Genomic DNA, 56,569 nt, shown 5'->3' with positions numbered 1-56,569 from the left:
TTCGGCGCGCTCACGTCCAAATTTAGAAACTGGCATACTCTTACTGACAGACAGGTTGAACTGATAATAAGGAAAATCTTTGCTACCTCGCAGCAAAAATTCTCTGATCCCAACGTCCAGCTCTCAAGCAACGAAATCCCGCAGCTCCTTGAACGAGATATTGAGGACCTGATTGCCAAAGCTCCAAAATTAATCGGAGAAAATTTTGTTTTGAAAGAACAGCAGTATGTATTTGGAAATACGAACAAACGCTTGGACCTTCTCTTAGAGGATTCGGTAACTGGAGCACTCACGATTGTCGAAATAAAAAAAGATGCAATCGACCTCAAGGCTCTTACGCAATTGGATAATTATACTAAAGAGTATAAGAGGGCATCAGGAATTCAGCATATTAACGGCGTGTTAGTTGGAAATGGGGTGCAACCTTATTTTGAAGAGAAGGTTATTGAGAAAATTAAGTCTAAGAACTGGAAACTGTTCACTTATGGATGGCTGTTTTCAGTGAAAGAACCTTATAAAGTTCATCTATCTGAGAAGACTATAGAAAATAACAATTTTAAGCTTCTGATTACCGAGTCATCTAACAACAGTTTTCAACTTCTCTTATCCAATGACACGGAGCAAGATTTCAATGAAGTATATATTAATAGTAGTGGTTTTATGAGTGAAGATGAAGAGCTTTTTTCTTACCAAGATGCCAAATGTATAAAAAATGTTTCGAAACAACAATCATTTAAAGTGATGGATATGACACCTGCAGATTTAGATTTTGTTACAGAGTATGAAATTGAAGGATACACGTCAAAATCTGTAATCTACATGAAATTTGAAAACAAAAAGTTACGGAATGTCATTGATTATACCAATCCTTTCAGCAATAAAAAAAGCTGGTTAGTACCTTTAATGAAAAGTGATATAATCCCGATTGCAAAAATTGTACGGGCAATTTTAAAAGGTATGTACGAGACGGCTCCACCCATCCAAAATAAATATTATATGAAATTGATAGAAGACCACCCACATAGCACAAGAATAATGGAAGAATTATACGAACTTGTGGAGGATTATTATCGGGGGGACAAAGCACATACTGAAGAAAAGTGGGACATTGCGAGTGAACTGGAAACGAATCATAATGTTCAGTTTGAACAATCAGAAGGGACTGAAATCCTGTTGTCCTACTGTGCAGCTTGCCAAGAATTCTTTGATTTATCAAAAGGTGACATAATCAAATTGTTCCTGAAATATGCCCTATAAAAAGCTGCAATTATAAATCATTTCCCTACTATACTAAATAGATAGACGGCAACACAAAAACCATTGTTTTCCGGATATACAAGAAGTACCAATCGCAGAACTTCCGAAACACCCACTCACCCAAAAGGAGCTGAAAACAATGGTTCTGTCTGCATCTAACTATATTCAGTGGGCAACGGCAGTCATTGGAACCGCTTGATGCTTGAAGATAATGGAAGCGCTGCTGGCCGATTACCCGCATGAAGTGAATGAAATCTATACAGCCTATATTTACCGCCTGATCGACCGGGCTTCAAACCGCAAGGCATACTGGAGCGCCTGCCAAAAAATCAAAGGTTACAAACAAGCGCTGGGGGCTGAAGCGGCGGGAGTGCTGATTGAGGAGCTGAAGTTCATGTACCCGAAACGGAAGGCACTGATTGATGAATTAGGGAAGATTGTGTAGAGATAATTGGAGTTGCTCCCTGGGAAGCGAAACCGAATTCATTATAAATAATCAAATCTGAAAACCTAATATGCTATGATTTAGACATAAAAAAGACCGGGTGCGTCAACACTCGGGCGATGCAATATTGTGACTCCAGTGGTTAAAGCTGAAGCGAGGAATACGCCGTTTTCTAACTTTCTGGCTCGTGCTTTCTGATGGTAGTGTTATTAATTACAGCTAAAGCAGGATTGTGTTTATGATATGATTATGTGGTAGCATACAGCGGAAGTTCATAGGCGGTTGCATATCTTACTTTCCAATCAGCGATTTGCTGAGGGGGAAGGAGGTGATGCAAATGACAGTATTTCAAGCACTAACATTGATGATTAGCTTTTCGGGGTTAATCGTTTCAATCATCGTGTTGTCATATACTTTTTCGAAAAAAAAGTAAACCGCCTGTGCCTCCCAGCATAAGGTGCGGTTTACTTCTGTACTGATATGCGATCGCCTTTGAAGCGATGCTTTTATGTTACTGGACGATGGGTGTGTCCAGCACCCGTCGGCTTTTTTATTGCTTTGTCTACCTTCATTATAACTACTATCAAATTATTTTGCAATTATGCGATAAATTATGGTTTCACTTCCAGGGAAGCGAAACCGCACTCATTATAAATAACAGAACCTAAAAACTTAATACCTGTAATCTAGACATATAAAAAGACCGAGTGCACTACCACTCGGCCGGTGCAGTACATACCGCAGGAAAGCGGATGGCCAGATTGAAGATGTTTAAGTCAAAAACTAATCGCCTACAATCCTGCCTGGAAGAAAGCGTTCCTTTTTTATCTGCATTCTTTTATTCCGTTTAATTCCGTAAAATAATATAAACGACATAAACGATATAAATGACGGCCAAAACCGACCCTTCCATCTTTGAAATCGTATACTTGGTTCTTGCAAGGATCATTAAAAGAACGGTCACAGCGATCATCAGCCAGACATCCGAAAAGATCTTCGAATCGACAGTTAAAGGATGAATCGTTGCGGAAGTTCCTAATATAAAGAAGATATTAAAGATATTGCTGCCGATGATGTTTCCCAAAGCAATGTCCACCTGCTTCTTCAAAGCTGCGGTTACAGAGGTGACCAGCTCCGGAAGCGAAGTACCTACAGCCACTATCGTCAAACCGACTAAGGTCTCGCTCATTCCAAGGGAAAGGGCGATCTGGATGCTGTTTTCTACTACGAGGCTGCCGCCGAAGATGATGCCGGCAAGCCCGCCGATTGTTAAGAGCGAATTTTTTACCCTGGACACGTTCGCGGTATCAGCGGGATTTTCTTCCGTGTTCAGGCGATCTTTCCTTGCCACTTCGAAGATATAGTATAGAAATACTGCAAAGAAGAGCAGCAGCATAATGCCTTCCGTTCTTGTAATGAGATTGCTGCCTGCGGATTGGAGTTGAATATCGCTGATAAGGAGCAGCAAGGCAACTGCACCAAGCAAGGCGAAGGGAATTTCTTTTCTTATCGTTTCGCTCTGAACCACTAAAGGGAAGACCAGGGCGGTAACTCCTAAAATGAGAGTTATATTAAAGATGTTGCTGCCGACTACATTCCCGATCGCTACATCACTGCTTCCTTCGAAGGCGGCAATAAAACTGACTGACGCTTCCGGTGCACTTGTACCGAAAGCCACAATCGTTAAGCCGATCAATAAAGGCGAAACCCTCAAGCTTTGCGCTATTTTTGAAGCTCCTTCCACAAAAAAATCAGCTCCTTTGATCAAAAGAGCGAACCCTACCAACAATAATAGATAAGTCAAATGCTGTTCACTTCCTTCCTGCATTTTATAAACATTCAATCAATTTTTAAAAAAGTAATTCTACTCTTTTCTATGCTCATACCCTGCAGATGATTCTAAAAATCATCATGAACTGTCACTCTGTGTCATAACGATTCTAAGCGTTTCAGACAACACAGAACCATAAATTAATGACGCGTCCCTGTCTCATACGCAATTCAATTCATACACTAAACATGCACAAGAAATGCGCGCTATTTCAATTACATACGACCGCTTCAGAAACCAAACTACCCTTCCTCGCCTGAATATCAGAAAATAGAAGCCCAAGTGAATTTTCATATGTCTCAAATCACTGTATTATTTCACAATTCAGGCAAAAATAATATGGTGTTTTCTTTCGGATGGTGCTATACTGACGTTACAACTCAATAGACTTTTGACATTCGTCAAAGGGGAGTAGCTATAGGGAAACCTATTTCACAGTCGTCATTACGTGGTTAAGAGCCACCGGCTGTGATAGCAGTTAATTTTGCTTAGCAAGACCTTTGCCTTTAATTAGGCTGGGTCTTTTTTGTTGCAAAAAATTAGCTGGGGGTTTGGAAGATGGAAGCGATTTTGTTGGAATATGTGTGGGTGCTGCTGGTCCTTGTAGCACTTGAAGGGTTACTGGCCGCAGACAATGCGGTGGTGATGGCGGTTATGGTCAAGCATTTGCCGAAAGAGCAGCAGAAAAAAGCGTTGTTCTATGGCTTGCTGGGAGCGTTCGTTTTCCGTTTCGCAGCGTTGTTCCTGATCACGCTGCTCGTCGATGTTTGGCAGATTCAGGCGTTGGGGGCGGCTTACCTGTTGTTTATCGCCTTCAAGCACATTTATGATCAGCGAAAAGGCAAGGAACACTCGCTGGAGCCGGAAGCGACAAAAGGCTCCGGTTTCTGGATGACAGTTTTCAAAGTCGAGTTGGCGGACATCGCCTTCGCCATCGACTCCATGCTCGCGGCTGTCGCTTTGGCGATGACGTTGCCTCACCTGGGTTCGATGGAAGTGGGCGGCATCAACGGTGGCCAGTTCGGCGTCATGCTTGCCGGAGGTTTGGTCGGTCTTGTCATCATGCGTTTTGCGGCACATAAATTCGTTAAATTGCTGGCGAACTATCCGCAACTGGAAACAACCGCGTTCGTCATTGTCGGCTGGGTCGGCGTGAAACTGACCGTCCTGACGTTGGGGCATAAAAATCTCGGCATCCTGCCTTACGATTTCGTCCACTCGGCAGAATGGAAGCTTATCTTCTGGGGAGTATTGCTTGCCATTGTTGCAGTCGGGGCGTTGGTCAGCATCAAGAACAAGAAAAAATCAGAGGTTCTCTCTTAATACAGGAATACACGGAAAAAGAGCCACATCCAAACGAATGGATGTGACTCTTTTTCACTTTTACTTCTCAATATCTTCCGGCAGCAACTTGCAGGCCAGCTGAAGGTTCAGGAGGTCATTGGAATCCTGCAAATCGACATGGAGCAGTTCCGATATCTTTTTCAAACGGTAATGCAGTGTATTCAAATGAATATGCAATTCTTTGGCAGCTTGTCCCGGACGTTGAAGAAATTGAGTATAGGTCCTGAGTGTCTTCAGCAACTTGCTGTCTTTTTCCTGGTCATACCGGATGATGGCTCCTAATGTCGACATAACGAACGCGTCGATGTCTTTATCTTTATTTGGGATCAAAAGGCGTTCGAATCCGAGTGACGCGCTGTCTATGACGTTTTCACGAGAATCGGAATCATGCAGAAACTGAAGGACTTTGATGGAGTCTTCGATGGAATCAGGCAGTTCCTCAATGTGATGGACGCACTTGCCGATGCCTAATTTAATCGTGAGATTCTGCACTTGCTGATTGATGAGCCGTTGCAGATCGTCAGCCAGCCGTTTAATTTTTTTCAACAGGAACGGTTTCGAAATGTCATCCCGCACCGATAACAGGACAATATAGCGCTGTTGTTTTTGGACGACCAGGCTCCCTGGGAAGTGCTGGTTTACTTCCACCTGCAGCAAATTGGCGATTTCCCGTTTCCAGCTGAAATCTGTGATGCTTTCTTCTGTTGACGTGGCTTCTGTTATAGCGGTCACCGGCAACAGCAAATTGTCGATATCGAGTCCAAGCCCTTTTGCCCGTATCAGGAAGTCCTCTTTTAAAATGCCATTCAACAAATCATCCATCAGTTCGGATTTAAAGCGGTGTTCGACTTCCCGAAGAGCTGATTCCCTGTTGATTTCCAATGTGAAGAACAAAATGCTTTGCTGGATGAAATAGCAGTCCGTATCGGAAATTTCATGTCCAGGCTCTGTAGAGACAAACAATTTGCCAAGCAGCAGACGGCCGCTTTGAATCGGAAATTCGTTCGTTACAAAATGGTCTTTCAAGTCGCCAAGCTGTATATGTTCTCCATATATCGTCAATAAAGAAACAGGCTTTTGGATTTGCTTGCTCAGCTGTTCCAGCATGGAAGCCAGTCCTGCACCGGCATTCATCTTCAGCAGCAATTGCTGCTGATAAGTGATGATTTGCTCGAACTGCTCGTTCTTTTCCTGCAGATCAAAATGCAGCTGCGCTTTCGAAAGAGCAATGGCTGCCTGCCCGGCAATCGCTTGCAGAAGCCGTAGATCCTCCTCTGAAAACGTACCTTCTTCGGCAAAACCATTGAGCGTGATGGCGCCGATGCAGTCATCGTTTTCAGTGATCAGCGGAACACACATCACACGGAAAGCGTTTTGTCCGGAATGGACGGCAAGTGATGCATCAAACAGTCGGCGGTTTGATGCTGACATCGATTCAGTTTCAGCAGCCAGTTCTTCAGGAGAAGTAATGAGGATCGGTTTCCGGCTCGAAAAGCAATTTCCGGTAATCGATTCATTCGGGTCCAAAGAAATTTTGGTGACGGTTGGAGTGAAGTTAACAAAAGAGGGACAAACCAGTTTGGCGAGTTCTTTATCATATAAAAACAAGACACCGCCGTCTGCGTCTTGTATGGCTTTTATGGATTCTTCCAAAGTCAATTGGAACAGTTCTTTTAAATTCAGAGTTGAGTTCACGGCTTCTGCCACTTTTATCAAAGCTTCCATTTGCGACTGGGAAAATGAGTTGTGCAACAGCGGCATAGTAACGGTCATTCCCTCCATTTTTTTGATTCATTGTAATCAATCATACAAAAGAAATTGAAAAAATTCAAAAAAAGAAAACGGCTCTCAAAAGAGCCGCTTTCTGCGCCAAATTATTCCGCGTTATCATATTCAAATAAAATAGCAGCGAATGACTTTGCAGTGTTCAGCATCGCGGTTTCGTCAAAATCGAACATAGCGTGGTGATGCGGGTAGATTGAACTTTCTTCATCAACCTGCGCTCCTGCGAAAATAAATGATCCCGGCACATGCTGTGTATAATAGGCGAAGTCTTCACCGGGCATGACCGAAGGTGTTTCAGAAACGGCATCCGGGCCAAGAACTTGCGTCATTGCCCTTTTGGCAATCTGCGTCTCGGCGGGGTGGTTCCATAAAGCGTCATAGCCATTATCAATTTGGACATCAGCCTGTGCGCCCATTGCCTGTGCCACTTGGCTGGCAATGGAAGAGAGACGCTGTGAAGCAAGGGTGCGGATTTCCGGTTCGTAAGAGCGAATGGTGCCGGTCATCACAGCTTCTGTCGGAATAACGTTATTTGCTTTTCCGCCGTGGATCGAACCGACTGAAACGACCAATTGCTTTAAAGGATCCGTATTCCGGCTGACGATTGTCTGGAGCGCCGTGACAATATGGGACGCGATCACAATCGGATCAACCGTTTCATGAGGAATGGCGCCATGGCCGCCTTTTCCGTTAATGGTGATAGTGAAAGTATCGACTGCTGCCTGGATATAGCCTTCTTTATAAAACATGACACCTGAAGGCATGGTACTTTGAAAGTGGCAGCCGTAAATAGCATCGACTCCGTCGAGACAACCATCCTCAATCATAGCTTGAGCACCGCCCGGAGTTACTTCCTCGCCGAATTGATGGATGAAGACGACATTATGCTGCACTCGCTCGGACTGATTCACCAGGCTTTTGGCGAAAACCATCAATGCGGCAGTATGGCCATCATGCCCGCATGCGTGCATCACATTCTCCACAGTAGACTTATATGGCACATCTTTTTCATCCTGAATCGGCAAAGCATCAAAATCTGCACGAAAAGCGATGGTTTTAAGGGGAGCGGCAGCCTTGAACGTGGCCACAACGCCGCGGCCGCCTACGCCAGTCCGCACTTCCAGGCCCAGTTCCCGGTAATATGCCGCGATTCGTTTCGGCGTTTCCACTTCCTGATGGGAAAGTTCGGGATATTGATGGAAATGCCGGCGGATATCGACCATTTCAGGAAACAAATTTTCCAGGTCCCGGCAGATTTCTTCCAACCCTTCAGTAACTATGGACAAACTTCCGGTTTCGCTGGTCATGAACCAATTTCCCCCCTTTATAAACTGAATCTATATTGCGGAATGCCTGGATGGTGTTTTCCGGATCTTCGTTCAGCAAGATAAAATCAGCCGCTTTGCCTTTTTCGAGTGAACCGACAGTATCCTGCACATTCAGTACAGCAGCGGCATCATATGTAGCTGCCGTAATGATGTCGAGAATCGTCATGCCGCCTTCGTGCATCAGTTCCAGCTCTTTGGCAAAATCGCCGTGAAGGTTGAACGGTGTTCCGGCATCGGTTCCTGACGCGATTTTCACACCGGCTTTTACAGCTTTGTTGAAGCTTTCTTTATGTGCTGTAAAGCAAGCAACCGCTTTTTTTATGGCGTGTGGAGGAATACCGCCGGTGTTTGCATTTTGAACGATGTAATAAGGCGCGGCGAGCGTCGGCACCAAAACCGTGCCGTGTTTGATCATCAATTCAATCGTTTTATCATCCAGGAAAATGCCGTGTTCAATCGTCGTGATACCGGCGCGCACAGCGTTTTGAATGCCGATTGTACCTTGTGCATGAGATGCGGTCGTTTTGCCTGCATGAGTTGCCTCTTCGATGGCCGCCTGCATTTCTTTTTCGGACAATTGCGGGGAACCGGGGTCTACGCCAGGCGTCATGACGCCGCCGGTCGCCATCAATTTCAATACGTCGGCTCCCTGTTTCAAAGTTTGGCGGGCCACTTTTCTGATTTCGTCTACACCGTCTGCTTCGGTAGCGAGAGGGTAGCCGTGTCCGCCTGTCATAACAATCGGCTGGCCTGAACCGTAGACTGTCGGACCTGAGAGCAGTCCGGAGTTGACAGCATCACGGTAAGACAAGTCAATATGCCATTTCGAACCGAGGTTCCGTACACTTGTGACTCCCGATTGCAGTTGCTTAATAGCATTGACTTGGTGGCGATAGGCGGAAGTGGCTTGTGTATCTGTTTCAACTTGTGAGAACGGATCTGCAATACCGTCCATCCCAAGGTGGACATGCATATCGAAAAAACCAGGAAGCACTGTTTTTCCGCTGCCGTCAATTGTTTCAGCCGCTTCCTGCTGAAGCGCTTCGTCGCCGGAAGCGATGATTTTATCGTCCTGAACAATAATCGCCGAATTGGTGAATTTCTTTCCTGTACCTGTGTATAATGTAATGTTTTCAAATTTGATGGCCAAATCTATTCCTCCTCAATTATGGTAAGTAAATGTTACCGCCAGGGCCCAGCGGGAGTCCGAGCAGGAACCAGGCGCTGAACAGAACTGTCCAAAAAATCGCAAAAGCGATGGAATATGGCAGCAATGACGCAAGAAGCGTCCCGATTCCGATATTTTTGTCGTATTTCTTCGCAAATGTCAGCAAAATCGCGAAATACGCCAGCATCGGTGTAATCGGATTTGTAATGGAATCTGCAATACGGTAAGCGACTTGCGTCACGGCCGGGTCATAGCCGAGCAGCATGAACATCGGGACAAAGACGGGAGCGAGAAGCGCCCATTTCGCAGAAGCACTGGCGACCAGAAGATTGATCAAACCAGCGATGACAATAAAACCTAAAATCAATGGCAAACCTTCGAAGCCCATATTTTGCAGGAAGCCTGCACCTTCGATGGCGATAATCGGGCCAAGGTTGCTCAGTCCGAAGAAAGCGATCATTTGAGCTGCAACAAAAGCCAAAACGATATAACCGCCCATGCCACTCATTGCTTTGGTTAAGTGCTCCGCAACATCTTTGTCGTTTTTCAATACTTTGGCACCAAAGCCGTAAGCGATGGCCGGGATGAAAAAGCCGAACAGCATGATTGGAACAATGCCGGTCATGAAAGGAGATACAATAATCCCGCCGGTTTCCTGGTCACGTAAAATTCCGTTTTCCGGAACAACCAGCCAAACGATGAGTGCTGCATAAAGAGCGAGCGTCACTCCTGCCCAGATCAGGCCGCGCTTTTCATCGGCAGTTGTTTTTTCCAGCTTTTCAACTTTTCCTGTATAGACGCCAAGACGCGGTTCGGTGATTTTCGTAGTCACCAGCGCGGCGACAGGAATAATGACAAATGTCGAAGCAATCATGAAATACCAGTTGATCGCCGGATTAGCAGTATAATTCGGGTCGATCAAATTGGCGCCGGCTTGGGTAAAGCCGGACAATAACGGATCCAGCATGCTGACGATCAAGTTGGCACTGAAAGCACCTGTAACCGTCGCATAACCGGCGATGAGCCCTGCAATCGGGTTACGGCCGAGAGCCGCAAAAATCATCGCTGCGATCGGAGGCAAGACAACTTGTGCAGCGTCTGCAGCCGTGTTGCCCAAAACAGCAATCAAAAGGATGGTCGGCAAAATGATCTTTACCGGTGCGTTCAAAATAGTCGTCTTCATAAATGTCGTAATGAGGCCGGTCGATTCCGCAAGACCAACTCCGAGCATGACGACCAATACAAGGCCGAGCGGAGGGAAGCTGGTGAAGTTCGGTACCAGCGTTTCGACAATTGTCCGAATCCCTTCGCCATTCAGCAAGTTGACCACATGGATTTCTTCACCCGTTCCGGGGTGAACCGACTTGATGCCGAGTTGTGCAAATACAGCTGAAGCGACAAGTATGATCAATGTAAACACAGCGAAAAGAGTTACAGGATCGGGAAGTTTGTTCCCGTAAATTTCCACTTTGTTTAAGCTTTTTTCCAAAAATCCTGGTTTCTCTGCTTTGGCTTTGAATTCTTCCGTATCCAGTAACTTGCTCACAAACTCACTTCCTTTAATTTTTAATTGTTTAAATATTATTACTTTTTACAAATGAACTATATAGGAGAACCCATGAAAAATGAAAAGAGTTTTTGTGGCATCCCACAAATTCTGGAGATTTGTGGAGCGAACAGGAAGAGAGGCACGAAAATACCCCGTAAATTCAGCGACTTTTTACAAGTTACTGAATTTACGGGGCTTTCTTTAGCTTTAAAGAACTTCCGAGCGTGTGGCGCCTTTTCCTTTGTAAGGTGTAATAGAGTTTGTTGGAATAATCGATAAGAAAATCATTTTAATAGATGGGGATACGTTGACTGAGTATATGTTCACTTACGATAGAGGTGTCAGCTTCCAGAAAACTGTTGTGAGTAAGAAATTCGATGAGGATGATGTTTAAGGTGATAATTCATTCCAATAAAAGGATTTTCATCACCTTCTATTGAATACATCCCGTATGAAGCACTCAAAGCTTAATCCGTTTGGTGGGGAGGCAGATGTCATTTATGAACTTATTATTTTTCTTTCTAATTGTGTTCGCAATAAATTACATTTTGAAGTTTGCACTTCGAAAACTATTTAAAATTGAACCGAGCAAGAGAGAGTTCTTTTCCTATAACCACATCAACGACCAGCACCGGAAAGTCGACTGGTTTGTGAGGGGCGGCACGCTGATTGTGGGTCTGGTACTCCTTTATTTCGTGGCTTTGGATAAGTATCCGCCGTCGTACTATTTGGTTGCGGTTATTGCATTGATTGTGGTGGACCATCTGGTCAGGGCATTCTTCGAGTGGCGTGCATCTGAAAATCCGAAGCAGTCGATTCTCACATTGACCCAAATGGCTGTTTTTGTGGCAGCGATTGTGTTCGTTATCCAATTCAACTTCTTCCTTTTCGGCGGATTTGAGGGAGTGGTGACCGAAAAGACAGATACGAGTTTCATGGTCGAAGTGACTTCGTTCAACTTCGGGACCGGATCGACCGTCCATGAAGTTCATATGACGGATCATACGCTGTTCAAGGGGGAAGTCCGTGGTTTTGATGAACTGGAGGAAGGAACTCTTGTCCGGGTGATGCCATTCGATTTGCCGTCGGATTTCCCTTACAAGCTGGCTTCGGAAGTGATTGTGGAGTGAAGACTGTATTGCACTGGTGGCAGTTAAGTGAAAGCCGGAAGGAGTGACCCTCCTGATTTACGTTAAAATCTTCCCTGTGTCAAACCTATAGAGACTTCTCAACTGAGAGGTCTTTTTTAGGAGGTTAGACATACTGTGAGAAATCGCTTCCTGCTGGAGATTTCTGTTTTATTCAAGACGGAAGGCGTTAGGAAAGGAATAAAGCCCGCCAGGAAGTGAAATTTAATATTAAATAGTTTGATTATTCGTGAAATTAAGGTAGAGGAATGATAATATTTCATTAAAACCCACTTGGAAAGGAAGTTATGAATGGATTACGTATTTGTCAGTAAAGAGAAAAACGAAACTGTCCGGTTTTCTGAATTGGCTCAGGAAAAGCCCGTTCTTCTGGTCTTGCTTCGTCATCTGGGCTGACCGATTTGCCGCAATTTTCTCGCGCAGTTGCGTGAGCACGCAGAATCCATAGAAGAAAAAGGGGTATCACTGGTAGCGGTGGTTCCCGCAAACTCGGAGCAGCTGAAGGATTTCATCGATGTATTCGGTCCGTATCCTTTTCCGATTTTAGGAGACCCGGAACAGCAGGCCTATAAGGATCTCCGGCTTAAAAAGGTATCGGCTGTGAAATCCGGAAAAATTATTTTCAAGTATTTAAAAGAAGGAAGAATGCGTGAGATTTTTCCGAAAGACCGGAAACAGGCGAAAATCGTCAGAAAGGCGATGCTCTCGCAGGACGTTTACCAGCTTGGCGGAACCTGGCTGATTGACACAACGGGAGAAATCCATTGGCATCATATCGACGAAGAGCCTGCTGATCACGCGACGATACCGGCGATTATGGAGGCTTTAAACAAGCACGCTCCCACTGCCCCATAAAAAGCCTCGTTGTATCAGAAGCAATCTCATTTATTCAAACTAAGTGCATGAAGAATCCGTACCAATCCTGGGCTTACAGATTCTTCATGCTTTTTTATTGCTCACAGAAAAAAAGCATAGACGCTCAGCAAAAGAACAATCTATTGCCCTGCACGCATTCTCTGGCTGAGAAAATCTGACGTTACTTCGGACCGGACCCTGTGTGGGCCACCATTGTTCTAAAATAATGGGATTGTGCCGCTCGCGGTGCAGTGACTGAATAATTTGAGTTTACAATCAGCTAAGAGTAATCTTAACGTAGAAACGAAAGGAGCGGAAGTAGATGGAAAGAACAATACCAGAAGTGACATTGAATGACGGAACAATTTTGCCGGTGACCGGACTCGGTACATACGGGCTGTGGGGGAATGCCGGTGCGAACTCGGTCAGCAGCGGAATCAATGCCGGTTACCGGCTGATCGATACAGCGTATAATTATGAGAACGAAGGAGCGGTCGGGGAAGGCATTAAGCGCAGCGGCATTTCCCGTGAAGATTTGTGGGTGACTTCCAAATTGCCTGGCCGATATCACACGTACGAAAAAGCGCTGGTGGCGATTCAGGAATCGCTGTATCGCTCCAATCTGGATTATTTCGATCTCTATTTGATCCACTGGCCACTGCCAAATCAGGATTTATATGTGGAAGCATGGCAAGCCTTGATTGATGCGCAGAAATGGGGGCTCGTCCGGTCGATTGGGGTAAGCAACTTCCTGCCTGAGCATCTGGAGCGCATTATTCAGGAGACCGGCGTGACGCCAAGCATCAATCAGGTCGAATTGCATCCGTTCTTTAACCAGGAAGAACAGCGGAAAGTACATGCGGAATATAATATTCAAACGCAATCATGGAGTCCACTGGCCAGAGCGGCAGATATCCTGTCGAATGAGACGGTCAGAAAAATTGCCGAAACCCATCATAAAACTGTTCCGCAGGTGGTGCTGCGCTGGCAATACCAAATCGGTTCGGTGTCAATCCCAAGGTCGACTTCCCCGGAGCGGCAGCGGGACAACCTGGCTATTTTTGATTTCACGTTAAATGAAGAAGAAATGACCGCGATAGCAGCGCTTTCACGTCCTGATGGCAGACTGTTTGATATGGATCCGGCGACGCATGAAGAGTTTTAAAGAAGCGCTGGTAAGTAACTAACTTTATCGAGTAGGCAGCATTCTAAAAAGAACCATACAGGAGGCGTACATATTGGGTTTGTTCGATAAGATTTTTAAAAAGCCGGAAAAAGAAGAAGCGAAAATCATCGGGATTTCGTTGAAGAAAAAAGCGGCAACGATTGTGCTGGAGAAGAAGAAATTGACCGGGGTCACCGCCAAAGTCGGCGTGGTGCTTGATATTTCCGGTTCGATGAGAAAGTTGTATAAGGAAGGCGTCGTGCAGGAAGTGGTGGAGCGGGTTCTTGCGGTCGCCAGCCAGTTCGATGATGACGGCGAATTGGATGTCTGGGTCTACGACAATGAGTTCTCGCGTCTGCCGGGAGCGACCGAGGCGACGTTTATGGGTTATGTGGAGAAAAACATCCTGTCGAATGACAGCGTGCACAAATTCGGCCGCAACGACGAACCGAAAGTGATGGAAGATGTGATCCGCAAGTATACGGTGGAAGATGCGAGCGACGAGCCCGTGTTTCTGGTATTCATCAATGACGGCGGATGTAAATCGGGGATCAAGAAATTCATCGTCGAATCATCAAACCAGCCGATTTTCTGGCAATTTGTCGGGATTGGCGACGCGAATTTCGAAGTGCTGCGGAGGCTCGATACGATGGGCGGCCGGGTGGTCGACAATGCGAATTTCTTCCATCTCGAAGACATCAGCCAAGTATCCGATGAAGAATTGTATGATCAGCTGTTGAATGAATTTCCGATGTGGCTGAAGGAAGCGAAGGAGAAGGGGATTTTGCGTTAAAGGCGAAGTCATCTTCAGAGTAAGAAGCTGTCGGATGATTTGGGGCGAAAATACAGCTGAGTGATCATAGAATGTCGATTTTTGTTCATAGAATCCAATGAGTAATCATAGAACTCGGAAGACCGCTCATAGAACGGCCGAAACCGCTCATAGAATTTGAGGTCCATCCGAGTGTTGATTTTGCAGCCATCCTTTATGCTAAATTGAAACAAGACCTGTCCTTCTGTAAAACAGAAGGGCGGGTCTTGTTTATTGTAAGCTTTCGCGAATTAGGAATGGTTTATTACATTCAATGTAAAATAATGTATGCATGCAAGTTGGAATACACTATGATTAATGGAAAGACTTATAAAAGGGGCAAGCCATTAATGGAACTCAATTACAAACTCACTGAAGAAGATTATCTCGATTTCAATTTATTTCATGCAAAAAATTCTCCGGCGGTGCAGAAGCAAGTTACCATGCAGCGGATATTTGTACCGCTTCTGTACATAGGGATAGCGATTCTGGCTTCAATGTTTCTGGACATGCCGTTTCTCGTACTGTTTATCCCGTTTCTCATCATGGGCACCTTATGGGCGATCTTCTACCCGGCTTACTTCTACCGGCTGATCAAGCGGAACGCGACCAAAATGATGCGTGAAGGAAAGAATGAAGGGGTGCTGGGAGCGCATACGATGATTTTTACGGAAGACGGCTTGCGTGAGATCAGTCCGAAAGGAGAGATGAGCATTTCCTGGAGCGGTATTGAAAATTTCGGCGAAAGCCCATCCGGTTTTTATTTATACAATAGCGGCATGTCCGCGCTCATCATTCCGAAGAAAGAACTGGGGGACAGTGGGGAAGTCAGTGCTTTTTTGAATGGGAAGATTAAAAACAGATTGTAAGTTGGATTCGGAAGAGCTTGATATCTATGCGTCGAATAAAGATTGCGTCTTGCAAGCGAAAGGAAATCATCTCGATATTTTAGGTGATGTGTAGTTAATTTCCAAGGAGGTGAAAATATGGATATCAGTATACTGGTTGCGATATTCGTAATTTTTCTTGCAGCTTTGGGTGGCGGATATTATGCAAAAGACAAGAGGAAAAAATAAAATCAGGAATTCCTTCCAAACAGAAATAAGACCTGCCCATCTTTTTACGGATGGGCAGGCCTTATTTTATAAGTGATTAAAAGGAAATATTCTTAGAAGAATCGGAGGGCTTGTACATCACCATCGCACTGAAGAAAAAGATAGGCGTGGCGAACTTTATATCTACCACCTCTGCAGCAGCGCCTTCAAGGAATTCATTTACTTTGCGGTCCATTCCTTTTTCGCTCCAGGCATAAAACGTTTTCACTCTCATTTTGAACGGCTCCTTTGAAACTTGTCATACTAGTTCTACGGACAAGAAAGGTTTTGGTTTCGACTGACTTTTCTTACGAGAAGTGAGCCGGTAAAGCCGTGCTTTTTTAATCGCTTTCTATAGCCTCCAATCCGATTTCAGCAAGTACAGCCTGCCCTTTTTCTGTCGGGTGAATATCGCCGGCGATGATATAGTCTTCCTGTTTGTCGCGGTAAGCTGAGTAGGCATCAGCCAGATAGACGTTCTCGTAGCTTTCGGCAACCTCTCCGAATGCGGCGTTCACTTCAGGGAGAAAGGCCTCGCCGATTTGGTGCATATAGCTGTGAGGCGGAAAAGGATTGTAAATGGTGTAAAGAAGGATCTGTGCGTCTGTCAGTGACTGGATTTCTTCAATGAGTTCACCGAGTTCATTAAAAAAAGTGTTGCTGCCGAGCTCTTGGTTCAGGATTTCTTGCATCCGTTCCGGATCACCGGCACTTGCGGTTTCGACCATGCGGAGGATTTCCAGCAAATCGTTTCCGCCGATTGTCATGGCGATCACATCGGCGCCTTCGACCTTTTGCCGGTGTTCTTCGTCTTCGCGAAGGGCTTCCATGACATGTTCGGTTTGCCAACCTGACACAGCAAGGTTATGCACTTCGAATCCGGCGTCTTCACCGATCAAATACGGATAAGCCGACCGTCCGCTGTCTGCGAGGTTGGCGCCGTAAGTAATGGAATCGCCTAAAGCCACGAGTGTCCCTTGATCGGTGTCTTCCTGGGCGCAGCCGCTCAGAAAAACGGCTAATAAGACAATCCATGCATTCCGGATGGCCAATTTGATTTTGGGCATAGTGGAACTCCTTTTGTTTTTTTCAATATAATATGGAAACGAGATAGAGGAACTGTGTTCTTTGAATATACAGCGAGAAATTTATTGAAATTATCAGCATTTTTCTGTGATATGATAAATTTATCTTCCATAACGAGTTTATGATAAATGGATAAGCGGTTCAAATTTAACGGTGTTTTGATTCTGATTCCGAGAAGAGGATGGAGTATGAAGAAAGCAGAAAAAATCATGCTGGAACAGGTGATCGATTGGAACTTTGACACGGGCGGTTATTCGCTTTGCCACGCTTCGCTTGGTCCCGGGGGTGAAATTTGTCTGCTGTTTGCTTCGTCCACACCGGATTTACTGGAAGGCAGCTTTCCGCCGATACGGACGGCTGAAGCGATTACCTATAAAGCGCTCTTTATCAAAGACGAGACGTACAGCGAGACGACAATCAGCAACCAAAAATGGAACTATCATTTTTTGCAGCCGATGGGCGAAGATCATCTACTGCTTGCCTGTGCACGGTCTATGAATTACGGCGGCGGGCGAGTGGATGAAAATGCACGGCTGTTTGACCGGGAAGGAAATTTCATCCGGTCTTTTTGTCTCGGAGACGGCATCGAACATTTATACACAACCGGGGACGGCCGGATTTGGACAGGCTACTTTGACGAAGGCATATTCGGCAATTATGGGTGGGATGATCCGATTGGAAAAGCCGGCCTCATTTGCTGGGATGCATTTGGGAATATTTCCGAGCTGTATGAGCAGCCGAATGCGCATTTTATTGCGGACTGTTATGCATTGAATGTCGCTTCCGACGACGAAGTGTGGTTTTATTTTTATACTGATTTTCACATCGGAAAAAGGAAAAACGGCAAGACGGAATATTTTATTCCGGATATAAATGGTGCCACCGCTTTTGCCGTCTGCCAGCATCTCTTGTTGTTTAACGGCGGCTACGGCATACATGACCGTTTTTATTTATTCGAAAAGAACGCGTCCCGTTACCGGCGGCGAAGAGAAATCGTCTTTGTAAACTCCGCTGGAAAGAAACTGAAGCCGCTGTTTATGAGTGCGCGCGGATCGAAGGTGTTGTTGCAATGCGACACGGCCAGCTATGTATTTGATTTGAAAAGTCTGGCGAAAGACCACTCGTGAAAGTTTTAACAGTTTTACCTATTAATGATGAAGGAGTCGTCATCCATGAAACCATGCCGCGATGAAGTGCTGGCTACTACGAAACAATTGGTTCAAACAGCGAGCATTGTAAACACTGAAGGGGAAAAAGAACTTGCGGAATCCATGCATGCATTGATTTCCTCTCTCCCTTATTTTAAAAAGAACCCCGAGCATGTCCGGTTGTCCCGAACGTTTGGAGATGAGCGGGAGCGATACAACGTACTGGCGTTTGTAAAAGGGACAAAAAGAGCAAGCCGGCGGACGGTCGTTTTGATGGGCCACCTTGATACCGTCGGAGTAGATGATTTCAATCAAATGAAAGACGCTGCCTTTGATCCGGAAACGCTGAAGGAAAAGCTTAAGGGCGAACAGCTTCCTGCTTTTGCGAAAAAACACGCTGAGTCGGCGGACTGGCTTTTTGGACGGGGAGTTCTTGATATGAAGAGCGGCGTTGCCAGCAATTTGTATCTTTTGAAGTATTATTCCGAGCATCCCGAAGAATTGGAAGGCAATATCGTGTTTCTTGCAGAATGCGATGAGGAAGACGGGTCGCATGGAATTCTTTCGGCGTTGGCAACTTTTAAAGAGTGGAAAGAGGAACACGGATTTGACTATATTGCAGCGGTCAATGCGGACTTTGTTTCACCCCGTCATGAAAATGATCCGAACCGGTATATTTACCGGGGAACGGTAGGGAAGCTGCTGCCGTCCTTCTTTATCACCGGTGCGGAAACACATGTCGGTTCTTGTTTTGAAGGGCTCGATCCGAACTTTATCGCGGCTGAGCTGACCAGGCAGATCAATTACAACCCGGAGCTTTCGGATGAAGCTTTTGGGGAAATCACTGTGCCGCCGGTAACATTGAAACAGACCGATTTGAAGCCGAACTATACTGTCCAGACGGCTTTATCCGCCTTTGTGTACTTTAATTTCTTTGTCCATTCCTGGACGCCAAAGGATGTATTGGACAAATTAAAAGAGCAGGCGTTCATCGCTTTTGACAATGCACTCGCTTCTTATGGGAAAAGGTACAAGCAATTCAGCGAGATGAGTGGGGACCCGTATCCCGGCATCCCGTGGAAACCGAGAGTGCTGAGCTATGAAGAAATGGAAAAGCTGCTGGTCATGGAAAACGGCGCGGATTTTATTTCTCATATGGATGAATTCAAAGCGTCGTTATTACAGAACAAGGAATTGGACACTCGGATGTTTTCCGTGAAAGTGGTGGAAGAAGCATGGAAATGGATGAAAGACAAATCTCCTGCAATCGTTTTATTTTATTCTTCGCTGTACTCGCCACGGATTGAAATAACCGGGAAAACACAGGAAGAAGAAGCGTTAATAAGTGCTTTAGACCAGGCTGTCGAAGAAGTTCAGCCGTTCTACGCGCATCCAATTGTCATCAAGAATTTCTTTCCTCATATTTCCGATATGAGTTTTGTCGCAATAAGTGATGACGAAGAAGGAATTCAAGCCGTGTCTGCCAACAATCCTTCATGGGGAACCAAGCATTATGTGGATTATGAAGAGATCCGGGAATTGAATATCCCGGTCGTCAATATTGGTCCATACGGCGTTGATGCCCATAAAAAATTGGAAAGAGCCGAAATGACGTATTCTCATGAAATCGTGCCGAACTTAACAAACAGGGTGATCGAGCTGTTACTGGACAGGGAAGAAAGGGAGAGCGCTGAAACATTCGGTCATGCATTGGCTGGGGAACCGGAATATTTCGGATGATTCCTTTTCTTTTGCAGCATTCGTATTTTAATCAGAAAAAGGACAAGCCATTGTCACTTCGGAACGGACCCTGTGTGGGCCACAATTTGAGGAACAATTGAGTCCCACACAGGGTCCTCGCAGCGAGGTGCTGAGGTGGAGTTGCTGGGATAGCAGCTTGGCTTGTGCTTCGCTTCTTTCGGAGGGAGAGGGGATCTTTTTCTCTAACATCAGCCCATCCTAAATTCGACAGCTCCATTCAAGCTTGGCGGTATTCGATTGTCTTATGATTTCTTTGCCTGCTGTGCGGCTTTCACGCTGGTCGGATCAAAATACTTATCTACTAAATCATAAATCGTGATGAGTTCGTAAAGGATCGTGAATTCCGGCGGGAACAGGGTCGGGTGCATGGCATCGTTTGCCGGCACCCGCTTGCTGTTTTCCCAGAACAGATGCGTAATGCTTTTTAACTGGCGCTGATGCTTTTCGTGGTTGTAGTGGGTGGAATGCCTCAGGTCGTCCGCAAGCGCCGCAGCGGCATGCATGATAATCTCCCGCTCGGCTTTTGTCCACTGGATGCTCTGCAGTGGGACACGGAGCAGGGCGTTCAAATGGTACTCGAAATTGTCCAGAAACAGCAATTGCCTTTCCGCCATCCGAAGCTCAGCTTCCCGGTTACGGATCCAAGGATATAAACTGGCTTCATCCCGCTGGAAATGAATCAGTTTCTCCGTCTTCCTGATTTCCGTTGTCAATTGTTTCGCAATCTTTCGGTCTTCCTGAAGGTCCACATCCTTTTCAAATAGAATCGTGCGGAAAGTATGTTCCAGCATGCTTCCTGCACGCGCACTGATGCTTTGGATGCTTTTCAGAATATCAGGCCGGTAGTCCGGCGGAAAGACGAGCATGTTGACAGCGGTGGACACGAGCAAACCGACCGTTGTCGTCCCCAGTCGGATGAAGAACGAGACCAGGACATGATCATGGATCACTTCAATCATCGCGACGGATGTCAATGTGGCAACAAGCAAGCCGGCATGCAGATTGAGCTTATAACAGACCAGAATCGTGGCGACTGCCGCGAGTGTATAGGTGATCGGGGCATTCCCGAAGAGCGTGATGAAGAGAACGGCGAATGCAGAACCGATGGCGGATGCCGGAAAGCGGACAATTCCTTTTTTGATCGAATCGCTGACCGTCGGCTCGACCGTCACGATGGCCGTGATGACCGCAAAGACAGGCGGCCAGTTAAGCCACACACAAATAGTGGCTGTTAAAAAGATGGCGATACCGGTTTTCAAAATCCGGCTGCCATTGAAATGAAGAGAGCGCAACTTAGATAACATAAATAACCCCGTATCTCCTTTATGCAATATTTCCACTATAGTCCAGTATATCATTCATTTCGGTATGTACTTCAAGGCAATTATAATCAGCATTGAAGACGGGAAAGCAAAAGGCAGTGATTTAGTTTGGGAATTGTGCAACATACAGAGACCATTCATGAGTTACACTTTATGCACGGCGTACTCGGTTGAAGAGACAGGGGTGGCAGCGGTTCTACAGAAGATGAACAGCAATGCGACCAAGGCGAACGCCAAAAAGGCAAAAGTATAGGACATTTCTTCGATTAAGACGCCCGCCACTGCAGACCCGATCGATTGACCGATGCCTAAGGCGAAAAAAGATAAGCTCACGCCGACGGCAGGGGTAGTTGGAAAATGACGGGTCCCCCAGACAATAAACAAGCCGGTCATGAAAATAAACGATATGCCAAAGAAACCAGCCGACAGAAAAATGGCGGCTGAATAAGGAATGGTCAGGCAGACAAGAGAGGCTGTGACCACCAAAACCCCGAGGCGGTAGGACCACGAAAGCCCAATGGATCGGATAAGCGCACCCGCAAGGCCACCGATGATGCCGGCTGCTCCCATGACAATCCAAAAGATGATGCTTTCATTCACCGAGAAATCGTGCACGGCAGTCAGGTAGCTTCTTGAAAAGGTCCAATAAATAGAAGAACCGAAGCCGATGCCTGTAGCAGCCAGAACCATGAAACGCACTTGTGCGAATGAACTGAACTTAAACTGATCATTGGAGGTGGCACTTGTTTCCTGTTTTCGACTCTCGATTACCCGGGCGTTCCACCAATAAGTGACGAATGCAAAAGCAGCAAACAGCACATAGCCCCAGCGCCAATGTTCGGAAAACATCAAAGCGACAGGACCGGTAATGACAACCCCGAAGCTTGTGCCGGTATTGATCCATGTGTTTCCTTTGTCCTTCAAGTCAGCGGCAAGAGACTGCGTCACGACTTGGCTGAAAGCGGGAGACACCCAGCCGCTTCCCAGTCCAGCGACAAATGCACTGACTGCCAGTGCATAAAAGTTGTGAGACGCCGCCATTCCCAGCATACCGATAAAGGCGGTAGCTCCTGATAGCAAAACGATGGGGCGTGCACTGAACTTTCGGATAAAGACAGATGCCGTCACCAAGGCAAGAGTATAGGCGATATAAGCTGCCGAACCGACCACTCCCGCTTGACCTTCGGATAGGTTTAGCGCGGTGCTGATTTCGGGCAGGAACAAACCAAAACTGTATCTGGCCAATGCATAAGTGACAGCAATCATGGCGATGCCAGGCAAAACTGTTTTCCACATGGATTTCAACCTCCTTTAATTAGATAGATCGATCACTCTATTTTTAGCCAAAAAAGTAAGCGAACCACTTACTTATACATGCTTCACCATCGACACCAAGGCATTTTCGACGTCATCCATCGCTGTCGTTTCAGCCAAAGAAGTGGACCCTTCAAACAGGAGGGATAACTGAACCGCTTGGGTGGGCGTAAGTCCGTTCGCCTGGAAAAACTTTTTCTGGTTTTCTTTATGGACAGTGACTTTCTGGACAATCGGGTGATCCGGCTCACTCGTGAATTCTTCTTTTGCACGCAAAAACAAGCAGCCATTGGAGGAATTGTCTTTTAACCAACGCAAATGGCCGGATGCAAGACGTAAGGCGACGGAACCCGTTGATTCTTGTGTGGCTTGCTCCAGATAAGCAAAATAAGCTTGTTCTCTTCTGGTTAAAATACTTAAAATCAATTCATCTTTCGAATTAAAATGATTATACAAGGTCATAAGGGCGACGCCTGCTTCCTGAACAATCGCTTTCAAGCCAATGGCATGAAAGCCGTGGCGGTAAAAGAGCCGCTCTGCAGCAATAAGTAAATCCTCTTTTTTCGTGCTCATTGTTCAATACCCCCATTTTTATAGATATAACGGTCATTCTACAATTTATCATGCAATAACGGTTGATACAACCGGGGAACCGAAATTTAATCCGGGGGGCATTTTTATCAGGCAAAAAGGAATACAAGGATTAACAGTAGCAATAAGTGAAAGAAGTCGGTTTACAAGAGAACAGATTTCTTTTAAATAAAGCTGGACGGTTATGAGCAGTTTCGGAAGAATCTGAGCAGAGGGGTGCACACGATGAAAAGAACATTGGCCATCAGTGATATTCACGGAGAACTTGGGCTTTTTGAGGAGCTTCTGGAAAAAGCGGAATATGACACCGCCAAAGACCAGCTGATTTTACTGGGGGATTATGTGGATCGCGGTCCGAATTCAAAAGGGGTTTTGGAGCGGGTCGTCGAATTGAAAAAGCGGGGAGCTATTGTATTGAGGGGCAACCACGACCAGATGATGCTGGACGCCGCAAATGAGGAACCCGGCGCGAAGAGGAACTGGGCAAGAAACGGGGCGCTCTCGACGCTGAAGAGCTACGATTCATCTATAAAAGACATGACGTTTCCGTCGGCAGCTGTCTTTTGGGAACACGTCGATTTCATTAACGAAATGGGCTATTACCATGAGACGGATGATACTATTTTTGTGCATGCGGGCGTTCAGCCGGGCGTGCCGGTTCAAGAGACAGACCCGTCTGTATTGATATGGATCCGCGAGGAATTTCATACAGCCTATTCGGGCGAGAAAACGGTTGTCTTTGGCCATACACCGGCGTTCCTGCTAGGAGGGGCAAGCGATGACAATGTCTATTTTGGTGACAACGGAATCATCGGGATAGACGGAGGTGCGGCTTACGGCCGACAGCTGAATTGTCTGGAGTTGCCAGGCAGGAAAATCTATTGTGCGAAGAAACGTTAAGGCCAGGGCTACGCATCGCACCCACTGAAGAATGTCTTCGGAATTTTCTTCTTTGGATCTGATTTTGGGTACAGGTGCATTCATTTCTATGGAACAGGGCGAAACCGGTGACGACAATGATTCGGGGTTTCCGAAGGCTGCACAAGGTGCCGGTTTACAAAATCAGACCCCATTGGTATATTTGGCGTTACTAAGATCGCCCACAAATACGGATAAGGAAAGAGGTTGAAAAGATGAATGTGAAATTTCCTATTGGAGAATTGCAGGTTCCCGACAACGTGACAGCTGAACATATCCAGGAGTGGCTCGAAAAAATCGGCAGTTACACGATGCGGCTGCGGGAAGTAGTTGATGGATTGAGTAATGAGCAATTGGCCGAAAAGTACAGGGAAGGCAGCTGGACTGTGCGCCAGCTTGTGCATCATATTGCGGATTCGCAGCTCAATATGTATCAGCGCCTGAAACTGGCTTTGACCGATGACAATCCGACGGTTCCCGCGTTTGATCAGGAAAAATGGACGGAGCTGCCGGACAACGAATTACCGGTGGAAAGTTCAATCCGAATGCTGGAAGGGCTGAACGAACGGATCGTCGCACTTGGGAAAAATTTGACGGACGAGCACTTGGGCCGCGTCTTCACCCACGAAACGAACGGTGAAATCAGCGTCGCGACGAAGCTTGCAAAACTGTGCTGGCACGAAGAGCATCATTTGGAGCACATAAAGATTGCTTTAGGGAATTGAGTTGCATCCCCGGCTGAAAAGCACATCTGACCGATTCTGAATAGACAATTCATATTCCATACCAGGACACACCCGCTGGAGCACAAGCGCGGGTGTGTCTTTTTCGTTTTATCCATCTCTTTGGCAGGGGTTTCACAGGAAAGCAGTTTTGCCGCAAAGCCAATTCGGGAAGAGATAATGAAGGAGAGTTATTTATAACAAGTAAGCGGAGAGCAGCTATCAGCCGGTAAGCGTCTTATGTTGCTCAGCAGAGGAATATTCATTGGAAAAAAAGATTGAAAGAAAAATAGCTAACGAAAGGATGAAATCGTTATGGATGAAAACACGCTGAAGAAAGCAAAGGTGTTCACGATTTTGAACCTGGTTTTTTATTTTTTAACGCTCGGCGTAAACTATCTCGGGTCTTCAGGGTTTTTTAATGGTCAAAGTCAGGGGGACATCTCCGATAAATACACGACGCTCATCTCTCCGGCACCTTTCACGTTTTCGATTTGGGGCGTCATTTACAGTTTGCTGCTGATTACGCTGATTTATCTATTTGTAAAAAGGAAAAACCGGAACATCAGCAGGCTGGTGCTGTTGATTTCACCTTTGTTCATCGTGAGTTCTCTCTGCAATATGGGGTGGATTGTTGCTTTTTCGTATGAACGGTTGGGCATCTCAACGCTGCTGATTTTTGGCATGCTGTTCTCCCTGCTCATCATCGTGGAACGGATCTACAAAAATCGCTTTGAGTTTCCTTCCACTTTGGCAGGACTCAGTTTCACCTTCTATGGTTCCTGGGTGTTCATCGCAACCATCGTCAATATCTCGTTGTTTTTAGTGCAGCTGGAATGGAATGGATTCGGCATTTCCGATTCTGTCTGGACGATGATCGTATTGGGGCTGGCCATCGCATTTGTCCTCTTTTACTTGTCGCGGTACAAAAACGCCGCCTTTCCGATTCCGTTGGCATGGGCTTTCTTTGGAATCTACAGTTCGTATACGAGCGGACGGCTCAATCCGTCCATGGACACGGCCATTCAAGGCGTTCTGTTGGCGGGCATCGGAATCTTCCTTGTCGCGGTAGTATGGCGGTTTATCAAAAACGGAAACGCTCTTTTCCTGAGACATACGGGGTAAGGGACGGTTTGAATAAGCGAGTGATGTCCAATTCGATTATGGAGAACGGGAGGAGATCGAGTGGCGGGTTACAGCAGCAATGTATTTCACCGGAATCTTATGACTGATTATCCAATGGCTCAAACTGCGGAAGGAATTTACATTTACGACGAAAACGGGAAAAGTATCTTGACGGAAGCTCCGGTGCATTGGTATCGAATGTCGGACATGGCAATAAAGAAGTGATCTCCGGAATTCTGGATCAAGTTAAAGAGTTGTCATTTGCCCATACCAGTCAATTTCGGAATCGGCCGCAGGAGGAATACGCTTCGTTGATTTCAGAAATTACACCACCTGCTCTTGATTATGTATATTTTCTGTCCGGAGGTTCAGAGGCAAACGAAACGGCTATCAAGATGGCCCGGCAATATTTTATAGAAAAAGGGAAGCCTTCAAAGTACAAAGTAATTGGCCGCTGGTCCAGCTACCACGGGAACACATTGGGAACATTAAGTGCCGGTGGCCATGTTAAGCGCAGAATGGCTTATACACCGCTGCTTATTGATTTTCCTCATATCGATTCGCCTGACTGGTACAGAAATCCAGACGCCGACCCGATCTACTATGCTGATTTACTGGAAGCAGAAATAAAACGACAGGGGGAAGAACAGGTAGCCGCTTTTATGTTGGAGCCGGTAACCGGCACGTCCAATGCAGCTTCTTGCAGCCCCTCCGTTTATTATCAAAGAATACGGGAGATCTGTGATCAATACGATGTGCTGTTGATCTGTGACGAAGTGATGAGTGGCTTTGGTCGAACCGGTAAATATTTTGCTTCCGAACATTTCGGTTTTATTCCGGATTTGATTACAGGCGGAAAAGGAATAAGTGGGGGATATGCACCTCTTGCTGCCGTGATCGTAAAAGATTCTATTTTTAAAACCTTTTTCGAAGGCAGTGGCCAATTTTCACATGGGCATACGTATATCGGAAATCCAGTAAGTATGCAGGCAGGTTTGATGGTTTTAAAATATTTGAGGAAGTATGATGTTGTGGAACATGTTTCTGAAATCGGAAAGTACTTACTCTCAGAACTCCAAAATGTGAAGACCACATCAGACATTATTGGGGACGTACGCGGCCTCGGCTTGATGATAGGCGTGGAATTCGTAGCCGATCAAGAAAATAAGACGCCGTTTCCACCTGAAGCGAAACTGGCGGAAAAGGTTAAAAAGGTGTGTTTTGAAAATGGATTGATTGTCTATCCTGGTTCAGGCCATATAAACGGAGATCAGGGGGATACGGTCCTGATTGCGCCACCGTTTGTCATCACAAAAGAGGAAGTAGACGAATTGGTTGGGAAATTTGCTGAATCTGTTAATGAAATTTCGAGGGATCTGTAGCGTAACCCTTAGTAGAAGATTGGACGTGCTGCGGGAATATCCCACAACCGTTTTCTGACGTTTCGGACGTGAACTTCTTTAAATGTATTCACCAGATTGAATTTAAAAATAAGAGGATGTTTTCAAATTACGCAGAACAGGTAAATAAGAGAAATTCACGATTCGGGAGGGATTTTATGAACGAGAAGTTTTTTTGGAATGGTCTGCACGGTGAAGGAGCGCACGTGGATACGGCGACGGTTTTTGATGGATTGGACTGGCAGCAGGCGGGACAGAAAGCGGGAAATTTCCCGCATTCGGTTTGGGAATTATTGTTTCATATGAATTATTGGCAGAATTTCATGCTGGATTTTCTCAAGGGGGAAGTGCCAAAAAGCGGGGATCCCGACGCTGAATCCTGGCCGGCTGCGGCGGCGCCGGAAACAGAAGATGAATGGGATTCAGCTGTTGCCTATTACCTGAAAGGATTAAAGGAAGCTGAGCAGGAAGCGGGGAAAGAATTATCGGAACAAGTGGTTGCCGGACGGGAAGAGACCCGGGCCGACTGTCTGCAAACCATCGTGCTCCACAATACGTATCATGCCGGGCAAGTGGTCTTTGCCCGAAAAATCATCGGCGCCTGGCCGCCTCAGCGCGGGGGAGAAGCGGAGTGAAAGGAATATGTGCCATTGCTTCAGCATCTGCCATACACAAAATTCAAGGACACCAGCGGATGTTTTTCGCCGTGCGAAAAACTCCAATCCCTTAAAAGAAGGCTTCGCGGATGCGGAGCCTTTTTCATTTCAAGGGATCTTGGCCGGTATTTAATGCCCAGTGGCCAGTATTTTTTCTGTAAGAGACAGTATTTCATTCATATTGGCCAGTATTTCGTCTGCAAGAGACAGTATATCCATAAAAATGGGAATTTTCTCTTTTCCGCGATTCCTATTACCGCAGTTCGGATAAAACGCAGGAAACTCTCTTCCTAACATTTGATCAAGAGGTGTTTAAGAGTCTGAACTATGGAAAAAGCGAAATATCAGTCTTTATTATTCCGTAAAAGGATTGGAAAATAGCAAGGCAGTCAGAAGTTTTCTGCTGGATAAGACCACGCGATTACGTTTAGATGAAAAACAAAATGCTGCACCCGTTATGAGATTTTTTTTATGGAGCAAAAAACGATGGTGCTTATTCCCATTTTCAGAGCCATTTATACTATAATAAAGTGATAAATGTGAACGGTAAACTACTCATCCTGAATGAGTCTGGAGGTAAATCATGGAGAATGAAAAATGTGACTTGGTACACGAAAACGGTGTTAAGGAAAAGAACCTTGAAGTGATTGACGGCTATACGATAAAGTATCATGCCAATGGAAAAACGATCTGGTCAAAAGGAAAAATGGTTGATGATAAGCCGGAGGGTTATTGGGAATGGTATCGTGCTGATGGGACATTAAAGCGGTCGGGTTATTTTGAAAAAGGTGAGCCTGTGGGTGAATGGATCACTTATGACAGCAAAGGTGAAAAATACAAAACCACTGATCGAGGTAAATAATTCCCCTGTGCTCAATCGGTCATTTCTACTTAACCACGCGGTTGAAACGCACAAGGATTTGTGGTGTAAAAGGTAGGAAACAATCATCTTCAGTGGGTGGAATGAAAAATAATTTATCGGTCATATAATTATTAAAATTTATATATCGATGATATTATAATAAGTGATTCACGCGAAAAAAGATTTATACATATAAAAGAAGTGCCGGCTTTCGTCCATCCCTGATTTTTGAACAGAAAGGGGATTCAAACCCCTCAATTGCACTAAAGCCGCCGTTTCAAGCTGCTGCTTCTTCTATATTGTGATGCCCGCAGCTTCTTTGGTTTCGGGCTTACAAACATTTAGCAGACGGAGTTTTCCTGGCACTTGGTTGAAGATGAAAGACCGTTGCATTTTCAGCGCCACGAAAAGGAGATGAGCGTAAATTTCTTTGTTGCAGGGCGCTCTTTAGCCTGGTATTGAAAAATTTTGGCGACTGCCCAGAAATACGCTATCGAATTTCCGGGAGGACGTATGCCAAAGCCACTATGCTCGCAGCACCCCATTACTGATATGATGCAGAAATGCCGTATGCTTTATTCAATCCCAAAAAATCGGGAGGTAATGAAAGTGGTACAGCGAATGAATAACGCATTTTCGGTTGCGCATGGAGAAGGCGACGCCTATTGGTTCAGAGTCACCTTACTGGAAGTGAAAGCGACCGGCGAAGACACGAATGGTGCATTCAGTCTGATCGAAGAACTGCACCCGCCGGGATGTGAATCGCCTTTACATGTGCGAAACAATGAAGAACTCACGTATTATGTTCTGGAAGGCGAAATGACATTTACCATCGGCGAAAAAACAATCAAAGGAGTACCGGGAACTTGTATTTATGTGCCGCGTCACATCAAGCACAAATACCAAGTTGGAGGGGATTCGCCTGCAAAAGTGCTGAGCATGTTTACGCCTGCCGGAGGAGAACAGTTTTTCATTGAACGAAGTTTACCAGCCGAGGAATATAAATTACCGCCGGAATCTGTTGAGGTTGATGGCGAATTTGATATGGACAAACTTACTGCAACTGCACAGAAATACGGAATTGAAATACTGGGGTGAAACAAGGTAAGGCGGCCATTCTGCACGACACCCTGAGGGATTGGACGAGGCGGCTCAAGAAGAAACTTCAACCAGGGGAAGTTTCTTCTTCTCCTACTGAAGAAATACAGAACAATGGAGCAGAGTAGGCAACAAGAAAGCAAAAAGGGCCATATCGGTCCTTTTTGCTTTTTTAGGGACAACTCGGGATACTGATCATCCGTGTTGTATAATCAGGGACAGATTATCATTTCGTGCAAACCTTGGAAAATCATTTCCAAAAGACGCGAAGTTCTTCTATCTTGTTCTCCGGGTCCCTGGCCAGCCGCAAGATGATGAACAACAGCAGCGCCAAACTAATGATCAGCACAATCAGGTTCGGAATGCTTTTCGTATACAGGTCATTGATATTCATTACCCTCAGCCATTGCGGAAAAGATGGATTGACGAAACTTTGATAGACGGCGACAGTGTTGTTGGCGATGTGCAGTAAAATCGGCACAAGCAGATTGCCGGTCTTCACATACAGCAGCGACGCCACCACTGCGAACAGAAAAGCACCGAAAAAGTTGATGTGGAATATGCCGAAGATCAGACTCGTCAAGCCGAGCCCATTCCAGAAGCCGAACGTCGCGATCAGCCGATTCAAAACCAGCCCGCGAAACACGAATTCTTCCGCGATTGGTGCAATGACCGCTATTACGAAGCCGGTTGCGATCAAATACCATACTGCATCGGGGAGTGGCTGCGGCGTGAGTGCAACATCGATGGCAGTGGGAGCAATGGGGATGAGCGCCCGCATCAGCAGCCAATAGATGCTCATGGAAAACGCCACCACCAGCACTGTAAGTCCGAAGACCGGCAATAACCAGCGCGCAGTTCCATGGAAGAAGACGACCTGGCGCAGTTTCACGTTGCGTTTTTTAAAGTGGTGGCCGAGAAGCCACGCCGGCAGGACGATGTAGAAAACCAACTGCATCAAGACACCGGTGAGGAGCACGTTTTCCGTGGCCTGCAGCACGATGAATATCGCCACGATGGACGCACTCAACATCCAGCCAAATACAAACCGGGATCTCATTTCCTCAAACATCCTCAGCGCCGCCTTTCTTTTTGGACTGCTTCCAGGAAGTAGGGCACGTAAGCTCAGCAATGAAATTATGTTAAATACATGATGAGAGATCTCGATATTAACAATAATTTGATTTTATAATACCATGACTTTTGGTTTTACAGAATATGTGCCGAGCAGTTTGATGTACATCCTTGCACAATCAACAAAACGGCCAGCAAATTAGGGGGCAATTTGCTGGCCGTTTGTGTTTACGTTTTGCGATAGATAACGAATCCTCAAGGATTTCGGTTATTGTCGCTGTTCGTTAACTTATTGTTTTCGTCTGGCGTACGGGCATTATCTTTTATCGATTGGTTTTTTTGTTCCTGTGTATTGGAATTTTGCTGTTTTGAAGTTTCCGCATCCTTTTCTTCAATCAGCTCGTTCATTTTCTGAATGTTCTTTTCTTGTGCAGATGATTGGTGATCGCTCATATAACCGCCCTTTCATAACAGTTTTTGTTTTAATTTATATTCCCAAAAGGATGCGGAGATAAACGTTGGTTAGTGATTGCTCCGCGCTAGAAAAGAAAAGGCCAAACAATTGGCGGTTTCTTGGTACAATCGAGTTAAGAAAGGTGGTATATAAGATGAAGTCCTATATTATTCGAATTGAATTGCGACAATAATACGAAACCGATGGTCAGTTTCGTATCAGTGGATGGTTTGTTCATGACCTAACCTGCAACGATAAATGGTACGAACCCAACGACCAACAGGAGCCGAATGACTTGAAAATAAGAAATGATGCCGATTTCTTTAGCTTTTCTTCTTCGGCAAAGACAATAATCTGACCTAAACCTCCCGGCATAGCGGCCAGTACAGCAGCTTTCAGCGGAATCTTCGACCATTTTCCTGCCAAAAAGGCAATGCCAATCGAGCCATCGATTAAGATGACGTTCAATGTAATCATATAAAACAAAATAGATTTCATCATGCCGAATAAACTGATATTAAATTGTATACCAATCACCGTACCGACCATGACAACGCCTAAATCGCGCATTTTTCCAGACCATTTGAGCGGTTCTTTATAAATGAATTGGGTTAATATAACGACAACAATTGGACCAAGCATCCATGGGATCGGAATGTGCAGCAGGCTGAAAAGATAACCACCGATTAAAGAAAAAGCCAACACCCGTAACATCGCTTTCAAGCGTAACACCCTTTCTGCAATCTCGAATAAAAACAGCGAGCTGCAGAATAATTAATCATTGCCTAAAAAAGAGGAGGAGTTGGATGATGGGCAGATTGGATGGCAAAGTGGCGATTATAACCGGAGGCGCCAGAGGGATGGGGGCATCGCATGCGAAAAGGTTTTCAGAAGAAGGGGCGAAAGTTATGATCACCGATATTTTGGAAAAAGAAGGTGAAGCGATGGCAACTGAACTGGGAAGAGACGTCAAGTTCATGAAGCATGACGTCACGAAGTCATTGGATTGGGAAAGGGTAGTCGCTGAGACGGAATCAGCATTTGGGCCGGTCAGCGTGTTGGTGAACAATGCAGGGATTGCTTTGCTCAAATCAATAGAAAAAATGACAGAAGCACAATATCGGAGAGTCATAGATATCAACCAAGTCTCGGTCTTTCTAGGGATGAAGTATGTACTTTCGTCAATGAGGAAAACGGAGAATGGTTCTATCATTAACATTTCTTCTATTAGCGGTTTGAAAGGGAACAGTGAGTCGATAGCTTACAGCGCTTCAAAATTTGCCATACGTGGCATGACAAAAAGTGCAGCCATCGAGTTCGGAGCGGAGGGAATCCGTGTGAATTCCGTTCATCCCGGAATTACCGAAACGCCGATGGTCAGGAAAAGCCGAGTCAGTAAGCTGGCTAGGGAAATTCCTTTGCAGCGCACAGCCCAGCCGGTGGAAGTGAGCAACATGGTTGTATACTTGGCTTCAGATGAATCCAGCTATGTCACCGGGGCTGATTTTGTGATTGATGGCGGCTTGACGGGAAAATTATAAACGGGAGAATATAATCGCTAACTGAGTAAAAAAATTTAAGCGATTCTGAAAAAATTCCAGATATTGAGAGTATTGGAGGTTTCGAGAAACAGGTGGAAGTGGCTGTTTCAACTGAGTTCGTTTACCATTGACAGTAGAAGGTAACGACAGGAATCCACGAATCCGAATACGAAAGAGGTTTTCATATGGAAACGGCATTTGAAATTGTCCTTATAGTCTTGCCGATTGTGGCAGTAGGAGCGATTGCATTGTTTGTCATTAACAGACTCAAGCAAAAGCGAGACGCCCTTGGCAAGAAAAAATCAGCGTCTGCCCAAGATTTATTGGATAGTTTAATTCCTGTTGGGATGATTTTCGGAAGCGCTTTGGGTATAATTTTCAGCTTGTTCTTTCCAATCTCATTAGCAATCGGAATTGTCTTTGGCGCGAGTATCGGTTTATTGGGTGGCTATTTTGCTTATGAATTTTACAGCAAGAAAGAGGAAAGCCGCCCGGATAATGAGGGATAAGAAATCCTTGAAAAAGGAGAGAGGCTTCCTTCTATGAAAAAATAAAAAAGCATCTCATCAAAACGATGCTTTCCATCCTATTCTCAATTTCCTGTTATTCATCAAGCGTTATGCGTGTATAAAGATGATAGGGCAGGTCAATGATGGCTACGTCATATTGCTGTTTGATGTCGGCGATTGCCCCGAATCGACTTTTCCCGTCAATCCGAAATATGCGATGTTTTCCCTTGAACCATGAATCACAATCGGGTTAATATCCCGCCTGACAATATCAATCCCCATCGACAATGCCTCGACCAATTTCGTTTGGATTCCGCAGCACGGATCGATTGCTTTGACTCCAGCAGGCTCAGAAACAGCGATATTGGCGACCGCGCGTGCCACTCTTGTGCTCAGCGCTGCGGAATACTCGCGCGGTTTTTGCTGATGCGTAAACTAAACAGCCTCGCTTTGCTGGTATATGCCAAAATACCAGCGTCACTCGAATGGCATAAGTCCGAACGTGACATCGGGGTTGTGGACAACCGCTTCCCCGGTAATGGCAGCACCGATCAACCGTTCAATTTCGCTTTTTCCCCGAAATCCACGTTATCAGACACAGCCAGCCCGTTGATTTTCGGGAAAATCATTTAAAATGCGGCCATTTCCATATACACCTCAGCCGACTGCTTCAAAATATCCGGCAGTGCCGTGGCTTCAAACAGCCCCTCAATCCGCTCTTTGATAAACGGGCTTCTGCTCGGATCAATGCCGCATGAGCTTTTGATGATTTTCGTTTCTGTATCTTTGCCAAAAAAAGAACGCATTTCCAACTGTTATAATTCTTTCTCGTCTTCAGTAGATGCATAAGTATGAATAAATTCACCTGTCGGCTTTAATCGTTTCTATTCAATCCGCCCTTTTTGTACGCCTTGTCTGCGCTGCCTTTAGTTAAGTATACCAATAACAGCAGAAGAACATGTCTCTGGAAATAAAATCGGTTCGTGGACTTTTTGAAAACCTGATGGAACGCACAAAAAAGAACAGGTCCCTTGCATCTAGCAGGGAGCCTGTTCCTTTTTTACTGATTAATGGCGTTTATGCTTTTTGCCATGGTCATCATCATCGTCATGGCCATGTAACTTCTTGTTTTTTTGGTAGAAATGCTTTTGCCAGTAATAGTGTTTTTTGCCGTTTTTGTAGTAAGCATGTTTATGAAGGTAGAAATTTTTATAGAATTTGTATTCATTCTTGCCGTCATTGTATTTGCCATTGTCGTTGTGGCGTTTGTCTTCTTTTTTGCCGTCATGGTTTTTGCCATTGTCGTTATGGCGTTTGTCGTCTTTTTTGTCGTTATGGTTTTTGCCGTTGTCGTTGTGGCGTTTATTGTCTTTTTTATCGTTATGGTTTTTGCCATTGTCGTTATGGCGTTTGTCGTCTTTTTTGTTGTTATGGGATTTGCCGTTGTCGTCTTTTTTGTTGTTATGGGATTTGCCGTTGTCGTCTTTTTTGTTGTTATGAGATTTACCGTTGTCGTTGTTGTTATTACCTTTTTTATCTTTCTCCTCGTACTTGTGGCCATCATTGTGATCACCATCTGCAAAAGCTGCAGTAGAACTAATACCAAATATCAGAAAAACCGCCATCACAATCGTAAAAAATTTTTTCATTCTTCTTCTCTCCATTTCATAGTTAGAATGTGTTCATCCTCTAAGCAGAAGGGGCATAGAGCTGGGAACTTTCCTAATGATGGACTTTGAGAGAATAAGACCTCCTTTAATCGGGTATTAAAAATAGAAATGAATATTTCTGTAAATACCCTGGAAATGATAAATTTTTATTATGTGCACGCTCATTCTATAACAATAATCAAAAATATACAATGGTATTTTGAAAATTTAAATAATTTATTTTTGCGCTCTCTTAAAGTCATTCGAGTGACCTTTTACTGGCACGTATTTTTCTGACAAAAGAGGGAGAGGCCAAAAATCTGACCGGCCATCAAGCTATTAGAAATCAATCAATGATAATTGCCTTTCCTTGATCGCGCAGTGCCTTTAGGGAAGTAAGCATATGATCGATTTCGTCATTGGAATGCCTTTCCCACGAACCTAATTCAGCGATGATCTTCAAAGGAGATTTGGATCTGTAAGAACGGGTGGGGTTTCCGGGAAATCGTTTATCAGTCAAGTTCGGATCATTTTCAAAATCACCCGTCGGTTCTACAATATAAATTCTTTCCGGTGAGTTGGATGCCGCTAATTCAGCGCCCCATTTAGCAGCGTCCAATGTGGCTGTGAAGTAGATATAATTAGATTTTTTATCCTGGTAATTGGATAGATGCTGTGGTGCTAAGAGATCTCCGATCATTAATGCCGCTTTTGTTCCGTGAAAGAAAGGACCGTGATCCAAGACGTCTTTTTGTTCAGCCATATTAATCTGCCTCCTTCGTATTGTATAAAACAGTATAGGGCAGGAATTGCGGGAAGTGTAGTCTGTAAATAATATTTTGTTAGCGGTATAATAGAAGTAGAAAGAATGAAAAGTATTTTATTGTGCAAGCGAATTTGAGAATGACATGTTTTGGAGATTTACTGAACGCTGCCTACCCGCTCTGATCAGGAAAGGGCGGCTTTTTCCATATATGCAGATTTCAAGTCATTGATAAATGTAGAGGAGAGATGGCATGGAGCGACGTAACTGGCAAGCTGCGGCGAGTTCACTTGCAGACATCAAAGTGACAGCGAGCGCTGACAATGAACCTGTCAGCGTATTTGGCGCTGTGGATGGGTTTCGCTGCATAGGAGTCGGGACGGATGCGGCAGTGTTTCAATCTTCCCTGATTCCGGAATATGCCTTTAAAGTTTACGCGGAAGGAAAAAAAGACAAGCTTGAGTCCGAAGCGGAAGTCTATGGACAAATCGGTTCATCTCCTTACTTCTCCAGTTGTTACGGCAAGGATGACCGTTTGCTCATTCTGAAATATGAAGAAGGGCCTACTTTGTTTGATTGTCTTCTGCAGGGAATTTACGTTCCAAAACAGGCGATTCAGGACGTGGAAGATGCCAGGGACTATATCCGGCAAATTGGTTTGAATCCGCGGGATATTCATTTGAAGAATATTTTATTGCAGCATGGACGTGCCAAACTGCTCGATGTTTCTGAATATAATAAGTCCGGCAATGATTTTCGCTGGGAGCACCTGAAAAAAGCTTATGAAGAGTATTATTCGCTCATCGATGGCAAACCGGTACCGTTCTGGCTGCTCGACACCATCAGGAAATGGTATCATCACTGGCACCGTTATTCTTCTACGTTTGATGAATTCATGCGCATTGTTTTTAGCCAGATGAATTACAGAAAGTGAAGAGAAAACCGAATGCAGAACTATAAAAAGCCGCCATTCCAAAAAAAGAATGACGGCTTTTTGTCATTGTCCGTATTGGGTTTTCGCCAGCTCGAACAAATCCGTTTTCCGCAAATACTGCTCTGGCGCCAGGAAGGTAACCGTGACAACACCCGGATGCCGGCCGATTTCGATGGCACCGGTAATCGTCGAGCGGTTCATGATTTCCGGGACAGTGACACCGAAGAAATCAGCGGCACGTTTCAGGCCGTTTTCCGTTGCGTCATTCAAGTTCGGTCCTGAGCCGATAAACGATACCGGATACGACTCTTCAATCTTGGCGACGTTCCACTTGTCTGCAATCTGGCGGGCAGATTGCTTTTCTTCTGCAGTAAACGGTTTCGCTGTGTATGGCAGGTCTTCCACATTCGGCAGCAGGATCGGCCCTTGGATGTTCATCCCTTTCAGCACACTGACCTGAAGATGGGCGATGCCGGAGACGTCGGTTGTGTGGCCGGCAATTTCGCCGTCGCCTTGCATGGCGTGCATATCACCGAGATAGACACCACCTCCGGCAACTTTCACAGGGCAGATCAATACAGCACCCGCCCGCACACGGTTGACATCCAAATGGCCGTCGGTGCGGTGCGTTTCCAGTTCTTCTTGCGTGGCCGAATAATCATGCGGTGCGCCGACCAGGAATGAGCCGAAGTCGCCGGCGTTATGTGAGTCGGGTGTCGGGCGCGATGGCGTTGTCCCAAGTTGCCCCAGGAAAGGGCGCATGCGTGCCATTGTGCCGACCAAATCATGCGGCGCAAATGTCACCACCGGGTTCTGCACAGATTCGTCAGGTGTTTTCATATAGGCGCGGCCGTCGCGCGCAATCGTTTCGGCAGCTTCCTGCGGCAAGGTCAAACCGACATCGCCTTTTTCACCGAAGAAAATCGTATAGCCGTTCGTAAAGACGAAAGGCGTCGCGTCCGCTCCACAGTTTGCGCAGCGTATCGCTTCCATACCAATGCCTTTGATGACCGTTTCCGGGTTCTTGGTACCGCATTCCGGACATTTCGCAGCCACGTAGCCGTCGCCGTCTGCCCGGTCTTCAATCATTTTATCGTTGCCGGAAGCAGTGGCGTGTGATGTCACGGTAATCGATTCGATCCGAATGGCGATGGCGTCTCCGGGTTCAGCCCCCTCGACGTAAACCGGCTTCGTCACTTCATGGCCGCCGATGATGCTTGGTGTGATCATCGGTCCCCAACAGCCTGGCGCCGTATTGGCAATAATTGTTCCGCCGTCTTTCACAGGTCCTAGCATTTCTTTTCCCGGATCTAGAATGCCGTCTACAAAATGGTTCACGAACAATGTCTCAACCGCTGTTTTTGTTTTGTTCACAAGTATCCTCCTTTTTTTATTTAAAATTTCTGACTACTTAAAGTATAATAGGTTGGCGGCTCTATTAACAGTTTTCCGCGCTGCGGGAATCAAATTCAGTAAAGAAGGGCAGTCATGCTGAAATAAAGGAATTTTCCGTTTGACGGAGAAATGGTTTTTAAGTAACAAAGAGGAGGTACGGAGAGATGGACAATGTTACGGAAGGATTTATTCCGATGACCGGAGGGAACGTCTGGTACCGGATCACCGGCAAGGGGCCCGGCATTCCGCTGGTCGTTTTGCACGGCGGACCTGGAGCGAAAAGCAGCGACAGCGATCCACTGCGTCAGTTGGGTGCGGACCGGCCGGTGATTCACTATGACCAGCTTGGCTGCGGAAAATCAGATCGGCCGACGGACACGTCGCTTTGGACAGTGGAACGCTATGTCGAAGAACTGGAGCAGGTCATCGAGGCATTAAAGCTGGAAGAATTCCATCTGCTCGGCCATTCCTGGGGCACGATGCTGGCAGCTTCTTATTTGTTTAAAAAGCCAAAAGGCGTCCGCAGTGTCATTTTCTCCGGACCGGCATTGGATGCGCGGAGATGGGAGCAGGACCAGCGTAATTACTTGAAGCAGTTTCCTCAGGACATCCAGGAGACGATTGAACGGAGCGAGCGGGAACAAACCACCGACTCTGAAGAGTATGAAAAGGCGATGATGGCCTATTATCAACGTCATATGTGCCGCGTCAATCCGTGGCCGAAAGAGATGGAAGAAAGTTTGAAAGACATGAACCAGCAAATTTACAACTTCATGTGGGGCGCTTCCGAATTTACCGTCACAGGCACATTGAAGGAGTTTGATGCGACCGGACGCCTGCACGAAATTGACATTCCGGCTTTGTTCTCCTGTGGCCGCTTTGACGAAGCCACGGTGGAAGCAACTGAGTATTATGCAGGCCTGGTCCCGGATGCCGAAGTTCATGTTTTTGAAAACAGTTCCCATATGCCGGGAATCGAGGAGCCGGAAGCATATGTGGAGATGGTCCGTGAGTGGGTCAATCGGCAGGAACTGCGGCCGGGTGCGTAGCCGGCAAAAGAGGAAAAAGCGAATTTACATCCAAGAAAAATAATGTGTACCCGTTACATCCAGGACTCCTGGTTAAATTGACAAAGAGCCAACCCATCGCTTCAGTCTTTCTGAGGCGGTTGGTTGGCTTTTGGGTTTATTTGCATTTTATTTTGCTGCACTCGTCCTCAGTGGCTGAATTTGTTTTCGTTATATCAATAAAAATATCAGAAAAATCAGTTTTTTATAAAATAACATGGTATATTATTGAAAAGGAAGTGGATTCGTGGAAGGCATTTTCGCATTTCCTTCAGGAGTCGCAGCGGGGGCTGGGCTGGTCATCGAACTGATCGTTTTCCCATTTTAAAAACGGTTCGAAAGGATCCAAAGACTTTCAGGCAGAGGAGGGTGCCGTAATGTGGAGTTTGAAGAAGACTGTTTTTATCGACTGCAGAGTGAGGGAAGTCCATCAATTCGCAACGAATCCGAGATTCTGGTACCAATGGTACGCCGGTTTATCCGAACCTGAAAACCTGCTTGGAAACGGCGGCAAAGGCACAAGCATGGATTTGAATTATACCTTTTTCGGCAGATATCTGGCGCTGCATGTGCTTGTGGTGGAAAACGCGCGCGTGGATGACAGTTATGTTTGGAGGTGTCTGATTACAGGCGCTTTTGAAGCGACCCAAACGTGGCGTTATTTGCCGAAAGAAGAAGGCACCGAAGTCCGTTTTGAAATGGACTATGAATTGCCGGGCAGCATTCTTGGAAAATTGGTCAATACGCTTTACCTCAAGAAGCTGATGGATAATTCGGTGGAACAGACATTGAAGAACCTGAAAGATATATGCGAAAGCGATTGACGACAAAAAGAGTGTGTGAAAGTTGCGGCCCTTTGGTTTCATGGCTGCAGGTTCTATTGGAATCACGGCTTGTCCTGAATGAACATCTCCCTGGGGGACGTGTATGACTTGATTGGCACCTGTCCCGCATAGGTCTGGGCAACTCTCTTTATGCTCGGTAAGCCGCCTGATATAATAAGGGAATCATGAAGGAGGGCTTGCATGACGATTCCGAAACCCCTTGTACAGACGAACCAGGCTTTTATCGTCGTTACCGTTGTAGCGGCGCTTTTGCTCCATCCGGTCATTCTGCTTTTGCCGTTTGCTGTGGGAGCCTATACATTGATGACAAAGAAAAATCCGGTGATTCAATTCAGCAGGCGCTTATTGAAAAAGCCGTTGACAAGCTATCACCAGGAAGACAAAGACCAGCAGCTGTTCAATCAATGGATCGCCACGATTTGTTTGGGCTTATCGCTTGTCTTCTTTTCACTCGGCATCCAGCTGGCTGCCTATGCCTTCAGCATTATGGTCATTACCGCAGCCGGCGTGGCGTTGATGGGCTATTGCATCGGCTGTACCATCCGTTACCGTTATATGATGTGGAAGCATAAGCGCACAAAAGCACAGGCATAACCGGAAAGGAAAGGAAGCGAATTGCTTTCTTTCCTTTTTGATAGGCATATTTTCCTTCATTTTTTAAAAATCCACAAGAATTTGTATGCTAGTATGACTCGATTTCCAATTTACTGGAACCATTTCAGAGTCCGTCCGTATAAAAGATATACGCATCAATTGTAAATATATTTATAGAAAGCAGTGATATAATGGCGAAAGTATGGGAAGCGGTTTACGAAGGAAGAGCAATCCGCGTGGAGAATTCATGGTTTGGAGGGGAAAAATTGTTTGTCGACGACAGGTTGGTGGATGAACAGGTCGGACTTCGTTTCAGTTCCAGGTTATTCGGGACTGTAAAAGATTCGGAAGGACAGGAAAAAGGGATAAAAGTTTCCATCGGCTCCGTAATTAATGTCCATTGCAGCATATTCGTCGATGATCGGCTCGTGTATTCTTCCGTGGAGCAAGGAAAATATAAATAGATAATTTGCTTGGAAGTTTTACGGTTAGAGTTGATAGTGAATCTTTGAGGTAGTTTATTATAAGAATTTATTGGGAGGATGGATCATCATTATTGGCGATAAGGTAACTTGCTATAACTGTGGAAGAGAAGTAAAGAAAGAGGAGAAAATGGCCATTATCACGAAACCGGCAGAACTAAATGGCTTTAATCATTTAAAGAACTGGGCTACTGACCGAAGAATATATTGTTCACAATGCTTTGGCGAGATAAAATGAACTTCTTTTAATTGATGTAAAAAATGTGAATAATAGTAAAAACCGTTAATCCTGATAGAGGGTTAACGGTTTTTTGATTTAAGGCAATAAATCTTAATATCTTTTCCATGTAAGAAAGTCATCAAACGTAATTCGCGCCAACAAGCTCTACGATTAACCCGAAAAAGCAGATGGCACCAATAAAGAACTGTAATGCTGCTGTCTTTTTGCGCTGGTCAAGATACTCATAGATACCTGAAAAAGTGAATAATGCGAAAGAGAGTGCAAAGAAAAAAGTCATGTTTCCTGTGAAATTCGGATTGAAAAAATGATTGGCTGCGACAAGTAGAAATAAGGCGCCAGTCAGTCTGGATATGAATTTAAAAAATTTCAAAGAATCCCTCCTGTGATTATAGTGGAACTGTGTCTGCTAATCTTTATATTAATCTTATCATGGGTGATTATGGTTTTAAATGGAAATAAAGGAAAAAGGGTTATGAGGTTTTTCGGGTTCGCGAGCGTTCTTCAGCTCACGAACCCAGCAGTTTGCCGTGGCAAACTGTTCCGTTCAATTGTTTTTGTTCTGAGGTTTTGGATTAAGAATTTGATATTGGCGTTATAGATAATATGGTACGATTAAAGCGTGAACAGTACTTCGTTCACAGCAAGAATAGTAGGCGGAACTTGAAAATTTGAAGGGAGTGGAACGTATAAAAGCGGAGCTGGATTTACTGCCCAAGACTTTAGCGATTGAATGTTTATTGAAACGCCTTCCTTCCAACCATAAACAGCGTGGATATCTGGAAAACCAATTGCACCGGGCGACTGCCGGCATCCGCGGCGAAGGAAAGATGATCAAGAAGTTTAAAGAGTTTTCTTACGAAGGCAATTGTTTGCCGGTGTGGGATCTGAATATGAAGCTGAACGAATGGGCGGTTCAAATCGATGGCCTGTTGCTGACAGATCGCTGTGCAATTGTGCTGGATTCAAAAAATGTCAGCGGTGAAATCCATTACGACGCGGTGAATGAGGAATATTATAAGAAGACCATGCCGGGTGGGGAAATACTGACTATGGAGAATCCGGTGTTCCAACTGAATAAGCATATCCATTTTGTACGGAAATGGTTTTCGCTCCACAATATTTACTTGCCCGTTACGGGTTTGATTGTATACACAGCTAACAATTGCGTGTTTAAAACGAAGCCTCCTGACGCTTTGATTTGCAAAACGTACCAGATGAATGCATATCTCTACCAAATTCTTCGGGACAGCCCCCTAACCGCCGTTTCCCATCCGCTCGAGGACATCGGGAAACTGATTGCGGCAAACCAGGTCCCCTTTAAATCATCCCCTTTGAGCGAGTTTTATAAAATCGATTTGCGTGATGTGAAGCCTGGTGTCTATTGCAAGAAATGCTGCTGCCACGGAATGCAGCGTGTAAAGAAGTCTTGGATCTGCGCGGCCTGCGGCAACAAAGATGCGACCGCCGACCGATTGGCGGTGCAGGAATATTTTTCATTGATAGACAGAGAATTGACGAATAGGAAGTTTCGGGAGTTTAGTGGAATCGAAAATTCTGACGCAGCACGACGTGTTTTAGCTAAGTATGACTTGGAGATTACAGGCGATAGAAAAACGCGTGTCTATAAAATAAAGAATAGGTGAAGGATGCGGTATTAGTTAATATTTTTGTTGGACATAAACGATGAAAATTGGATGAATTAGGAGAATCGCTGATAAACGGTGAAGAATCGCTGATAGAGTGGAAAAGATAGCTGATAAACGGTGAAAGATCGCTGATAAACCATCAAAAATCGCCGGTAAATCCAAAACTCAGCCTCTACCTCTCACCACCAGCCCAAAGGAGGAAGCTTTTCGCGCGCGAAAAGCCCCTTATTAATTCAAAACATAAAAAAGATGGCCGCGAAACCCTTCGCGGCCATCTTTCATATTAAATACTCTCTATTTCTCTTTCATTCCGTTTAACCGCGGGGCGCGTTAACGAGAAGACGGCAAAACCGAGCGCTCCGAGAACAATGACGGCGCCGACCCAGGAGGTGCTGGTGACGGAACCAGTTTGCGCCAGCGTAAAGCCACCGATTGCAGAACCCAATGCGATGCCGACTTGCAGCGCGGAGTTGTTGAAACTCTGCTGAATGTCGGAAGTGGTGGGGTCTGTTTCGATCAGGTAGCTTTGCTGCGGCGGAGCGAGAGCCCAGCTGAGTGCTGCCCACACGACCATCACCGGTATGAAAATCACGAGTGAAAATGTGGTAAATGGAAGCAGAAACAGCGAAACCGCGAATGCGGAAATGACGATCAGGATGCTTTTCTTCGAGCCGATCGAATCGGACATGGTGCCGCCGATTGCGCCGCCGCTTACTGCAGCGAGGCCGAATATGAGATAACAGACGCTGACCCAGAAAGGATTCAAGTTCATCGTCGTCTCAAGAAACGGCGTGAAATAGGCGTAGACCGTATAATGACCGGCCAGCATGAACATCGTCGCCAGATGGGCCGTGCCAATTTTTGAGCTGGCTACTGCTTTTAATTGCTGCTTCAGCGGAATGGCCGTACTGCCCGGAATCGGCTGAATGTAAAGTGCGATGAGCGCCATCGAGCCGATGGACAATGCGGCGATGCCGAGGAAGATGAAGCGCCATCCGAATGCATCCGAAATGAGGATGCCGAGCGGAACGCCGAGAACGAGCGACGAAGAGACGCCCATGAAAATAAGGCCGATTGCTTTCGCGCGGTATGGCGGTTCGACAATTTTCGCGGCGATGGTGAGCGACAGCACGATGATCAGCGCCGTACTTGCAGCGGTTATGATCCGTGCGATCATCATCCAGGTGAAATCAGGACTGAAAAACGTCATGAGATTGCCAAGAAAAAAGATGAACAACGAAATCAGATAAACTTTCTTGCGTTCAAATCGACTGGTTGCGACCAGCAACACTGGACCGGCAACCGCATAGATCAACGCGAAAAGCGTAATCAGCTGACCGGCTGAACTTACCGAAACGCCGAATTCATCGGCGATTGTCGGAAGAATCCCGCCGACAATCAGTTCCACGAGCCCAACAGCGACCGTGGATAAGGCTAAAATATAAACTTTCAAATTCATAGTAACTGCGCTTCCTTTCAAATAAAAAGTGATTATCAGAAAATATAAAAAAATCCTGATTACAGAAAACGAAAAAGTCGTTTTCTGTAATCAGGATTTTGCGGTTCCTGGTAGAGACCCTTAAGCCGTATTCTTAAGGTTATACAGAGAGCATGGGTGGTTTGGTTGATCACTTTGAAAATTTTACTACATAAAAAATCTTTCTGCAAGTCGGCAGCGTAGACACAATAAGATTTGAAGGGTTCCGTTACAAAAGGTATGATTTTAGAAACCATACTTATGCATGAAAAGGAAGTGACGACAGTGCAGAAAAAATGGCTGATTTACGGTGCTTATGGCTATACAGGGGAATTGATCGCCAGGGAAGCGAAGAAACGTGGCATGCGTCCTGTTCTGGCAGGGCGGAATCCCGATAAGCTCAAGCCGTTGGGCGAAGAGTTGCAATTGGAAACGAGGGTTTTCCCGGTTGGTCCTGCTGCGGCTGAAAGTCTGTCGGACATTGCACTTGTGCTTCACTGCGCCGGCCCTTTCCAAAAAACCAGCGCACCAATGATTCGGGCATGTCTTGAGGCGGGAGCGGATTATTTGGATATTACCGGTGAGATTTCCGTGTTCGAGCACAGTTTTGCACAGAATGCAGCGGCAAAAGAAGCGGACATCACCGTTTGCTCGGGTGTCGGATTTGATGTGATTCCGACGGACTGCACAGCGCTCAAGCTGAAAGAGCTGATGCCGGATGCTGAAAGTTTGTCTCTCGGGTTTGATTCGAATTCGGGGATTTCGCCCGGTACGTTCAAAACGATGATCGAAGGGATGGGTTCCGGAAGTGCAGAGCGCCGGGACGGGCAGATTATTCCGGTGCCGCTCGGGAGTCAGCGCCGGATGATCGATTTTGGACGGGGTACGCGCTCAAGCATTGGAATTCCATGGGGCGATGTGTCGACTGCTTTTTACACGACGGGCATCCCGAATATTTCCGCATGGATTCCCATGAAAAAATCGCGTATCCTCGGTGCTCGGATTTTCAGTAGAACCGGTTCAATTCTTACATTGCCGTTTGTCCAAAAAACCTTGAAGAACTGGGTGGAGCGGCGGGTAAGTGGACCGGACGAAACGTTGCGTGCCGGAGCCCCGGCTTATATTTGGGGAGAAGCGGTTAATGCGGAAGGTGTCGTACAAACCGTACGGATCCAAACGGCAAACGTCTATGATGTGACGGTTTACGGTGCACTTAAAGCCGCCAGCCGGTTACTGGACGGTGACTTTCCATCCGGCAGCTTTACACCAGCCGCATTATTTGGCGCTGAATTGATTGAACAGCTGCCGGGTTCGGGGAAATTTGAAGTGGAGACGGTTTATCCGGGTTGAAAAAAGCCTTTCCGATTGACTGAGGGCTTCTGGCGGTACGCATTCGTATGCCTGTCGAATTTTTGATGAACAATACGAATTAACGAAAGTGAAGGCCTGGCGCTATAGAGAAAGTGAAGAGGGGGAATCGCTTGTTTAACGGGTGGAAATTGTGCGGAGTCTCTGTGAACAGGTTTTAACTTTCCGAGAATGAGAACACCGAGGTCATAATGCAAATAGAATAAATGGAAAAGAAAAAGGCGCACTCAACTGAAACGAGTGCGTCTTTTGCCTATCCAATTTTTATTAGTATTTGTAAGACTGTCCGACGCAGCGAAATTCATCAACGCTTCCGTGACCATTATCTCAAAATTTTCTATTCTCGGGGTTCTTCAATACGCTGTCGGTCCATCGTTTCTTTTTTAGATAATAATAAATTCCCACCGTTGAAAGAGCGATAACAATAAGAGCGATGGGATAGCCGAATTTCCATTTGATTTCCGGCATCGTTTCAAAACGCATAGCCCAGATGGCTCCCCACGCCGTGACAGGCGCGAACAGTACGGTGATGACGGTGAGGGTTTTGACGATTTCGTTTCCGCGATGAGAGGAAATGACAGTTTCGAGGTCCACCATTTCGCGGAGTTGCGCATCGTATTTGTCGATGATTTCCTGGCAGCGGGTGATGCGCCGGTGCGTACGCCGGAAATGCCGGCCGCTTGAGACTTCACCGTCGAATGCTTCTTGGACAGCGCTCCGGATCTCCGCAATCGGAATGAGGAGATTGATCCACACGAGTGATTCGTGTCGCCTGTCCATAATCTCATCGAGAACATTTTCGTTGTTTTTAGACTTGACGCGCCAAAGTAGATCCTGCAATTGATTTTCGAACTCGTCGATTCCTTGAAGAAAAGAAGCGACAATTTCGCCGAGAAGAATCATGAACCCTTCGATGGCGTTTTCCGCCGTGTCCATGTTTTTCATTAATTGTTCTTCCGACGTCGCGCGAAATAACGAAAAATCGATCTTGCTGGTGATCAAGGTTTCTTGGGAAAGGGAGTAGTGGAGAACGGTCTGTTCGCTCTGGTCTTCGGCGTCCTGGTAATAGACGATTGACCCCCATATGAATTCTTCACCTTCTTCACTTGTATCCATTTCGAGACTGCTGTTTTGCTCTTCTTTCAGCGATTCAATCCATTTTTTCTTCACTTTGGGCAAGTTATGAAGTGAAGCAACATCCTGATCCGATGATACATCCACAAAAGTCCATTCCCACTCGCCCTTATAAAATGATTGCTTGTCCATTGTTTCTCCTCCCATGTAACTAGTATTGCTTATTTTGGGCGTTTTCAAACATCAAAATAAAGGTGGGGAGAAAAGTTGCGTCACTGCTGTGTCAAGTAAGGAAATCGTTCATATAAGCATTTCTCTATATAAAAAAGCCGTGGTCAGGAAAAAGTTCCTGACCACGATTTTCATTAAGTCGCAAGTTATTTGGTGTTGGTGAAACCGCCATCGATGCGGATGGTGTCGCCGTTGATATACTGCGCTTTTGACGTCAGCAGGAACGCCACGAGTTCTGCGACTTCTTCCGGCGTGCCGAGGCGTTTTTGCGGAATGCCGGCTTCGGCGTTCGCTTTCATGTCCGGGTTGTCTTCAAAGAACGTTTTGACCATCGGGGTCTCTGTTGGTCCCGGTGCAATGGCGTTGACGCGGAGGCCGTCTTTGGCGTATTCCGCCACGAGGCTTTTTGTCATGCCGACAATGCCGTGTTTTGTAGCGGCATAAGTAACGACCGAATCCTGGCCGATGACACCGGCGCTGGAAGCGGTATTGACGATGGAGCCGCCCCCGTTTTTCAGCATCGCTTCCGCCACGTAGCGCAGGCCGTAGAGTGCCCCCATGAGGTTAATGCCGACAATCTGTTCGATTTCTTTGATGTCGGTTTCAAGGAAATATTTGCCGCTGCCTGAGATGCCAGCGTTATTGAAGAAATAATCGATTGAACCGAAATGTTCGAGTGTTTTATCCACATAGTTTTTTACATCTTCCGCTTTTGAGACATCAGCTTTGATGAAGAGGGCGTCAACGCCTTTTTCTTTCACCTTGTCGACGGTTTCACTCCCGCCTTTTTCGCTGACATCGACGACCGAGATGTTGATGCCTTCTTCTGCCAATCGAAGTGCTGCGGATTGTCCCAGCCCACTGCCGCCGCCTGTGATAATTGCTGTCTTACTCATGAATTTTTCCTCCTCTGATTAAGTGCTTTGTTTCAAAACTGCTGCCTTAACTGTTTTCCCGAAATGGAGAGCTTTAATCAGCAAACTGTCATCTGCAGCATGCGAGGGTTCCATAAGTTTATACGCCGGAAAACTTTATCGCTGTTTAATTGCCAGGGGTTCGCTTACAATTTAAGAAACGGCGTAAATGCGATTTTGTCAAAGCTTACCATGGCTTTGATATCATCAGCCCGAAAGCGGAGATCAGCAGGACGGCAAGGGATTTCCTGATGAAATCTTTCAAGTATGCAACAGAACATTATTTTGCACCACAGGAAGAGTGATTTGCATTTCACTTCATTAAAAAAATTCTTTGTGAGGAGGGCATCCATGAACATCGGAATTATCGGAACCGGCAATATCTCAGCGTATTTATTGGAGCAGGTGAACAGCAAGAACCTGGCCGATGGCAAAGTAACAGCGATTTTCGGCCGCAACCAGGAAGTGGGGCATCGATTGAGCGAACAATTCGAAGTCGACTTTTACACAGATCTTCAGGGGTTTTTGAAGTTGCCGCTCGATATCGTCGTGGAGGCAGCGACTGTGGAAGCGGCTGGACTTTATCTGAAAGATGTGGTCGCCCAACAAAAGGATCTCGTTGTCAGCAGCATCGGCGTTTTTAAAGATGTGGAGTTTTTAGAGGAAGTCAAAGCGTTGGCAAAGGCTGCAGGCACACACATTTTCCTGCCATCCGGTGCGATCGGCGGACTGGACGTATTGCAATCAGCGAAAGCGGCTGGCGGGCTGGAGCAGGTCCAGATTACGACGAGGAAATCGCCCGCATCCCTTGGGATGGAATCGGACGAAGAGCAGGTGGTATTTGATGGCTCCGCATATGACGCCGTCGAACAGTTTCCGAAGAATGTCAATGTGGCGCTGGTGCTGGCGATTGCCGGAATTGGGGTGGAGAGAACGAAGGTGCGCGTCATTGTCGATCCGGCCATTGAGCAGAACACCCATACCATCGAAGCGGAAGGGGATTTCGGAAAGATGCAGCTGCAAGTCGAAAACAATCCGATGCCAAGCAATCCAAAAACGAGCCTTCTTGCGGCATTGAGTATTTTGGCTGTGCTGCAGAACAGAAACCAGGCGTTGAAGATCGGAAACTGATTCTTAGCATGCCAAGCGAAAGCGCAGAAATCACTTCACGCTGCCGGCAATGAACATCGAAGCGTCCTGTTTCATGAAAATCCGGTTTCCATGGTGGAACGTCCTGATTTCAACCGATTTGAACCCAACTTCCGTTAATGTATTTTTCAATGCTCCGTGCGAAAAACCGTTATGGACTTTCGGATGACTGATTTTCTCATTTTTGTCAAAATCGACGATAATGAGCTTGCCGCCGTTTTTCAAAAGGCTGAACAGGTTCCGCAGAATGTTTTCAGTATCGGGAATATGAAGAAGGACCAGAGACATAAAGACGATATCTGCTTGGAGTTCAGGCGTCTGTTGTGTGAAATCTGCCTGAAGCACTTTCGCGTTGGTGATTCCGTGGCGTGAAATTTTTGCTTCTGCGACGTCCAGCATTTGTTTTGAGGAGTCGATAAGCAGGATGGAGTCCACGAGGTTTGATAGCTGAAGGCTGACGAGACCGGTGCCACTCCCATAGTCGATCAGCGATTTCGATTGACTGTTACGCAATTCGATTTTTACTTCTTTGGCTATCACTTTCGCCAGTTCGATTCGTTCTTCCGTATCGTATCTTTTGGCCATCTGTTCGAAAACATTGGTGTCCATGTTTTAGTTCCCCTTTCAGGTTAAAGTGGCGCTCTGTAGTAGTGTTCATTATAGCAAAAAATCAAACCAACGCCGCACCCGGAAGAACCAAATCTTCCAAGAGCGGCGTTTTGTTTACACCGACACAATTTCTCGGCTTTTTTTCTTTGACCACCTCTTGACGGCCACAAACGGCAGCCACATCAACAGCGGATAAACAATCGCAGCAAGAAAAATGCTGGTGCCGAGTTCGGCTTCGATCGGGGGTTGTTCCACCGTTGCGACGGCGATCCATAGGCCGATGATCAAAGCCGCTCCCCAGTAAGTGAACACATACAGCCAGCGCAAGTAGTGGCGGAGGCAAAAGAAGAACAAAAATCCACCCATTGTAAAAATCACAAGGCCCGGCAGGATGTTTCCGGGAGACAGAGGCAGATTGCCGCCGATTTTCGTGTAGCCGTAGGACAACAGCATGATTACCATAGCAGTCAGCCAGATCGTCGGAATCCATGTTTTGTATGTGTGCTTTTGACGGGCTTTTTTAAATTCGGGGTTTCTTTCTTCTTCCTCGGCGATAAACGCTTCTGCTTTTTCCTCCCATGTTGGACGGACAGCTGCTTCATCGGCAAGCCAGGATCCCGTGAACGGAAAATCGATGACTGCATTCCCTGCATCAAAATATTCCAGCCGCTGTGCGTCAGTCAGCGACTGTGTATCGGCGCGATAAAGAGTGTGGGCCGTAAAGCGGAGCGGAATACCGGCTTTTTTGAAAAAACCGAGCCACACGTTGATGCTGTCATCTCCATGGTTCGGGAAAGGAAGATTCAGCACGTTCTCCTGACTGTTTCGCGTATAGCGGATATACAAAATCGGTCCGGTCTCGGTGACGGTATTGTTAAAGCCGTGTTGTGGAATCGTCTGTCTGATGACATAAAACGAAGCGGTGACGGACGTGATTTCAGCGAGAGGAATTTCCCGCTCCACCGGCGCCTTGCTGTAAGGTTCGACCCATTCCGACGCATGGATTTTATGGTTATATAATGTATAGGAAGACAAATGGCTGTCTTCCCACATCAGTTTCCGCAAATGTCGAACCAGCCGGTAAACAATCCATATCCCGAGTGGAATGAAAACGAATGAAATCAAGATCCACTCATTTTGGTATTTCAGAAAATAATAAATGGGAGCAGTGACAAGCCAAGCTCCGAAGAGAGCACCCACGAGCAATGCCACAATATAGGCAATTCGCCAAAAAGTTTCCCGTGGGGGTTTTGTGTAAGTATGTATAAGCTGATGTTGTTCCATAAGTCCTCCTAGGTGAGAATGCGTTGTCTTTCATCTTACGGAACACGGAGCGAAAAGTTTCACAGTGAAGAAGCGAAAGGAAGGGTTCCTTTTGCTTCTTATAGCTTACTACAAGCAGCCTATAGATAAAAAACAGAAAATTTAAAAGGACGAATGCGGTGAAGAAAACCATTTTCGTATGTGACATTTCTTTATCCAAACACAACCATTTTTCATTTATATAAGCGGAACCAATGATTTTTACCTGTCGATATTCCGCAAAAACCTTGTGCTCTTGTCTCTGTCACTGCAGCGCAGCGATGCAGGAGCACCGGTTCATGCCAAAGCGATGTATAAAAGTTAATTTCTTTACTTCAACATATTTAGTTTTGAAAAAGCAGAATTAGAACTAGCTGTAGTTACTGACACACATATGTTAAAATAATCGGAAGCAATTGAATAGGGAACTCAAGGGTGATTGGCCACCTCCGATAGAAAGGGGGTGGTAAAGATGACAGTATATGAAGCATTGATGTTTGCAGTAACATTTGCAGGCCTCGTGCTTGCGGTAGCGTCATCGGACCAAAAAAAATAATCCGCCCTTGAGTTGACCACTCGGCGGATTACCCTACTACTATTTCGCTGCTGATTCCCTTGAAGGGACCTATTGATTGCTGACCGTCTGGTGTTGGGTGCACCGGGCGGTTTTTATTTTCTTATAGATATCATATACCCAGCCAGATAGAAATTCAACCGTTCCTATTCAAAAAGCAGGCACTTACAATTTTGAGACACTGTCTGCTTTACTTTTCAACCGACTTCTACACAAGCTGATAATACAGTCCAAACCGCGTATCATACCACAGCAACTTGCCGTGTTTGCGTTTCGGGATACGGGTTTGTAATCCCCATTCCGGGAACTGCTTGATCAATTGGATTTGGTCACCCGTCGCAAACGCCAGGAACGAGATGTAATGATCTTTTGTCATCGGGTGGTCGCTCGAAACAAACCATTCCTGGTCGCTTTCTGTAAGGATCAGCTTTTCCTCATCTGTTGCTTTCTTCGCTTCCAGCGGCTCCAGCTTTCTCCCGCAGCATGACAGCGTGACGTCTCCGGTAGCCAGTACAATGTTATTGCACGACGCACAGACAAAATAATTCGATTTTTTCATATTTCCTCCTATAAAGTCATTCAACGGCAATTCACCGTCCAGAATATTTTCGATATTGACGCCGAGTACAGCAGACAATCCCGGCAGCAATGCTACATCCGGACAGCCATAACCGCGTTCCCATTTTGAAACCGTCCGATCCGAAATGTTCAGTTGATCGGCCAATTGCTTCTGCGTGACCCTTTTTTCTTTCCGCAAGCGATAGATTAATTCTCCAACTTTCTGATTGTCCATTCTTTTCTCCTCCTGCACTTCCTTCATCTTAAGGAATAGGGAAGACAACTTCAACAAACGCTCCGTGGAGTTCGCGGACAGACCAATCGGTTTGTACAAAAATATTCGAAACGATTCTGATGATATACTATAATACCTGTAAGAGGGGTGATATCAGGTGGCAATCCAACTTCAACTGCCAGTGTCAGGAAAAACTCATGCAAAGCCTGTGGTACAGAACGGCGATCCTTTGTATGGGGCATCAAGCAACAACTAAATCGCCCATGGATGTGTCATTCTCCGTATACGGCTTCCTTATAGCTCGACCCAACAACTGATAAGGAGTGGCTTCAATGATACATGTGAAAGAAACAACCGATAAAACCGGAAACACAGACAACCGTCCGGAAGCGTTCATCCGGAACGACCAATACAACTTCATCAAAGACCAGGCGCAGATTCTGGTGAATGGCCAGGCAACCGGCAACGATGCCGAAGTGCTGAGCGTCCTTCGCCACCTGTCGCATGAGAAGGTCTTCAAATTGTTCCCGTCACTGGACGACGAACAGAAAGCGGTTCTTAATCCGCTCGCGACTGTCAAGGAAACGGCCGACGCGGAAGCGTTTTTGGAGCAACTGACGCCTTATGTCATCCCGTTCAGGAACGTGACAGACCAGGGGCTGAAAAAACTATTCCCGAAAGCGAAAAAACTGAAAGGCCCGAAACTCGAAACCGTCGATTTCAAGAAACGCTCGTATCTTGGCTGGATTGAAAGTTCCACCTTGATGTACCTGGTGATTGAAAAAGATGGCCGTCTCGAAGGCCTTCACGGGAGCTTTACCCGCAGTGCCAAAAAAGGCATCTGTTCGATCTGCAACCGCCACAGTGAAGTTGGCATGTTCACTGCGAAAACAAAAGGTTCCAGCCAGGATCATTTCATCAAACGCGGAAACTACGTCTGCCAGGACAATGAAACCTGCAACCGCAACATCAATACATTGGAGTATCTGCACGAATTCGTGGAGCGGCTTCAGAAATAAAGAAGAAAAGGCTTTTCGGGAAACTGGAAAGCTTTTTTTGGGAGAATAAATTTACGCACTTCGATAAACGGCCATCAGCTCTTTCTGAAATTCAACCGTTAGAATGCTTGAACCGCATCGTTATAACTGCAAAACAAGTGACGTCACCATAGCTTTAAAAACAAAATCCAAGGTGAAAAGTACCGCTTTTCACCTTGGATTTTTCATGTTCTATTCTTTTTCCGTCAAGAATGTAATTACTGCAAACATCAGGAATGCGAGCAGCAGCAGGGTGCCCCCGACGATGAACAGCACCATGACGAAGGTGTCGTTCCAGTTGAAAGGGTTCAGGTTATACAGCCACATGCCTCCGGTCAGGCCAACAGCGCCGACCATCGCCAGAATGCCGTGAACAGTGACGAGTTTCTTGTATTTGATCGTGTAGGCATGATAGAAAATGCCCCAGGCAAAAACGGACAACCAACCTACAAGTAATATATGTGCGTGAATCGGGCGCAGTGCGTAATCCATTTGGCCCGCCATATGTGAACCCAGGTATGTGCCGATAAAGCCGAAAATTGCCGAGAAGCGGATCAGCCGCAGGCTCCAAACTTTTTCCATAAATAAAAACCTCCAAATTATGTTTGTATCATATCGGGATGCGGCAAAGTGAGGATGAACTCACTGCCTTCGCCGACATTACTGTTGACTTCGATATGTCCATGATGCAGTGTAATGATTTGTTCGACAATGGACAGACCGAGTCCGGTTCCATCCTTCTTGCGTGCAGCATCACCGCGGTAAAAGCGGTCGAACAGCTGCGGAATGGCGTGTTCCGGAATACCGGCGCCGCTGTCTTTGAAAGAGACGGTGATCTTGTCGTCGTGCGATTGCAGAGCGATTTCAATGTTGCCATCGGGTTTATTGTACTTAATGGCGTTCGTCAGCAGATTGTCCCAGACGTTATCGAGCAGTTCGGCGTCGCCCCGGAAAAGGACAGGCGCCAAGGAATAGGAAAGGTGGATATCCTGCTCCTCAAGCCGCCATCGGTATTTCCGGACAACAGCTTTCAGCTGTTCATCGAGCTGAAATTCCTCTGTCTTCATCGGGTATGCGCCCTGGTCGAGCGACGTCAGCAACAGGAGCTGGCGCGTCAGGCTCGACAGCCGTTTCGCTTCCTGATCGATGATTGAAGTGTAAGCAAGTCTGTCATCGTCCGGCAGGTCAGGTGACTTCAAGAGGTCCGCATAGCCCTGGATGTTCATGAGCGGCGACTGGAAATCATGCGAGACATTGCTGATGAACGATTTACGCGCCAGGTCGTTTTGCTTCAGCTGTGTCTGCATCAAATTGAAGCTCTCCGACAGCTGGCCGATTTCATCATTGCGCTGTATGTCGAGCGGGTAATTATAGTTTTCGCGCGCGATGTGTTTGGTGGCTTCGGTCAGCTGAACGATTGGACGCGTCAATTGCCGCGCCAGCCAGATCATGCCGATGATGCTGACAAGTCCGATAGCCACGACAAAGCCGATCAGCACTGAATGGATATCGGTTCCCAGAAGTTTGGTATCGGGCCGGATGAATAAGCCATAGTTTTCGCCGTTTCGCTCAAAAGGGACACCGACTGTATTATGCAATTCATTTGTGAAATGGCCAATCATGAAAATCTGGTCCGTAAAACTGTCGAGTCCGGTATAGGTGCCATTTTCAGTGAGGACGCGTTCGGCTTCATCGGGGAATGATGTGTCATCAAACGGTTCTCCGAAAAATTTCATGTTGCCCGAACTGTCAACGAGGGCAATCTGGTAGCCGAGTTTAGCGACAGCCTGCATATAACCATCAAAGCCTTCATCTGAATAAGGCACATTTTGGACAGTTGCCACGATTTCTTGAGCGATGCCGACATTCTGTTCGATCGTCTCTTCTTTAGTGACAGTGATATAGAAGATATTGGCGATGGTAAAGCCGATCAAGATGCTGATGGCCAGGATGAACAGCGTGGCGACGGTGAATTGGCGGTACAGAGTTTTCATTTCAACGCCTCAAGTTTATAGCCGATGCCGCGCATCGTGTGAATTTCAACAGTGGCCCCGTAACGTTTCAGCCGGTCACGAATACGGTTGATGTGTGTGTTCAATGTCATTTCACTGACATCATGCTCTTCACCCCAGACATATTCAAACAGCAGGCCGCGGGGAGTGGCCAGGTTGGCGCGGGACACTAAAAGAGACAGGATTTCAAATTCTTTCAACGGCAAAATGACGGTTTCATCGTCGATCGCCACTTCAAAATTCCGGCGATTGATCGCCACATTCCCCGCCTGTAAATTTTCCTGGACTGACCGTTCCGAGCGCCGCAGCACCACCGCGACACGAAACAGCAATTCCTTCGGCTCGAACGGTTTAACCACATAATCTTCGGAGCCTGATAAAAACCCTTTTTCCTTGTCTTCAAGCTGACCTTTTGCTGTCAGAAGGATTACCGGTATATTGAGGTCACGTGTCAGAATGCGGGTCAGATCAAAACCGTCCATCCCTGGCATCATTACATCGACGATTGCCAGGTCGACAAGCTGTTCTTCCAGCAGCAGCAATGCTTGTTCTGCGTCTGTTGCCTTGAAAACGGTATAGCCTTCATTGCCTAAATGGATTGCCACCAGCTGTTGAATATAGAGATCGTCATCAACGACGAGTATTTTCATGCAGATTCCTCCCTGAGAATTGGAAGCCGGTTCGCACGGCTTCCGCTTACTTTCAGTATGCAGGGTTTACTTATCTTTTTCAAAAAACAGTATCAATGCCGGCAGCAGCATGCCGCGGACAAGGAACGTATCGATCAGGATCCCGATGGAGACCATGAAGCCGAAGACGAATAGATCGGCAATCGGCATTGTAGTCAACGCGGCAAAAGTCGCCGCAAGGATGATACCGGCTGAAGATATCACGCCGCCCGTATTCGTAAGAGCGATTTCCAGGGACTCTTTGACCTTGCGCGACTTGCGTTCTTCGATAAAACGCGATACCAGAATTATATTGTAATCGATGCCGAGCGCTACAAGGAAGATGAACGCATACACTGGCACGCGGGTGCTGATTGCGTCAAA

58 protein-coding genes, 1 pseudogene and 1 riboswitch (1 of these 60 cut by a window edge) are annotated in these 56,569 nt (G+C 46.1%); of the genes and pseudogenes, 30 read left to right on the top strand and 29 right to left on the bottom strand.

Annotation, left to right across the window (positions count from 1 at the left end; all coding sequences use genetic code 11):
• The 3 genes from EEX84_RS12145 to EEX84_RS16695 form a co-directional block, all read left to right on the top strand.
• A protein-coding gene (locus tag EEX84_RS12145; RefSeq protein WP_123165919.1) for an endonuclease NucS domain-containing protein crosses the window boundary here: on the top strand, nt 1-1,257 show its 3' portion. The gene continues 411 nt to the left of window position 1, outside the view; only the last 1,257 of its 1,668 coding nucleotides appear in the window; the start codon falls outside the window, past its left edge; its stop codon occupies nt 1,255-1,257.
• A gap of 202 nt (nt 1,258-1,459) precedes the next feature.
• Entirely contained in the window at nt 1,460-1,702 is a 243-nt protein-coding gene (locus EEX84_RS12140; RefSeq protein WP_148039024.1) for a hypothetical protein, read from the top strand.
• Between the two features lie 337 nt (nt 1,703-2,039).
• Entirely contained in the window at nt 2,040-2,135 is a 96-nt protein-coding gene (locus EEX84_RS16695) for a putative holin-like toxin (RefSeq protein ID WP_220629479.1), read from the top strand.
• Nucleotides 2,136-2,549: 414 nt separating this feature from the next.
• On the opposite strand, the gene EEX84_RS12135 is transcribed toward EEX84_RS16695, so the two are convergent.
• Complete coding sequence (locus tag EEX84_RS12135; protein WP_123166007.1) at nt 2,550-3,506, bottom strand: calcium/sodium antiporter; 957 nt, start codon at nt 3,504-3,506, stop codon at nt 2,550-2,552.
• Between the two features lie 585 nt (nt 3,507-4,091).
• On the opposite strand from EEX84_RS12135, the gene EEX84_RS12130 reads away from it, so the two are divergent.
• Nucleotides 4,092-4,856 (top strand): TerC family protein, encoded by a 765-nt coding sequence (locus tag EEX84_RS12130; RefSeq protein WP_123165917.1) that lies wholly within the window; start codon nt 4,092-4,094, stop codon nt 4,854-4,856.
• 60 nt (nt 4,857-4,916) lie between these two features.
• Here EEX84_RS12130 and EEX84_RS12125 read toward each other — a convergent pair whose 3' ends face one another.
• From EEX84_RS12125 to EEX84_RS12110, 4 genes are all read right to left on the bottom strand, one after another.
• Nucleotides 4,917-6,650 carry a helix-turn-helix domain-containing protein gene (locus tag EEX84_RS12125; protein ID WP_158599120.1) on the bottom strand — a complete coding sequence of 578 codons (1,734 nt, stop codon included), beginning with the start codon at nt 6,648-6,650 and terminating at the stop codon, nt 4,917-4,919.
• Between the two features lie 101 nt (nt 6,651-6,751).
• The gene (locus EEX84_RS12120) at nt 6,752-7,969 is read right to left on the bottom strand and encodes a M20 metallopeptidase family protein (protein ID WP_123165915.1); all 1,218 of its coding nucleotides are present in this window, start codon (nt 7,967-7,969) and stop codon (nt 6,752-6,754) included.
• Nucleotides 7,932-9,140, bottom strand: coding sequence for a metal-dependent hydrolase family protein (locus EEX84_RS12115; RefSeq protein WP_123165914.1), 1,209 nt, complete (start codon nt 9,138-9,140; stop codon nt 7,932-7,934). The genes EEX84_RS12120 and EEX84_RS12115 overlap by 38 nt, the downstream gene beginning before the upstream one ends.
• A gap of 16 nt (nt 9,141-9,156) precedes the next feature.
• Entirely contained in the window at nt 9,157-10,704 is a 1,548-nt protein-coding gene (locus EEX84_RS12110) for an AbgT family transporter (RefSeq protein ID WP_123165913.1), read from the bottom strand.
• A gap of 503 nt (nt 10,705-11,207) precedes the next feature.
• On the opposite strand from EEX84_RS12110, the gene EEX84_RS12105 reads away from it, so the two are divergent.
• From EEX84_RS12105 to EEX84_RS12085, 5 genes are all read left to right on the top strand, one after another.
• The gene (locus tag EEX84_RS12105) at nt 11,208-11,837 is read left to right on the top strand and encodes a DUF4181 domain-containing protein (RefSeq protein WP_240033975.1); all 630 of its coding nucleotides are present in this window, start codon (nt 11,208-11,210) and stop codon (nt 11,835-11,837) included.
• Nucleotides 11,838-12,254: 417 nt separating this feature from the next.
• Nucleotides 12,255-12,710 carry a peroxiredoxin-like family protein gene (locus EEX84_RS12100; RefSeq protein ID WP_123165911.1) on the top strand — a complete coding sequence of 152 codons (456 nt, stop codon included), beginning with the start codon at nt 12,255-12,257 and terminating at the stop codon, nt 12,708-12,710.
• 322 nt (nt 12,711-13,032) lie between these two features.
• Complete coding sequence (locus EEX84_RS12095) at nt 13,033-13,875, top strand: aldo/keto reductase (RefSeq protein WP_123165910.1); 843 nt, start codon at nt 13,033-13,035, stop codon at nt 13,873-13,875.
• A gap of 124 nt (nt 13,876-13,999) precedes the next feature.
• Nucleotides 14,000-14,668 carry a vWA domain-containing protein gene (locus EEX84_RS12090; RefSeq protein WP_123166006.1) on the top strand — a complete coding sequence of 223 codons (669 nt, stop codon included), beginning with the start codon at nt 14,000-14,002 and terminating at the stop codon, nt 14,666-14,668.
• A 368-nt stretch (nt 14,669-15,036) separates the two neighbouring features.
• Nucleotides 15,037-15,555 carry a YcxB family protein gene (locus EEX84_RS12085; protein ID WP_158599118.1) on the top strand — a complete coding sequence of 173 codons (519 nt, stop codon included), beginning with the start codon at nt 15,037-15,039 and terminating at the stop codon, nt 15,553-15,555.
• A 283-nt stretch (nt 15,556-15,838) separates the two neighbouring features.
• On the opposite strand, the gene EEX84_RS12080 is transcribed toward EEX84_RS12085, so the two are convergent.
• Together EEX84_RS12080 and EEX84_RS12075 are read right to left on the bottom strand one after the other, a co-directional pair.
• The gene (locus EEX84_RS12080; protein ID WP_123165908.1) at nt 15,839-16,015 is read right to left on the bottom strand and encodes a sporulation protein Cse60; all 177 of its coding nucleotides are present in this window, start codon (nt 16,013-16,015) and stop codon (nt 15,839-15,841) included.
• 106 nt (nt 16,016-16,121) lie between these two features.
• Nucleotides 16,122-16,847: an SGNH/GDSL hydrolase family protein gene (locus EEX84_RS12075; protein WP_123165907.1), complete on the bottom strand. Its 726-nt coding sequence runs from the start codon at nt 16,845-16,847 to the stop codon at nt 16,122-16,124.
• A 207-nt stretch (nt 16,848-17,054) separates the two neighbouring features.
• On the opposite strand from EEX84_RS12075, the gene EEX84_RS12070 reads away from it, so the two are divergent.
• Both EEX84_RS12070 and EEX84_RS12065 read left to right on the top strand, forming a co-directional pair.
• Nucleotides 17,055-17,993: a hypothetical protein gene (locus EEX84_RS12070; protein WP_123165906.1), complete on the top strand. Its 939-nt coding sequence runs from the start codon at nt 17,055-17,057 to the stop codon at nt 17,991-17,993.
• Nucleotides 17,994-18,038: 45 nt separating this feature from the next.
• A complete protein-coding gene (locus tag EEX84_RS12065; RefSeq protein WP_123165905.1) occupies nt 18,039-19,754 on the top strand; it encodes a M20/M25/M40 family metallo-hydrolase in 1,716 nt (571 codons plus the stop codon).
• Between the two features lie 263 nt (nt 19,755-20,017).
• On the opposite strand, the gene EEX84_RS12060 is transcribed toward EEX84_RS12065, so the two are convergent.
• The 3 genes from EEX84_RS12060 to EEX84_RS12050 form a co-directional block, all read right to left on the bottom strand.
• Nucleotides 20,018-21,079 carry an aromatic acid exporter family protein gene (locus EEX84_RS12060; protein WP_240033974.1) on the bottom strand — a complete coding sequence of 354 codons (1,062 nt, stop codon included), beginning with the start codon at nt 21,077-21,079 and terminating at the stop codon, nt 20,018-20,020.
• A gap of 162 nt (nt 21,080-21,241) precedes the next feature.
• Entirely contained in the window at nt 21,242-22,393 is a 1,152-nt protein-coding gene (locus EEX84_RS12055; protein ID WP_123165904.1) for an MFS transporter, read from the bottom strand.
• 72 nt (nt 22,394-22,465) lie between these two features.
• Entirely contained in the window at nt 22,466-22,984 is a 519-nt protein-coding gene (locus EEX84_RS12050) for a TetR/AcrR family transcriptional regulator (RefSeq protein ID WP_123165903.1), read from the bottom strand.
• A gap of 243 nt (nt 22,985-23,227) precedes the next feature.
• On the opposite strand from EEX84_RS12050, the gene EEX84_RS12045 reads away from it, so the two are divergent.
• From EEX84_RS12045 to EEX84_RS12010, 7 genes and pseudogenes are all read left to right on the top strand, one after another.
• Nucleotides 23,228-23,902 (top strand): metallophosphoesterase, encoded by a 675-nt coding sequence (locus EEX84_RS12045; RefSeq protein ID WP_123165902.1) that lies wholly within the window; start codon nt 23,228-23,230, stop codon nt 23,900-23,902.
• Nucleotides 23,903-24,135: 233 nt separating this feature from the next.
• Complete coding sequence (locus EEX84_RS12035; protein ID WP_123165900.1) at nt 24,136-24,645, top strand: YfiT family bacillithiol transferase; 510 nt, start codon at nt 24,136-24,138, stop codon at nt 24,643-24,645.
• Nucleotides 24,646-24,957: 312 nt separating this feature from the next.
• A complete protein-coding gene (locus tag EEX84_RS12030) occupies nt 24,958-25,767 on the top strand; it encodes a tryptophan-rich sensory protein (protein ID WP_123165899.1) in 810 nt (269 codons plus the stop codon).
• A gap of 170 nt (nt 25,768-25,937) precedes the next feature.
• Nucleotides 25,938-27,149, top strand: a pseudogene (locus EEX84_RS12025) (aminotransferase family protein); the annotation flags it as partial.
• A gap of 176 nt (nt 27,150-27,325) precedes the next feature.
• A complete protein-coding gene (locus EEX84_RS12020; RefSeq protein ID WP_158599117.1) occupies nt 27,326-27,802 on the top strand; it encodes a DinB family protein in 477 nt (158 codons plus the stop codon).
• Nucleotides 27,803-28,406: 604 nt separating this feature from the next.
• Nucleotides 28,407-28,685 carry a toxin-antitoxin system YwqK family antitoxin gene (locus EEX84_RS12015; protein ID WP_123165896.1) on the top strand — a complete coding sequence of 93 codons (279 nt, stop codon included), beginning with the start codon at nt 28,407-28,409 and terminating at the stop codon, nt 28,683-28,685.
• A gap of 621 nt (nt 28,686-29,306) precedes the next feature.
• Nucleotides 29,307-29,783 carry a cupin domain-containing protein gene (locus tag EEX84_RS12010; protein ID WP_158599116.1) on the top strand — a complete coding sequence of 159 codons (477 nt, stop codon included), beginning with the start codon at nt 29,307-29,309 and terminating at the stop codon, nt 29,781-29,783.
• Nucleotides 29,784-30,033: 250 nt separating this feature from the next.
• Here EEX84_RS12010 and EEX84_RS12005 read toward each other — a convergent pair whose 3' ends face one another.
• From EEX84_RS12005 to EEX84_RS11995, 3 genes are all read right to left on the bottom strand, one after another.
• Nucleotides 30,034-30,843, bottom strand: a complete 810-nt coding sequence (locus tag EEX84_RS12005; RefSeq protein WP_158599115.1) for a CPBP family intramembrane glutamic endopeptidase — start codon at nt 30,841-30,843, stop codon at nt 30,034-30,036.
• 269 nt (nt 30,844-31,112) lie between these two features.
• A complete protein-coding gene (locus EEX84_RS12000) occupies nt 31,113-31,310 on the bottom strand; it encodes a hypothetical protein (protein ID WP_123165893.1) in 198 nt (65 codons plus the stop codon).
• Nucleotides 31,311-31,545: 235 nt separating this feature from the next.
• Nucleotides 31,546-32,025, bottom strand: a complete 480-nt coding sequence (locus EEX84_RS11995; RefSeq protein WP_240033978.1) for an AbrB family transcriptional regulator — start codon at nt 32,023-32,025, stop codon at nt 31,546-31,548.
• Nucleotides 32,026-32,120: 95 nt separating this feature from the next.
• Between EEX84_RS11995 and EEX84_RS11990 the strand changes: the two genes are divergently transcribed.
• Together EEX84_RS11990 and EEX84_RS11985 are read left to right on the top strand one after the other, a co-directional pair.
• Nucleotides 32,121-32,852, top strand: coding sequence for a glucose 1-dehydrogenase (locus EEX84_RS11990; protein WP_123166004.1), 732 nt, complete (start codon nt 32,121-32,123; stop codon nt 32,850-32,852).
• A 185-nt stretch (nt 32,853-33,037) separates the two neighbouring features.
• The gene (locus EEX84_RS11985) at nt 33,038-33,361 is read left to right on the top strand and encodes a hypothetical protein (protein WP_123165891.1); all 324 of its coding nucleotides are present in this window, start codon (nt 33,038-33,040) and stop codon (nt 33,359-33,361) included.
• A 147-nt stretch (nt 33,362-33,508) separates the two neighbouring features.
• On the opposite strand, the gene EEX84_RS16625 is transcribed toward EEX84_RS11985, so the two are convergent.
• The gene (locus EEX84_RS16625) at nt 33,509-33,745 is read right to left on the bottom strand and encodes a TRM11 family SAM-dependent methyltransferase (protein ID WP_192892969.1); all 237 of its coding nucleotides are present in this window, start codon (nt 33,743-33,745) and stop codon (nt 33,509-33,511) included.
• A gap of 42 nt (nt 33,746-33,787) precedes the next feature.
• On the opposite strand from EEX84_RS16625, the gene EEX84_RS16620 reads away from it, so the two are divergent.
• Complete coding sequence (locus tag EEX84_RS16620) at nt 33,788-33,994, top strand: hypothetical protein (protein WP_192892968.1); 207 nt, start codon at nt 33,788-33,790, stop codon at nt 33,992-33,994.
• Here the strand turns inward: EEX84_RS16620 and EEX84_RS16615 are convergent.
• From EEX84_RS16615 to arr, 3 genes are all read right to left on the bottom strand, one after another.
• A complete protein-coding gene (locus EEX84_RS16615) occupies nt 33,991-34,167 on the bottom strand; it encodes a hypothetical protein (RefSeq protein WP_192892967.1) in 177 nt (58 codons plus the stop codon). The two genes, EEX84_RS16620 and EEX84_RS16615, sit on opposite strands and share 4 nt — an antisense overlap.
• Before the next feature lie 261 nt (nt 34,168-34,428).
• Entirely contained in the window at nt 34,429-35,010 is a 582-nt protein-coding gene (locus EEX84_RS11975) for a hypothetical protein (protein ID WP_123165890.1), read from the bottom strand.
• Nucleotides 35,011-35,356: 346 nt separating this feature from the next.
• The gene (gene arr / locus EEX84_RS11970) at nt 35,357-35,773 is read right to left on the bottom strand and encodes an NAD(+)--rifampin ADP-ribosyltransferase (RefSeq protein ID WP_123165889.1); all 417 of its coding nucleotides are present in this window, start codon (nt 35,771-35,773) and stop codon (nt 35,357-35,359) included.
• Between the two features lie 253 nt (nt 35,774-36,026).
• Between arr and EEX84_RS11965 the strand changes: the two genes are divergently transcribed.
• Entirely contained in the window at nt 36,027-36,707 is a 681-nt protein-coding gene (locus tag EEX84_RS11965) for a protein kinase family protein (protein WP_123165888.1), read from the top strand.
• Between the two features lie 63 nt (nt 36,708-36,770).
• On the opposite strand, the gene EEX84_RS11960 is transcribed toward EEX84_RS11965, so the two are convergent.
• A complete protein-coding gene (locus EEX84_RS11960) occupies nt 36,771-38,081 on the bottom strand; it encodes an acetamidase/formamidase family protein (RefSeq protein ID WP_123165887.1) in 1,311 nt (436 codons plus the stop codon).
• 185 nt (nt 38,082-38,266) lie between these two features.
• Between EEX84_RS11960 and EEX84_RS11955 the strand changes: the two genes are divergently transcribed.
• The 4 genes from EEX84_RS11955 to EEX84_RS11940 all read left to right on the top strand — a co-directional run bounded on the left by EEX84_RS11955 (nt 38,267) and on the right by EEX84_RS11940 (nt 41,072).
• Complete coding sequence (locus EEX84_RS11955; RefSeq protein ID WP_123165886.1) at nt 38,267-39,151, top strand: proline iminopeptidase-family hydrolase; 885 nt, start codon at nt 38,267-38,269, stop codon at nt 39,149-39,151.
• Between the two features lie 395 nt (nt 39,152-39,546).
• Complete coding sequence (locus EEX84_RS11950) at nt 39,547-39,993, top strand: SRPBCC family protein (protein ID WP_123165885.1); 447 nt, start codon at nt 39,547-39,549, stop codon at nt 39,991-39,993.
• Between the two features lie 201 nt (nt 39,994-40,194).
• Nucleotides 40,195-40,608, top strand: coding sequence for a DUF4395 domain-containing protein (locus EEX84_RS11945; protein ID WP_123165884.1), 414 nt, complete (start codon nt 40,195-40,197; stop codon nt 40,606-40,608).
• Nucleotides 40,609-40,799: 191 nt separating this feature from the next.
• The gene (locus tag EEX84_RS11940; RefSeq protein WP_123165883.1) at nt 40,800-41,072 is read left to right on the top strand and encodes a hypothetical protein; all 273 of its coding nucleotides are present in this window, start codon (nt 40,800-40,802) and stop codon (nt 41,070-41,072) included.
• Between the two features lie 377 nt (nt 41,073-41,449).
• Here EEX84_RS11940 and EEX84_RS11935 read toward each other — a convergent pair whose 3' ends face one another.
• On the bottom strand, nt 41,450-41,701 hold the full coding sequence (locus EEX84_RS11935) for a hypothetical protein (protein ID WP_123165882.1): 252 nt from the start codon (nt 41,699-41,701) through the stop codon (nt 41,450-41,452).
• Between the two features lie 307 nt (nt 41,702-42,008).
• Between EEX84_RS11935 and EEX84_RS11930 the strand changes: the two genes are divergently transcribed.
• The gene (locus tag EEX84_RS11930; protein ID WP_240033977.1) at nt 42,009-42,974 is read left to right on the top strand and encodes a nuclease-related domain-containing protein; all 966 of its coding nucleotides are present in this window, start codon (nt 42,009-42,011) and stop codon (nt 42,972-42,974) included.
• A 286-nt stretch (nt 42,975-43,260) separates the two neighbouring features.
• Here EEX84_RS11930 and EEX84_RS11925 read toward each other — a convergent pair whose 3' ends face one another.
• Nucleotides 43,261-44,436, bottom strand: a complete 1,176-nt coding sequence (locus EEX84_RS11925) for an MFS transporter (protein ID WP_123165880.1) — start codon at nt 44,434-44,436, stop codon at nt 43,261-43,263.
• 67 nt (nt 44,437-44,503) lie between these two features.
• A riboswitch (purine riboswitch) is annotated at nt 44,504-44,603 on the bottom strand.
• A gap of 136 nt (nt 44,604-44,739) precedes the next feature.
• Between EEX84_RS11925 and EEX84_RS11920 the strand changes: the two genes are divergently transcribed.
• Nucleotides 44,740-45,804, top strand: coding sequence for a saccharopine dehydrogenase family protein (locus tag EEX84_RS11920; protein WP_240033973.1), 1,065 nt, complete (start codon nt 44,740-44,742; stop codon nt 45,802-45,804).
• A 345-nt stretch (nt 45,805-46,149) separates the two neighbouring features.
• On the opposite strand, the gene EEX84_RS11915 is transcribed toward EEX84_RS11920, so the two are convergent.
• Together EEX84_RS11915 and EEX84_RS11910 are read right to left on the bottom strand one after the other, a co-directional pair.
• Nucleotides 46,150-47,088: a magnesium transporter CorA family protein gene (locus EEX84_RS11915; protein ID WP_158599114.1), complete on the bottom strand. Its 939-nt coding sequence runs from the start codon at nt 47,086-47,088 to the stop codon at nt 46,150-46,152.
• A 185-nt stretch (nt 47,089-47,273) separates the two neighbouring features.
• Entirely contained in the window at nt 47,274-48,023 is a 750-nt protein-coding gene (locus tag EEX84_RS11910; RefSeq protein ID WP_123165877.1) for an SDR family NAD(P)-dependent oxidoreductase, read from the bottom strand.
• Between the two features lie 369 nt (nt 48,024-48,392).
• On the opposite strand from EEX84_RS11910, the gene nadX reads away from it, so the two are divergent.
• Entirely contained in the window at nt 48,393-49,172 is a 780-nt protein-coding gene (nadX, locus tag EEX84_RS11905) for an aspartate dehydrogenase (RefSeq protein ID WP_123165876.1), read from the top strand.
• 30 nt (nt 49,173-49,202) lie between these two features.
• On the opposite strand, the gene EEX84_RS11900 is transcribed toward nadX, so the two are convergent.
• The 3 genes from EEX84_RS11900 to EEX84_RS11890 all read right to left on the bottom strand — a co-directional run bounded on the left by EEX84_RS11900 (nt 49,203) and on the right by EEX84_RS11890 (nt 52,468).
• On the bottom strand, nt 49,203-49,799 hold the full coding sequence (locus tag EEX84_RS11900; protein WP_123165875.1) for a class I SAM-dependent methyltransferase: 597 nt from the start codon (nt 49,797-49,799) through the stop codon (nt 49,203-49,205).
• A 114-nt stretch (nt 49,800-49,913) separates the two neighbouring features.
• The gene (locus EEX84_RS11895) at nt 49,914-51,083 is read right to left on the bottom strand and encodes a hypothetical protein (RefSeq protein ID WP_123165874.1); all 1,170 of its coding nucleotides are present in this window, start codon (nt 51,081-51,083) and stop codon (nt 49,914-49,916) included.
• Nucleotides 51,084-51,883: 800 nt separating this feature from the next.
• Complete coding sequence (locus EEX84_RS11890; protein ID WP_123165873.1) at nt 51,884-52,468, bottom strand: helix-turn-helix domain-containing protein; 585 nt, start codon at nt 52,466-52,468, stop codon at nt 51,884-51,886.
• A gap of 332 nt (nt 52,469-52,800) precedes the next feature.
• On the opposite strand from EEX84_RS11890, the gene EEX84_RS11885 reads away from it, so the two are divergent.
• Nucleotides 52,801-53,487: a FusB/FusC family EF-G-binding protein gene (locus tag EEX84_RS11885; RefSeq protein WP_123165872.1), complete on the top strand. Its 687-nt coding sequence runs from the start codon at nt 52,801-52,803 to the stop codon at nt 53,485-53,487.
• A 210-nt stretch (nt 53,488-53,697) separates the two neighbouring features.
• On the opposite strand, the gene EEX84_RS11880 is transcribed toward EEX84_RS11885, so the two are convergent.
• From EEX84_RS11880 to EEX84_RS11865, 4 genes are all read right to left on the bottom strand, one after another.
• Complete coding sequence (locus tag EEX84_RS11880) at nt 53,698-54,087, bottom strand: hypothetical protein (protein ID WP_123165871.1); 390 nt, start codon at nt 54,085-54,087, stop codon at nt 53,698-53,700.
• Nucleotides 54,088-54,104: 17 nt separating this feature from the next.
• The gene (locus tag EEX84_RS11875; protein WP_123165870.1) at nt 54,105-55,499 is read right to left on the bottom strand and encodes a sensor histidine kinase; all 1,395 of its coding nucleotides are present in this window, start codon (nt 55,497-55,499) and stop codon (nt 54,105-54,107) included.
• Nucleotides 55,496-56,167: a response regulator transcription factor gene (locus EEX84_RS11870; protein ID WP_123165869.1), complete on the bottom strand. Its 672-nt coding sequence runs from the start codon at nt 56,165-56,167 to the stop codon at nt 55,496-55,498. The genes EEX84_RS11875 and EEX84_RS11870 overlap by 4 nt, the downstream gene beginning before the upstream one ends.
• A 66-nt stretch (nt 56,168-56,233) precedes the next feature.
• Nucleotides 56,234-56,569, bottom strand: a 336-nt coding sequence (locus tag EEX84_RS11865; protein WP_148039023.1) for an MMPL family transporter, incomplete at its 5' end; no start/stop codon positions are given.

This window comes from Planococcus salinus (assembly GCF_003719725.1).
Lineage (GTDB): Bacteria > Bacillota > Bacilli > Bacillales_A > Planococcaceae > Planococcus > Planococcus salinus.
This window is presented reverse-complemented; position numbering and strand designations above follow the sequence as displayed.

Excerpts from the sequence above, each read along its gene's own strand:
- EEX84_RS12085 (WP_158599118.1), top strand. The coding sequence starts at position 15,037 with ATGGAACTCAATTACAAACTCACTGAAGAAGATTATCTCGATTTCAAT.
- EEX84_RS11955 (WP_123165886.1), top strand. The coding sequence starts at position 38,267 with ATGGACAATGTTACGGAAGGATTTATTCCGATGACCGGAGGGAACGTC.
- EEX84_RS12010 (WP_158599116.1), top strand. The coding sequence starts at position 29,307 with ATGAATAACGCATTTTCGGTTGCGCATGGAGAAGGCGACGCCTATTGG.
- EEX84_RS12045 (WP_123165902.1), top strand. The coding sequence starts at position 23,228 with ATGAAAAGAACATTGGCCATCAGTGATATTCACGGAGAACTTGGGCTT.
- EEX84_RS11880 (WP_123165871.1), bottom strand. The coding sequence starts at position 54,087 with ATGGAAAAAGTTTGGAGCCTGCGGCTGATCCGCTTCTCGGCAATTTTC.
- EEX84_RS12120 (WP_123165915.1), bottom strand. The coding sequence starts at position 7,969 with ATGACCAGCGAAACCGGAAGTTTGTCCATAGTTACTGAAGGGTTGGAA.
- EEX84_RS11990 (WP_123166004.1), top strand. The coding sequence starts at position 32,121 with ATGGGCAGATTGGATGGCAAAGTGGCGATTATAACCGGAGGCGCCAGA.
- EEX84_RS12080 (WP_123165908.1), bottom strand. The coding sequence starts at position 16,015 with ATGAGAGTGAAAACGTTTTATGCCTGGAGCGAAAAAGGAATGGACCGC.
- EEX84_RS12035 (WP_123165900.1), top strand. The coding sequence starts at position 24,136 with ATGAATGTGAAATTTCCTATTGGAGAATTGCAGGTTCCCGACAACGTG.
- EEX84_RS12070 (WP_123165906.1), top strand. The coding sequence starts at position 17,055 with ATGAAGAAAGCAGAAAAAATCATGCTGGAACAGGTGATCGATTGGAAC.
- EEX84_RS11895 (WP_123165874.1), bottom strand. The coding sequence starts at position 51,083 with ATGGAACAACATCAGCTTATACATACTTACACAAAACCCCCACGGGAA.
- EEX84_RS16615 (WP_192892967.1), bottom strand. The coding sequence starts at position 34,167 with ATGCGTTCTTTTTTTGGCAAAGATACAGAAACGAAAATCATCAAAAGC.
- EEX84_RS11910 (WP_123165877.1), bottom strand. The coding sequence starts at position 48,023 with ATGAGTAAGACAGCAATTATCACAGGCGGCGGCAGTGGGCTGGGACAA.
- EEX84_RS11975 (WP_123165890.1), bottom strand. The coding sequence starts at position 35,010 with ATGAAAAAATTTTTTACGATTGTGATGGCGGTTTTTCTGATATTTGGT.
- EEX84_RS11915 (WP_158599114.1), bottom strand. The coding sequence starts at position 47,088 with ATGGACAAGCAATCATTTTATAAGGGCGAGTGGGAATGGACTTTTGTG.
- EEX84_RS12075 (WP_123165907.1), bottom strand. The coding sequence starts at position 16,847 with ATGCCCAAAATCAAATTGGCCATCCGGAATGCATGGATTGTCTTATTA.
- arr (WP_123165889.1), bottom strand. The coding sequence starts at position 35,773 with ATGGCTGAACAAAAAGACGTCTTGGATCACGGTCCTTTCTTTCACGGA.
- EEX84_RS11940 (WP_123165883.1), top strand. The coding sequence starts at position 40,800 with ATGGCGAAAGTATGGGAAGCGGTTTACGAAGGAAGAGCAATCCGCGTG.
- EEX84_RS12005 (WP_158599115.1), bottom strand. The coding sequence starts at position 30,843 with ATGAGATCCCGGTTTGTATTTGGCTGGATGTTGAGTGCGTCCATCGTG.
- EEX84_RS11890 (WP_123165873.1), bottom strand. The coding sequence starts at position 52,468 with ATGGACAATCAGAAAGTTGGAGAATTAATCTATCGCTTGCGGAAAGAA.
- EEX84_RS11900 (WP_123165875.1), bottom strand. The coding sequence starts at position 49,799 with ATGGACACCAATGTTTTCGAACAGATGGCCAAAAGATACGATACGGAA.
- EEX84_RS12095 (WP_123165910.1), top strand. The coding sequence starts at position 13,033 with ATGGAAAGAACAATACCAGAAGTGACATTGAATGACGGAACAATTTTG.
- EEX84_RS11875 (WP_123165870.1), bottom strand. The coding sequence starts at position 55,499 with ATGAAAACTCTGTACCGCCAATTCACCGTCGCCACGCTGTTCATCCTG.
- EEX84_RS16695 (WP_220629479.1), top strand. The coding sequence starts at position 2,040 with ATGACAGTATTTCAAGCACTAACATTGATGATTAGCTTTTCGGGGTTA.
- EEX84_RS11925 (WP_123165880.1), bottom strand. The coding sequence starts at position 44,436 with ATGAATTTGAAAGTTTATATTTTAGCCTTATCCACGGTCGCTGTTGGG.
- EEX84_RS11870 (WP_123165869.1), bottom strand. The coding sequence starts at position 56,167 with ATGAAAATACTCGTCGTTGATGACGATCTCTATATTCAACAGCTGGTG.
- EEX84_RS11985 (WP_123165891.1), top strand. The coding sequence starts at position 33,038 with ATGGAAACGGCATTTGAAATTGTCCTTATAGTCTTGCCGATTGTGGCA.
- EEX84_RS12130 (WP_123165917.1), top strand. The coding sequence starts at position 4,092 with ATGGAAGCGATTTTGTTGGAATATGTGTGGGTGCTGCTGGTCCTTGTA.
- EEX84_RS12015 (WP_123165896.1), top strand. The coding sequence starts at position 28,407 with ATGGAGAATGAAAAATGTGACTTGGTACACGAAAACGGTGTTAAGGAA.
- EEX84_RS11945 (WP_123165884.1), top strand. The coding sequence starts at position 40,195 with ATGACGATTCCGAAACCCCTTGTACAGACGAACCAGGCTTTTATCGTC.
- EEX84_RS12125 (WP_158599120.1), bottom strand. The coding sequence starts at position 6,650 with ATGACCGTTACTATGCCGCTGTTGCACAACTCATTTTCCCAGTCGCAA.
- EEX84_RS12055 (WP_123165904.1), bottom strand. The coding sequence starts at position 22,393 with ATGTGGAAAACAGTTTTGCCTGGCATCGCCATGATTGCTGTCACTTAT.
- EEX84_RS11995 (WP_240033978.1), bottom strand. The coding sequence starts at position 32,025 with ATGTTACGGGTGTTGGCTTTTTCTTTAATCGGTGGTTATCTTTTCAGC.
- EEX84_RS11965 (WP_123165888.1), top strand. The coding sequence starts at position 36,027 with ATGGAGCGACGTAACTGGCAAGCTGCGGCGAGTTCACTTGCAGACATC.
- EEX84_RS12030 (WP_123165899.1), top strand. The coding sequence starts at position 24,958 with ATGGATGAAAACACGCTGAAGAAAGCAAAGGTGTTCACGATTTTGAAC.
- EEX84_RS11950 (WP_123165885.1), top strand. The coding sequence starts at position 39,547 with ATGTGGAGTTTGAAGAAGACTGTTTTTATCGACTGCAGAGTGAGGGAA.
- EEX84_RS16620 (WP_192892968.1), top strand. The coding sequence starts at position 33,788 with ATGCGTAAACTAAACAGCCTCGCTTTGCTGGTATATGCCAAAATACCA.
- EEX84_RS12050 (WP_123165903.1), bottom strand. The coding sequence starts at position 22,984 with ATGAGCACGAAAAAAGAGGATTTACTTATTGCTGCAGAGCGGCTCTTT.
- EEX84_RS11885 (WP_123165872.1), top strand. The coding sequence starts at position 52,801 with ATGATACATGTGAAAGAAACAACCGATAAAACCGGAAACACAGACAAC.
- EEX84_RS12020 (WP_158599117.1), top strand. The coding sequence starts at position 27,326 with ATGAACGAGAAGTTTTTTTGGAATGGTCTGCACGGTGAAGGAGCGCAC.
- EEX84_RS12060 (WP_240033974.1), bottom strand. The coding sequence starts at position 21,079 with ATGTTATCTAAGTTGCGCTCTCTTCATTTCAATGGCAGCCGGATTTTG.
- EEX84_RS12105 (WP_240033975.1), top strand. The coding sequence starts at position 11,208 with ATGAACTTATTATTTTTCTTTCTAATTGTGTTCGCAATAAATTACATT.
- EEX84_RS12000 (WP_123165893.1), bottom strand. The coding sequence starts at position 31,310 with ATGAGCGATCACCAATCATCTGCACAAGAAAAGAACATTCAGAAAATG.
- nadX (WP_123165876.1), top strand. The coding sequence starts at position 48,393 with ATGAACATCGGAATTATCGGAACCGGCAATATCTCAGCGTATTTATTG.
- EEX84_RS12065 (WP_123165905.1), top strand. The coding sequence starts at position 18,039 with ATGAAACCATGCCGCGATGAAGTGCTGGCTACTACGAAACAATTGGTT.